Source organism: Pseudomonas sp. 8(2025), assembly GCF_052665325.1.
Genome location: NZ_JBQOIE010000015.1, coordinates 1 through 54,935, shown reverse-complemented (window position 1 = coordinate 54,935; position 54,935 = coordinate 1). Strand labels below are relative to the sequence as shown.

The window sequence follows — 54,935 nt, the reverse complement described above, 5'->3', positions numbered from 1 at the left end:
CGCCGAGCAGATCAAGAAGTGGGTTCCACTGATGATGGAAGGTCGTGACCCGGCGCAGAAGATCGCTGCGACCTGGACCCCGATCGGCACCGACGTCAACTTCGGCGAGATCACTCGCCAGTTCGTTGCCCACCTGCAGGCCCAGCCCAACTTCGCGCTGAAACTGTCCAGCGAAGTGCAGGAAATCGAGCGCAATAAAGACGGCTCGTGGCGCGTGACCTACAAGAACCTCAAGGACGGGTCGAAAACCGAGACCGACGCCAAGTTCGTGTTCATCGGCGCCGGCGGCGGTGCCCTGCACCTGCTGCAGAAGTCGGGCATTCCTGAAGCCAACGAATACGCCGGCTTCCCGGTGGGTGGCTCGTTCCTGGTGACCGACAACGCCAGCGTGGCCGAGCAGCACCTGGCCAAGGCCTACGGCAAGGCTTCGGTCGGCGCGCCACCGATGTCGGTTCCGCACCTGGACACTCGTGTGCTGGACGGCAAGCGGGTGATCCTGTTTGGCCCATTCGCGACCTTCTCCACCAAGTTCCTCAAGGAAGGTTCGTACTTCGACCTGCTGACCAGCACCACCACCCACAACTTCTGGCCGATGACCAAGGTGGGCATCGAGCAGTACCCGCTGGTGGAATACCTGGCCGGCCAGCTGATGCTGTCGGATGACGATCGCTTCGCCGCGCTGAAGGAATACTTCCCCAACGCCAAGCAGGAAGACTGGCGCCTGTGGCAGGCCGGCCAGCGCGTGCAGATCATCAAGCGTGACGAAGAGAAGGGCGGCGTGCTGAAACTGGGCACCGAGATCGTGGCCTCCGAAGACGGCAGCATCGCCGGCCTGCTGGGCGCATCCCCAGGTGCTTCGACCGCCGCGCCGATCATGCTCAGCGTGCTGCAGAAAGTCTTCAAGGACCAGGTCGCGACCCCGGCCTGGCAGGAAAAGCTCAAGCAGATCGTGCCGAGCTACGGTACGGCCCTGAACGACAGCCCTGAGCGTGTGGCCAAAGAATGGGCCTACACCGCCGAAGTGCTGCAACTGACCCCGCCACCGCCGGTCAAGGGCGCGGCGCCTCAAGCTCCGGCCAGCCTGGCCAAGCCAGAGAGCAACCCAGCGGTCGACATGGCGCTGTAAGCCCTCGGCCCCGCCCGCGTTCGTCGGGCGGGGCACCGCGGATGCCCCGGTGCATCCGTATCCTGTGCCGGTTGCGGCCATGGCCCCGCCATAGCCGCAGCCAGCCAGTCTCTTGCTCCCGATCCCATTCGCGCTTTTGCGTCGATGCACGCGCCCGATGCGCTGCCCGGTTGTGCGCCTGTGTCACCCGCGCCGGGTTATCATGGCGCGCCCGCCGTAGCCGGGCATGCCCCAACCCTCGGAGTCACCGCCTCGATGTCCAGCATCACCCTGTTCCAAGCCCCGCCGCCCGAAGCCATCCAGAGCCAGATCCAGCAGATGGTGGTGGACTACATCACCGACGTCAGCGCGGTGGCCATCGCCCCGAGCAACCCGCTGTACAACCTGTACCAGTACGGCGTCGGCTATGAGGTGCACCTGTACCTGCAGGCCATGGACGGTTCCCGGGGGATCGCGGTGGAGCTGGTGGTGGCCACCGACCCGCAGGCCCCGGACCAGGTGCTGGGTTTCACCCTGTACCTGCCGGTCAAGGACGATCCCCAGGCCTGCGCCGTGGCCTATATGGCGGTGCGGCAAGGCCATCGGCGCCAGGGCATTGCCCGGCAGATGCTGCAAGCCATGCTGGCGCGTTACCCCCATGCGGAACTTGCCTGCAACGTGGCCAAGGTGGGGTGTTTCGAGGCCCTGGGCTTCCAGCTGCTGGGCGCCCGCGGTCCGCAAGTGCTGATGAACACCCGGGACCACGGCAGCGACGGCCTGCTGGCGGTGCTGGATGTGGCGCCGATCTACCAGTCGGTGGAAGTGCGGCAGATTCACACCTACCTGCTGGCCCAGCACGGGCGCAAGGCCATGCTGGAAGCGGAGAAAAAGCGCGACCGGCAACTGGACCAGATGACCCGCCAGGCCCAGGCGCTGGTGCGCGAGCGCCTCGGGGAAGCGGCCTTGTACCGCTCACGGGCGCCGCAGCTGATCAACTGATCGGGTTGCTTGTTTTTGCCCGAGTGTCTGTGTAGCTTGGCGAAAACACGCAATAACGGGCTTAAGCATGCAAAGTCAACACCCGCCGGCCGAGCTGCCATCCTTGCGTCGGCAAAAAATCCTTCTGCTGCTGGAGCGCGACGGCAAGGTCATGGCCGCCGAACTGAGCCGGCATTTCGCGGTGTCCGAAGACACCATCCGCCGCGACCTGGCGGAGCTGGATGCCGCCGGCCTGGTGCAGCGGGTCCATGGTGGCGCGCTGCCGCGGCCCAAGGACAGCGGCAAGGACTATTTCACCCGGGTCGGCGAAACCAATGAGGCGAAACTGCGCCTGGCGCAATATGCCGTGCAATGGGTGCAGGACGGCCAGACGGTGCTGTTCGATTCCGGCTCCACCACCCTGCACATCGCCCAGTCGCTGCCGGCGGGCATCAGCCTGACCGCGGTCACCGCCTCGCCGATGATTGCCGTGGCCCTGGCCGAGTACCCCAAGGTCAGGGTGATTCTCGCCGGTGGCCAGCTCAACCCGGCAACCCTGTCCGCCAGCGGCCATGAAGCACTGCGCATGATCCAGGGGATCAAGGCCGACCTGATGTTCACCGGCGTCTGCGCGATCCACCCGGAGATCGGCATCAGCTCCCTGCATTTCGACGAGGTGCCGATCAAGCAGGCAATGTTCGACAGTGCCAGCGAGGTCATCGCCGTGACCACCGCCGACAAGCTCGGCGCCATGGAACCCTTCGTCGTGGTGCCATGCAACCGCTTGCACCGGCTGGTGACCGAGCAGGAGGCGCCGGGTGTGGACATCGAAGGTTATCGGCAGTTGGGGATCGAGGTGCTGCAGGTCTGATCCGGCAGCGACCCCCGTTCCGGCGGCGCTTGCAGTAGATGGGGTAGCGCCTCGCGGGGTTGAGCCGTTTTGAAACCCAGATGCAGCCGTTGCCGGGTCCGGTGCAATTGCATGGGTCAATTCCTGGATGGCGGCGGGGCCAGTGCCTGGCTCATCCACTGCGCCATCTGCCGCAAGCGGTCGCTGAAACCGGCGCCGGCGGGGGCCGTTGCCTCGGCGGCCTGGCGAAACACGTCGATGGTGCCTGCCATTTCCGGGTAGTGCTGCACAAACAGCCGCACGTGCTCATCCAGGCTCTGGGGCCAGCTCGGCTCCTGCTCCTGGCGCAGCAGGTTGGTGGCGCGAACGAGTTTGCGCGAGGCCTGCCGTTGCAGCCGGAGGACTTCGGCGGGCATCTGTTCGCGGTCGATGCGCTCGGCGTAGTCGTCCAGCACTGCGAGAAAGTCACCGTTCACCGCCAGGGCAATCTCCCGGCTGGGCCTGAAAGGTGCAAAGCGCGAGCGCAGGTCTTCGCCCCACAGGCAGCGGCAATGGTGCTTGAGCCAATAGCCCCAGCTGTCGAGGTTCCGCGTTTCCAGTACCTGGTTGAGGTCGCCGATATCGAAATCGATCTTCGACACCAGCGGGTGGCGCGCTTGCAGGGCCTGGCGCAGGTTTTCCAGATGCTGGCACGCGGCCGGGTCGGCGGGATCTTGCAGGATCAGGCACAGGTCCAGGTCGGAAGCTCCAGGCCGGGCGGTGCCACGGGCGACGCTGCCGTACAGGTACAGGCTATGCAGCGGCGGGCTGGCGGGAGCGGTGAGGGCGGCGCACAGCTCGTCGAGCAGGGCTCGGTACTCGGGCTGCGGGGGTGGTTCGGCAGGAAGGGCGATCAAGCCGTCGGCATCGACGCCGAATGCGCTATCGGGTGACATGGGGTGGCCTGTAATGCGGGTTCAGCGGCCACCTTAGCAAAGTCTGCCCGGGCCGTTGGAGCGGCCCGGGCAGGGTTGGGTCCAGCCTCAGTTCTTGAAGGCCGAGTGCTTGCGGCCCTGGTCGAGGAAGGCGAACACCACCACCAGCACCGCGGCGACGGCGAGAATGATCACCACGCCGTCGGTGGAGTGGGTGGCCGAGGCCGTCACCAGGGACAGAGCGCCTAGCGGCGCCAGGCCACCGGCGATGGCGGTGCCGATCTCGCGCCCGGTGCCGAAACCCGAAGAGCGGGTCGCGGTGGGGAACTGGCGGCTGAGGAAGGAGCCCTGTGGGGCGAACATCATCGGCGCCAGAATGCCGGTGCCGACGCCGATGGCGATGTAGATCATCAGGCTCTCACCGGTGTTGAGCAGGGCCAGGAAGGGGTAGGCGAACAGCACCGAGAACAGCCCGCCGAGGATCAGCACGGTCTTGCTGCTCCACTTGTCGCAGAGCCAGCCGAAGAACGGCACGGCGACGATGGCGATCAGGCTGGCGATGGTCACCGACAGCGAAGTGACGTGCACATCGACGTTCTTGTACTGGGTCAGGTAGGCCAGGGAGAAGGTCTTGAAGATGTAGCTCAGGGCGTTGTAGCCCACCGCCACGAAGAACACCACGGCCAGGCCCTTGAGGTCGTTCTTGAACAGCGCCTTGAGCGGCGAGGCCTTGGCTTTCTGGCTTTCCTTGCTCAGTTCCTTGAACTCCGGGGTTTCCGGAATGCTGTTGCGCACCCACAGGCCGACGGCCACCAGGACGATGCTGCAGACGAACGGAATGCGCCAGCCGCCGGCCAGCAGGAAGTCGTTGCCGTTGATGGTCAGCAGGTAGATGGTCAGCGACGACAGCAGCAGGCCCAGGTTCAGCCCCAGCGCCGGCCAGGCGCCCTGGCTGCCGCGCTTGCCCTCGCTGGCATGCTCATAGGAGGTGACTGCCGCGCCGGACAGTTCGGCGCCGGCGCCCAGGCCCTGGATGATGCGGATTGCCACCAGCAGGATCGGCGCCCAGATGCCGATCGACGCGTAGCTGGGGATCAGGCCGATCAGCGCGGTGCACACGCCCATCAGGCAGAAGGTCAGCACCAGTACCTGCTTGCGGCCGAACTTGTCCCCCAGGTAGCCGAACAGGATGCCGCCGAAGGGGCGGGCGATAAAGCCGATGGCAAAGGTCGAGAAGGCCATCAGGGTGGCGCTTTTCGGGTTGCTGTTATCGAAGAAGATCTTCGAGAAGACGATGGCCGCCATGGTGGCGTAGAGGTAGAAGTCATACCACTCCAGCATCGAGCCGAAGATGGTGGCCGCCGCGACCTTGCGCAGGCGTTTCTTGGTTTGCTGTGGGGTTTCCGCTGCAGTACTGCTGGTTTCAACTGCGGTCATATCCGTACATCCTCATGAATCATTGTAGTTATTGTCGAGTTGACGCGAGCCTTGCGCGACGCGCCCTAAAGGGCGGCCAAGGGGTATTGCGGCGACACGCGGCCCGCTTGGCAGTGCCGGGGCACTGCGCTGCAAGGTGATGGCGCGGGGTGTTTCAGGCGGCCTGGAAAATCCGGTCGGCAATCATCGAGCCAATGGGAATCGCCGAAGTGGCGGCGGGCGAGGGCGCGTTGCACACATGCAACATGCGCGGGGTTTCGGCGAACAGGAAATCGTGCACCAGGCTGCCGTCGCGCATCACCGCCTGGGCGCGGATCCCCGCCTCATAAGGCAGCAGGTCTTCCACTTGCAGGGAAGGGCAGTACTTGCGGCACTGCTCCAGGTAGCCGGACTTGAACAGCGAGTTCTTCATCTCGGTGGTGCCGGAGCCGAGGTTCTGCCAGATGGTTTTCCAGAAACCGGGGAAGCTGGCGTACTGCGCCACGTCGCGCCAGTTGATGGAGAACTTCCTGTAGTTTTCCCGGCCCAGGCCCAGTACCGCGTTGGGGCCGACGGTAACGCTGCCGTCGATCATGCGGGTCAGGTGCACCCCGAGGAACGGCAGCTCCGGATCGGGGATCGGGTAGATCAAGTGATTGACGATGTTGTTCTTCGACGCCGGCAGGCGGAAGTACTCGCCGCGGAAGGGGATGATCTGGTGGTCGATCTTCACCCCGGCCATCACCGCCAGGCGATCCGATTGCAGGCCGGCGCAGGCCACCAGCTTCTTCGCCTGCCAGCTGCCGCCGTGGCTGCTGACGGTGACGCTGTCGGCGCTTTCCTGGATCGCGGTGACGGTCTGGCTCAGGCAGATCTCGCCGCCCTCGCGACGGATCACCCGGGCCATGGTGTCGCAGACTTCGCGGTAGTCGACGATGCCGGTGGCGTCGAGGAACAGCCCGCCAAGGCCGACGATATTCGGTTCGCGCTGGCGCAGTTGCTCGGCGTCCAGGCGCTCCACCTTCAGGCCGTTCTGTTGCGAGCGCTGGTACAGGGCCTCCATGCGCTGCACTTCCAGGGCGTTGGACGCCACCAGCACCTTGCCGCAGACCTCGAACTTGATCCCGTGCTCGCTGCAGAACTGCTTGGTGGCCTCGGCGCCACGCTTGCACAGGTCGGCCTTGAGGCTGCCCGGAGCGTAGTAGATGCCGGCGTGGATCACCCCGCTGTTGTGCCCGGTCTGGTGCTTGGCCAGGACGTTTTCCTTTTCCAGGATGACCAGCGAAGCGCCGGGCTGGCGCTTGAGGATCTCCATCGCCGTAGCCAGGCCGACGATGCCGCCGCCGATGATGCAAAAGTCATAAATCATTGTTCTTGGGTACCTTGGATCCAATGCGTTTCGGTCTGGTTATCAGGTTGTCAGACTAACTAATCCGACAAAAAACCGCAGGCCGTGGCATGCGGCTCGAAGCGTGAAGCTGGGGTCAATCGATAGTCGGCAGCTCCAGGCCCAGGCGCTTGGCCGAAGCCCGCAAGTGGGCGTCGGCGCAACCGGCGGCGGCCTGGCGGTCGCCAGCGGCAATCGCCTGGTACAGCGCCTGGTGTTCCTGGGTGGCATCGGCGGAACCGCCCACCATGCGCAGCGCCGAGTTCTCCCAGGCGGCCTTGCGGGCGCTGGTCAGCTGGCTGCGCAGAAAATCATGGAAGGCCACGAAATAGTCGTTCTTGCTGGCCTCGGCGATGGCCCGGTGGAACTCCACGTCGGCCAGCCCCGCGGCTTCGAAATCACTGCGCTTGTCGTGCATTTCCTGCAACGCGCCCTGCATCCGTTGCAGGTCGGCGGCATCGCGGCGCTGGGCGGCGATCGACGCGGCCTGGGTTTCGATCCACAAACGCATCTCGAACATCTGCGCCAGGTCCGGCAGGCGGCCATCGCCCTGGGGGAAACGGAACACGGTGCCGGCGGGGGTCTTGGAAATGTACGAACCCAGGCCACGCCGGGCGATCAGTACGCCGTCGGCCTTGAGCTGGGCGATGGCCTCGCGAATCACCGAGCGGCTGACGTTCAACTGCTCGGCCAGTTGCTGCTCGGTCGGCAGGCGCGATTCGGGGGCCAGGCGGCCGGAGTCGATCTCGGTGCGGATCGCATTGACCACGCGCACAACGAGAGAGTCGGGTCGCTGGAGTTCAAGCATGGGTGGGTAAAACCTTGGTAGTCAGGTTGTCAGACAATAGCCGTTGGGAATTTTCGCTGTCAAGAAAAACCCACGCCAGGCAGGCGTAGGCGGGGTCCCACAAAGCCGCACTCAGGCCGTCAGGGGGCAGCTGAAAATCAGGTCGTCGAAGTCTTCGCCACCCCTGCGGAAGGCCCCTTCGTCACGTTGCTGGAAGACGAAACCGCATCGCTCCAGAACCTGGCAGGACGCAGCATTGCCGTCGGTGACCGTGGCCACCAGGCGCTTGATCCCCAGGCTGTGGCGGGCGTACTGCATCAGCGTGCGCAGGGATTCCGTGGCCAGGCCCTTGCCTTGATGACCGGGGGCCAGCAGGTAGCCGACCTCGGCTTCGGCGCTGGGCCGGTCGCTGACTCGCAGGCCGGTGAAGCCCAGCTCCTCGCCGCTGTGGCGATCGCGGATCACCAGGCACAGCCAGTGGTCGCAATCCATGTCCCAATGGGGCAGGCGCGAGGTGAAACGCTCCTCGATCTGCATCCGGGAGAGCGGATCGCAGACATAGCGCAGGTTTTCCGGGTCGCTGTGCAGGGCCAGGAACAGCTCCCAGTCATGGGCGTTCAGGGGGCGCAGGTTCAGGCGAGGGGTGTGCAGTTCCAGCATGGGGGCTCCCGATCCGTGGGCAGGAAAGATTTTGGGCACTTTACAGGAGAAAAGTCTGACCGCTGCGCTGCTTATTTCGCATAAGATCCCGGGCCTGGGTTTTCAGGGATAGGGCAGGTAAGCGTGAACTGGGACGATCTGCGGTTTTTCATTGCCGTCGCCAATGCCAGCAACATCACCGACGCCGGGCAGGCGCTGAAAGTGTCGGCCTCGACGGTCTCGCGCAAGATCCTGGTGCTGGAGCAGGCCTTGAGCAGCGTGCTGTTCCTCAAGACCACCCAGGGCTATTTCCTCACCGAAGCCGGCCAGGCCCTGCTGCCCATGGCCCTGGAGATCGAGGAGCGCTTGCGCCTGATGGAACGTCAGTTGTCCCGGCCAGGCGCGCGCATGGCCGGGGTGGTGCGCATCGAATGCCCGGAGTTGATGGGCAGCCACCTGATCATTCCCGCACTGGCGCAGTTTCGCTTGCAGCACCCGCAGATCAGCTTCGATTTCGTCAATGCGGCGCGCTCGGTCAAGCTCACCCAGAGCCACAGCGACCTGCTGCTGCGCCTGCAACGGCCGGAAGCCGGCAACTTCACCCTGCGCCGGGTCGGCGAGTTGACCCAGGCGCTGTTCTGTTCCCCAGGTTATGCCGCAGCCCATGGCTGCCCCGAGAAGCCTTCGCAGCTGCGCCAGCATTCGCTGATCGGCTGGAACCAGACCCTGGCCCACATGCCCCTGGCCCGCTGGCTGGACCAGCTCAGCGGTGATCAGCCGTTGTGGATGCGCACCGGCAACCTGGAGGCGCAGCTCAAGGCGGTGCAGGCGGGCCTGGGGATTGCCGCCTTGCCGGCCTATATCGCAGAACCCCTGGGCCTGCACCGGGTGTTGCCCCAGGCTCCGGCTCACCGCGCGGATATCTGGCTGCTGCGCAACCTGGCGACCCAGGGCCAGGAGCGAGTCGAGCGGGTGGCGGAATTTCTCTGCGATCTGCTGGCGCGCCAGGGCTTGCAGGGTGAGGGCAAGGCCGGCTGACGCGCTAGGCGCCACGCAGCAATAGCCACCCGGCCACCGCCATCAGCAGCAAGCCGAACAGCGCATTCTGCGCCAGCAGCAGGCGAGGGCGGTCGTGCATCAGCCGCTGCAGGCTTGAGCCCAGGCTGGCCCACAGCAGGTGGCCGAACAGGTTCACCGCGATCAGCGCGGCGCTGAGCGCCAGTACCACGGCAGTGCCCGCATCGGCGCCCGGGCTGAAGGTGGAGAACATGACCAGCAGCATCACCAGACCCTGCACGTTGCCCAGTTGCAGCATCACGCCATCACGAAACTGCAGGGCTTCACTCTGCTCGCCAGGCTTGCGCAATGGCCGCAGCAGCAGGCGCAGGCCCAGCCAGAAAATGTACAGGCTGCCCGCTACCCGCAGGCCCCAGAGCAACCCTGGATACGCCGCCAGGCTGTGATACAGCCCCAGCCCCACCAGTAGCGCCAGGAGCAGGTAGGTCAGGTCCAGCCCGCAGATGAAGCGCAGGGAACGCCGCACGCCGCTGCGGGCGCCGGAGCTGGCCACCATCAGGTTGCCGGGGCCGGCGCTCAGGGCCATGGGCAGCATGGTGGACAGCCACAGCGGCCAGTTGATGTCGTGGATCGGGGGCACGGGCGGCTCCTGGAAGGCAGTGCGGATTGCACTGGCGCCAGCTTAAGGCGCCGCCACGCGTGGGGTTAGGGGCAGGAATGGAAAGCGGTTTTGCATCGCTCCAGTCCTTGCCGGGCGGGCGCCTCAAGCTTCGGCCGAACCCTGCAGCGCAGCCTGTAGCCACTGCGAGAAACTGCGGGTCAGCGGGCTGCTTTCACTGTCGCGGTGAATCAGCCAGGCCCAGGTCGGGCCGCGCACGCTCTGTTCGCACAAAGGGCTCAGCAAGCCCTGGCTCCGGGCCTGCTGGCTCAGAAGCTGGCTGACCAGGGCAATGCCGTGGCCGGCGCAGGCGGCGTCCAGCAGCAGGCCCGGGTCGGAAAAGTTCAGGCCGTTGCTGCGTTGACCAATGTCGCTGCCGCCTTCCACCAGCCAGTGGCTCCAGTCCATTTCCCGCTCGCCATGCAAGGTGGTGCGCAGTGCTTCGGGTTGCGCCAGCACGCTGGGGTGGCAGGCAGGGTAGAGGCGGTCGCTGTACAGCTCCAGGTAGCTGCATTCGGCCTGGGCGCTGAGGTCGTCGCGCAAGGTCAGGTCGATGGTCTGGGTGCTCATGTCCGGTGGCTCGAAGCTGGTGAACAGCCACAGGTCCACCTCCGGGTGCAGGCGATGGAATTCCCCCAGCCGCGGCAACAGCCAGTGGCGGGCAAAGGCCGGGCTGGTATTGACCACCAGCTGATTGGGCTTGCGGTACTGCTCCAGGCGGCGGATGCCCACCGCCAGTTGCTGCAATAGCGACTGGGTGGTGCTGCGCAGGTCGTGCCCGGCGTCGGTGAGGGTCACGCTGCGGCCGTTGCGATGGAACAGCGGCTGTTCGAGGAAGGTTTCCAGGCTGCGGATCTGCTGGCTGATGGCCGATTGGGTGAGGTGCAGTTCTTGCGCCGCCTGGTGAAAACTGCCCAGGCGAGCGGCGGCTTCGAAGCCTCGCAGGGCATTCAGGGGTGGCCAGTGTTTGAGCATGATTGATAAGCCTGGCTAATCAGATGTGCGCTAAATCTATCGTTTGTTGGCGGTTTTTCAAAGCCATAGCATGGGCGCTGTGTTTCAACCTTGTTGGTTGATTGATAACAAAACCTTACTTGAGAGGTGCAGGGCCCATGCAAGGCAATGACAGGCAGGACAGTGGCTGGCGGATGCCCGCCGAGTGGGCGCCCCACGCGGCGACCTGGATGGTCTGGCCCCACAACCGGGGGGTGTGGGAATCGGTATGGGGCGTGACCCTGGCCGAGGTGCAGGCAGACTTCGCCCGGGTGGCCAATGCCATCGCCGGTTTCGAACCGGTGAAACTGGTGGTCGACCCCTCTGCCCTGGACAGTGCCCGACGCCTGTGTGGCGCCAATGTCGAGCTGGTCCCCCAGGCGGTGGACGACAGCTGGTGCCGGGATTCCGGCCCGAGTTTCATCTGCCATCCGCAGCAGGGGCTGGCCGGGGTCAGCTGGCGCTTCAACGCCTGGGGCGGCAAGTCCGAGCACAGCCTGGACCGCAGCCTGGCCCGGCGCCTGCTGGACCAGCTGGGGCTGCCTTGCTTCGGCACGCCCCTGGCCAACGAAGGCGGGGCCATCCATGTGGACGGCGAAGGCACCCTGATCACCACCGAATCGGTGCTGCTCAACCCCAACCGCAATCCGGGCCTGGGCAAGGCCGAGGTCGAGGCGATCTTCCAGCGCCTACTGGGTGTGCAGAAGATCATCTGGCTGCCGGGGGACCCGGACCACGTGACCGGGGACATGACCGACGGCCATGTCGACGGGATCTGCGCCTTTGCCCGCCCCGGGGTGCTGCTGGTGGATGCCACCCATGACCGGGGCTCGGTGTACGCCGAAGTGGTGCGCGAGAACCGTCGTGCCCTGGAGCTGGCGCGGGATGCCCGCGGGCGCGCCTTCGAGCTGATCGAGCTGTTCGAGGCCAGCGCCGCGGTGGACCACCGGGCCGAGGTGTTCTGCGCCTCCTACACCAACTTCTACCTGGCCAATGGCGCGGTGATCATGCCGGCCTACGGCATCGCCGCCGACCAGCAAGCGGCCCAGGTGCTGGCCCGGGCCTTCCCCGACCGGCAGGTGGTGCCGGTGCGGATCAACCATCTGGCCCACGGCGGCGGTGGCGTGCATTGCATCACCCAGCAGCAACCCCAATGGCCAACGAGGGCCCAGGCATGAACCCATTGACCGTCGCGACCACCCAGATGCCCTGCACCTGGGACCTGCCGGGCAACCTCGAGCGCGCCGAACAGCTGGTGCGCGAAGCGGCAGCCCGGGGCGCCCAGGTGATCCTCCTGCAAGAGCTGTTCGCCACCCCGTACTTCTGCATCGAACAGCAGCACCGGCACCTGGCCCTGGCCGAGGAGTACCCCGCGAGCCGGGTGCTCCAGCGTTTCGCCGCCCTGGCCCGGGAGCTGGGTGTGGTGCTGCCCCTGAGCTGGTTCGAAAGGGCCGGTACGGCCTATTTCAATTCCCTGAGCGTCGCCGATGCCGACGGCCGCTTGCTGGGGGTGTACCGCAAGACCCACATTCCCAACGCCGTGGGTTATCAGGAGAAGGAGTACTTCAGCCCCGGCGATACCGGTTTCAAGGTCTGGGACAGCGCTTTCGGCCGCCTGGGCATCGGCATCTGCTGGGACCAGTGGTTCCCCGAGACCGCCCGCTGCCTGGCGCTGCAAGGCGCCGAGGTCTTGCTGTTTCCCACCGCCATCGGCAGCGAACCGGGCAGCGCCGGGCTGGATTCCCGGGATCACTGGCAGATGACCATGCGCGGGCACGCGGCGGCCAACCTGCTGCCGGTAGTGGCGGCCAACCGGGTCGGCCGTGAAGTGGCTACCGGTGACCCGGCGTTGCACATGGATTTCTACGGCTCATCGTTCATCTGCGACCACAAGGGCCGGCTGCTGGCCGAGGCCGATCGTGACAGCACAGGGGTCTTGCTGCAGCGCCTGGACCTGGCCGCCATGGCCGAGGAGCGTCGCACCTGGGGCATCTTCCGCGACCGTCGCCCGGAGATGTACGGGCCGCTGCTGAGCCTGGACGGCCAACACCTTCACCCACGCTGGAACCCCCGGGAGGCATGACATGCAGACCACAGGCAAACGCTGGAAACGCCGCTGCGCGGGCATGCTGGCCCTGACCCTGGTAGTGCTCCAGGCCCAGGCCGAACCCGAGGACAAGACCCTGCGCCTGTACAACTGGGCCGACTACTTCGCCGCCGATACCCTGGCGCGCTTCACCGCCGAAACCGGGATCAGGGTGATCTACGACGTGATGGAGGGCAGCGAAGTGCTGGAAGCCAAGCTGATGACCGGCGGCAGCGGCTACGACCTGATCTTTCCCGGTGACACCGTGGCCGAGCGCCTGATGCGCGCCGGCAGCCTGCAGACCCTGGATCCGGCCCGGCTGACCGGCCAGGACGACATCGAGCCCGGCCTGCAGAAGCTGCGCGCCCAGTACCCCGGGGCCCGCCAGGCCACGGTGCCCTACACCTGGGGCACCATCGGCCTGACCTACAACGCCCGGCAGATTGCCGAGCGCCTGCCCGACGCCCCGGTCAACAGCCTGGACCTGTTGTTCAAGCCGGAGCTGGCGGCGCGCTTCGCCGATTGCGGAATTTCCCTAATCGACTCGCCGGACGAGGTGCTGGCGGTGGCGCTCCACTACCTGGGGCGCGACCCGCGCAGTGCCCGGCCCGAGGATCTGCGGGCCGCCGGCGAGCTGCTGGGCAAGCTGCGGCCCTATATCCGCAAGTTCCAGTCGCAGCCGGTGACCGACCTGGTCAATGGCAACCTGTGCCTGTCCCTGGGCTACAGCGGCGACATGACCCAGGCCCAGCGCGCCGCCGACGCCGCAGGCAAAGCGGTCGAGTTCCAGTACCGCATTCCCCGGGAAGGCACCACGGTGTGGATGGACACCATGGCGATCCCCAAGGATGCGCGGCACCCGGAATATGCCTATGCCTTCATCAACTTCGTGACCCGACCAGAGAACATGGCGGCCATCAGCAACTTCACTGGCTACCCCACGGCCAATGCCCGGGCGCGGCCAAGTGTCGACCCGCAGATGGGCAACAACCCGGATATCTACCCGGATGCCGCCACCTTCGAACGCTTGATTCCCGGCCGCGACATTCCCCAGGCCGATATGCGGGCTCGAATGCGCACCTGGACCCAGTTCAAGACGGCCACCGCTGCCCGCCACTGACCGGGCGCCATGCGGTTCGCCGGCAAACCGGCTCCTACACTCCCGGGTAGGAGCCGGCGTGTCGGCGAGGGCCCGCGCCGCACCCCCGAACCTTTTCATGCAATACCTTCGACAAGAGAACCGTCCAATGCCCACCCGACGTCAACTGATCAAACAGGCCTCGTTGCTGGCCGCTGTCGCCGCCATGCCGGCCCTCGGCCTGGGGCCGCGCAGTGCCCGGGCCGGGGAGCAGGGCCACTGGTACCTGCCCGATGAAGGCGACCGGCAGCAGCGGGCCTTCATGGCCTTTGGTGCCCAGGAGGCCATCTGGGAAGACTTTACCGGCGACGTGCAACAGGCCCAGGGGCGGATCGCCCGGGCAATTGCCGCCTATCAACCCCTGACCCTGTTCTGCCGGGCAGAGGAGCGCGGCCTGGCCGAGCAGTTGTGCGGCTCGCACAACATCACTTTTGTCAGCACCGAACTGGACGACATCTGGATGCGCGACATCGGTGCCAACTTTGTCGTCGATGGGGAAGGCGGATTGGGCGCGGTGGACTTCAACTTCAATGGCTGGGGCAACAAACAGCGCCACGCCAGGGACGCCCGGCTGGCGCGGCAGATGGCCGACGCTGCAGGCGCCCGTTATCTGCGCAGCGAACTGGTGGGCGAGGGCGGCGGCATCGAGGTGGACGGCCACGGCACCGGGATCATGACCCAAAGCAGCTGGATCAACGGCAACCGCAACCCGGGCTGGAGCCAGGCCGAGGTCGAAGAGGAACTCAAGGCTTGCCTCGGCCTGCGCAAGATCATCTGGCTACCGGGGATCAAGGGCCGGGACATCACCGATGCCCATGTCGACTTCTATGCGCGTTTCGTCAGGCCGGGGGTGGTGGTGGCCAACCTCGACAACGATCCCGACTCCTATGATCACTCGGTAACCCTCGAGCACCTGGAGATCCTGCGAGCCGCCAGTGACGCCGATGGTCGCAAGCTGCAGGTGCATACCCTGTCGCCGCCGATGAATCCCCGGCAGAACCGCTTCAGTCGGGGCAACCCGGAGTTCGCCGCCGGCTACATCAACTATTTCGTGATCAATGGGGCGGTGATCTCACCGCAGTTCGGTGACCGGCAGGCCGACGCCAAGGCCCATAGCCTGCTCGCCAGCCTGTATCCCGGGCGGCAGGTGATCCAGCTGGATATCGACGCTATCGCCGCAGGGGGCGGCGGCATTCACTGCGTGACCCATCAGCAGCCCGGGCTGTGAGGGTTTGGGCAAAGTGGTCTGTTACAGATGGCAGAATTGGCCTGATACAATCCGCCACTCACGCACTAACCTGCGCACTCTTCAATAACCGGGGCTGATCCCGGTGTGGATGATCAAGAGGAGCGCGCAATGAGCGATCAACAACCCGCGGTGACGGTACGGGCGATTCAGCCTGGGGATTACCAGCAATGGCTGCCGCTGTGGCTGGCCTATCAGGATTTCTATCAGGTGACGCTGAGCGAAGAGGTCAGCCGCCGCACGTTCGAGCGTTTCCTCGATTCGCGGGAACCGATGTATTCGGCGGTGGCGGTGCAGGGCGATGAAGTCATCGGCTTCGTCAACCTGGTGTTGCACCGTTCGACCTGGGCCGTCGGCGACTTCTGCTATCTGGAAGACCTGTACGTGGCCCCGTCGATTCGCGGCAGCGGGGCGGGGAAACTGTTGATCGAGTGGGTGCAGGCCTTTGCCCGGCAACACCAGTGCGCTCGTTTGTACTGGCATACCCAGGAGAGCAACAAGCGGGCGCAACGGTTGTATGACTGGGTGGCGCACAAGCCGGGGGTGATCGAGTATCGGATGGAGTTGTAAGGGCCTGGCTGGATGCCCGTTGCTGCAGCAACGGCTATCCAGCCAGGATCAAGGCCTATGCCCCATGCCGAAATACCAGTGCCTTGAGCCCGCACTGCGGATCCGCATCCGGAAACTCCGGCGGGTTCTCCAGCCGCTGTTCAAAGCGCAACCCCGGCGCCGCTTCGGCCATCCCCTCCAGAAGAAAATCCACGCTAAACGCCGGATCATTCATGCACGCCAGTACGCAACCATCGGCCGTGAGCAACTCCGGCAGGCGCCGCAGCACCCGCGCATAGTCCTTGCCGAGGACAAAGCTGCCTTTCTGGAACGACGGCGGGTCGATGATCACCAGGTCATAGGGCCCGCTCTGCTTGACCTTGCTCCAGGACTTGAACAGGTCATGGCCGAGGAAGCTCACCCGGCTGGTGTCGTGGCCGTTGAGCCGGTGGTTGTCGCGGCCGCGGCTCAAGGCCGCCCGGGACATGTCGAGGTTGACCACCCGCTCGGCACCGCCGGCAATCGCCGCCACCGAGAAGCCGCAGGTATAGGCAAACAGGTTCAGGACATTCTTGCCCCGGGCATTGGCCCGCACCCAGTTGCGCCCGTAGCGCATGTCGAGGAACAGCCCGTTGTTCTGCTTGCTGCCCAGGTCCACCTGGTAGCGCAGGCCTTCCTCGGTGATGGTGCAACTGTCGATGGCCTCGCCCAGCAGCCACTCGCCACGGCTGTCGGGCAGGTAGCGGTGTTGCAGCATCAGGCTGCGGGCGCCGCTGGCCACCCATTGCGGGGTCGAGCCCAGGTCCGCCAGCAACTGCTGCAGGGCTTCGAGTTGCCCGGCTTCGGGTTCCTTGAACAAGGACACCAGCACTACCCCCTGCAGCCAGTCCACGGTCAGCTGTTCCAGCCCCGGCCAGCAGCGGCCGCGGCCATGGAACAGGCGCCGGGTTTCGCCGGGCGCGGCGGCCAGGGCGGTCAACAGGTGCTGGTTGAGGGTGGCGAGGGCGAGAGGGGTCATCAGCGGGGCCGGTCATTTTTTCGGGGCGGCATTTAACCACGGGCAGCAGCCCGCCCGCCAACCAGCAATTGCTGCTGGCTGGCGGCCGCCTGCTGTCGGGCCAGGGGCTTGTCGGCACGTGTTTCAACGCGGATCTGGACAGCGGTGGTGATGGCGGGCGACTGCACGCCAAGGGCGACGAGCTCGAACCGTGCCGCACGTCGAGCAGGCTGCGCCCGTTCGCTCTTGCCCCTTGCCCCCGCTAGAGAATGGCGTTTGCCCATTTCTGGGTGCCGGCCAGGCGGCGCTTGACGCTGTCGATGCGCCATTGGCCGGCAACCCGCTTGACCACGAAGCGATGCTCGTAGCAAAGGGCCCGGGACGCCGGGTCGCGCACCAGCACTTCGGCCTGGGCGGGCTTGAGCAACTGGCAGCCCAGTAGCTCGTCGGCCTCGGCGTGGGTCGTGGGGTAACCATAGGAGGCTCGCGGATAGGCCCGCGGTCGCAGGGTACAAAAACGTTCGAGCAACTGTTGCGGTTCGGCCCAGAAGGCGGCGTCGAGCGCGTCGTGGCCCAGGGCGTTGCCGCGCTGTTCCCAAGAGTACAAAGCCAGGGTATAGGCCCGCACCTGGGTGACCGGATCTGCGCTGCTGTCAGTACCAGGCACCAGCGGCGGCCAGGGCAGGGAAGGGGCCGGTGCAGGTGCTGGCGGTGCCCCGGTACCGGCCTGCTCCAGCTGTTGCATGACCTGGGCATGGCCATTTTCTTCGGCCAGGGACCAGGCGTTGCGTTGCTGGAAATCCACGGGCGAGGGGTTGGCGCCGGCCTCGAGCAGCAAGGCCACCATTGCCTCGTGGCCAGCCTGGGCAGCGTTCATCAGGGCGGTGCGTTGCAGTTCGGGGCTGGCCTGCTCGAGCGCTGCGCCATGGGCGATCAGCAACTCGGCCAGGGCAGTGTCGCCGTGGCTGGCGGCCCAGGCCAGGGGGCTGTAGCCCAGGGCCTTGCACGGCTGCTGGACATTCGCGCCGTGCGCCAGCAGCAGCGCCACGGCCGGCCGGTGCCCGGCGATAGTGGCGGCCAGCAAGGCCGTGCGGCCGGTGCCCTTGTGCTGCCATTCAAGGTCCGCACCCGCATCCAGCAGGCGCTCGAGAGCAGCAAGGTCGCCGCGCGCGGCGGCTTTTTCCAGGAGATGGGACAAGGTCGGAAATCCGTTCGGTCAGGGGGCAGATGCCGCCGCATGGTAGCGCTCTGGGGCCAGGTTCTGCCACGCCCGGGCTACTCCACGCCCCGGTTCCGGCAGGCCGGGCGCGCTGGGCTGTACTGCGATACGCGACGCCGGCGTGGGCAGTGGGCTGTTTCGAGCGTCGCGGGTGGGGAGGGGAGGCTCATGGACGCCTTGCGGAGGCTTGCGTAGGATGGCGCGTTCGCGCTCTACGCCGTTGCAGCCAGCGCTGCAGCCTCCCTTGCCAACAGGAGTCCATGATGTTCAAGGCCATTGTGATCGACAAAGACACTGCAGGTTATCGCGCCCATCTGCGCGAGCTGGAGGAGGCGCAACTGCCTGAGGGCGATGTCACGGTCCGGGTGGCCTACAGCACCCTGAACTACAAGGACGGCCTGGCAATCACCGGCAAGAGCCCGGTGGTGCGGCAGTTTCCCATGGTCCCCGGTATCGACTTGGCAGGCACCGTCGAAGCCAGCAGCCATCCGCGCTTTCGCCCGGGTGAACAGGTGCTGCTCAATGGCTGGGGCGTGGGCGAGAGCCACTGGGGCGGGCTGGCGCAGAAGGCCCGGTTGCAGGGCGACTGGCTGATCCACCTGCCTGAAGCCTTCAGCGCGCGCCAGGCCATGGCCATCGGCACCGCCGGCTACACCGCCATGCTCTGCCTGATCGCCCTGGAGCGCAGCGGCCTGACCCCCGAACACGGCGAGGTGCTGGTCACCGGTGCCAGCGGCGGGGTCGGCAGTTTTGCCATTAGCCTGCTGTCGCGCCTGGGCTACTCGGTGATCGCCGCCACCGGGCGTCCGGAGGAGGCCGACTACCTCAAGGCGCTGGGCGCCAGCCGCATCATCGAGCGCGCCGAGCTGTCCCAGCCGGGGCGTCCGCTGGCCAAGGAACGCTGGGCGGCGGCCATCGACTCGGTGGGCAGCCATACGCTGGCCAACGTCTGTGCCGGCACCGCCGCCGATGGCCTGGTGGCCGCCTGCGGGTTGGCCCAGGGCATGGATTTCCCGGCCTCGGTGGCGCCCTTCATCCTGCGTGGGGTGAGCCTCTTGGGGATCAACAGCGTGACCCGTCCCTATCACGAGCGGGTGCATGCCTGGGAACGCCTGGCCGCCGAGGTGGACCAGCAGCACCTGCAGCGGATCACCCGCGAAGTGGGCCTGGAAGAGGCCCTGACCGTCGCCCACGAGTTGCTTGAAGGCAAGGTTCGCGGGCGGGTGGTGGTCGACGTCAACCACTGATATAAACCCCGGGCCGCACTGTTGGAACGCCGTGCGCGGCCTGGGTTGCTGCATGTTTCAGGTCCGACGCGAGCCCCGTGCCACGGGGCTTCTTCGCGGCCCTTCGTCCTCTTGATCCGAGGTTGCCTGTTTCATGTCCATTTCCCCTCAGCGCCCCCTCTGGCAGGTGTACCTGGTCTTCCTGCTGCCCATGGTGCTGTCGAATTTCCTGCAGTCGTTTTCCGGCACCCTCAACGGTATCTACATTGGCCAGTTGCTGGGCACCCAGGCGTTGGCGGCGGTGTCGGGGATGTTCCCCATCGTGTTCTTCTTCATTGCCCTGGTGATCGGCCTGGGGGCCGGTGCCTCGGTGCTGATCGGCCAGGCCTGGGGTGCCCGGGAGCTGGATGCGGTGAAGTCGGTGGCCGGCAGTACCCTGATGCTGGGGGCCTTGATCGGCCTGCTGGGGGCGGTGCTGGGCATGCTGTTCGCCCGCCCGGCCCTGCAGGGCCTGGGCACACCGGCGGATGTACTGGACGACGCAGTGGGCTATGCCCGGGTGATGATGCTGATCATGCCGCTGCTGCTGGTGTTCGTGCTCTACACCCAGTTGCTGCGGGGTGTCAGCGATACCCTGTCGCCCCTGCTGGCCTTGATGGTCTCGACCCTGGCGGGGCTGCTGCTGACCCCGGCGTTGATCCGTGGCTGGCTGGGCCTGCCGCCCATGGGTATCCAGAGTGCGGCCTTCGCCGGGCTGGCGGGAAATATCCTGGCCATGGGGTTTCTGGTCTGGCGCCTGAGTGGCCGCGACCACCCCCTGGCCCCGGACCGGGCGCTGTTCGCGGCGCTGCGGCTGAACCGGGCGATACTCGGCAAGGTGCTGCGCATCGGCCTGCCCACCGGGGTGCAGATGGTGGTCATCTCGCTTTCCGAACTGGTGATCCTGGCCCTGGTCAACCGCCACGGTTCCCAGGCCACGGCGGCCTATGGCGCGGTGACCCAGATCGTCAACTACGTGCAGTTCCCGGCGCTGTCGATCGCTATCACCGCCTCGATCCTCGGCGCCCAGGCCATCGGCGCCGGGCGCCTGGAGCGCATCACCCCGATCCTGCGTACCGGGCTTGCGATCAACCTGTGCCTCACCGGCGCCCTGGTGCTGTTCGGCTACCTGATTTCCCACTGGCTGCTGGGCCTGTTCATCATCGACCCGGCAGCCCTGGTGCAGGCCCAGCACCTGCTGCACATCATGCTCTGGAGCATCCTGGTGTTCGGTTTCCAGGCGGTGGTCGGCGGCATCATGCGCGCCAGCGGCACGGTGCTGGTGCCGGTGGCGATCTCGATCTTCTGCATCCTCGGGGTGCAGGTGCCGGCGGCCTATGTGCTGGACGCGCATTTCGGCCTGCAAGGGGTGTGGATGGCGTTCCCGGTGGCCTACCTGACCATGCTGGTGCTGCAGGTCTGCTACTTCAAGCTGGTGTGGCGCCACAAGGAGATCCAGCGCCTGATCTGAAGCCCGCGCTCAAGCGCCGCCGGCCAGTGGCTGCCGGGGCGGGCGCAGGTCGCGAACCACCAGGTACAGCAAGGGCCCGATGGAGACGAAGACCGCCGTCAGCAGCAGATAGGGCAGCACCGAACGCCAGGAGCGCCCACGGGCGCGGGCGTCTCCCAGCATCCACGCAGCCGCCAGCAGCGCCATCAGGTACAGGTCGATCACCACTTGTGCGGTGTCCGGGCGCGACAGCAGTTGCAGGCCGAATTGCAGCAGCGACTGTTCGGCCTGGAACAGGCAGTACAGGGTGTAGGCACTGAAGCCCAGTAGAGCCAGCAGGGCGGGGTAAGGGTGGCGCATGGCGCAGTCCTCGATCAGGGATGGGCAGGGTGTACGGCGCGGCGGTTGCGGGTGGCCAGGCCCAGCAGCAGATACAGCAGGCCGGCTGCGCCACAGCCAAAGATCAGGCTTTGCGACAGCAGGGAGTCGAACAGGTACAGCGGGTCGTCGCGCAGGCGTTGATGCAACCCGGCATGCACCAGGGCGAGCGCCGCCAGCCACTGGCGGGCAAGCTCGCGCACGCGACGGCGCTGATGGCCGCACAGCTGGACCAGCCCGGCACACAGGGGGACGTGCAGGGCAATGAACAGGTGCTGCCCGAGCATGGGGTCGAGGTCGCGCAGGCCATACAGCAGGCGCCATTCACGCTGCGCCACGGCATCCAGCTCATGGCCGGCGAACAGCCCGATGCAGAGTCGCCAGAGTGTGTTTTTCACGGTGAAAATCCTTGAACAAGCGGGAGCGAACAGGCTAAGTGGCAAGCCTGTTGTCACTCAATGACCCCCCAGGTCATAGACAGCGGGGCGCTTCAGGCTGTCAGCTGGGGCGGTGCGACTTTCACTTTCAAGGATTGAACAGCGATGACTTCCAACCAGCAGGCTCCCGGCGCAGGCCGGGTGATCCGCGTGGCCGGGCCCGATGATGTGCCGGCCATGCTCGAGTGCGACACCTATGCCCAGGCCCACGCCAGCCGGGGCGATGCCGTACGCGTGGCGGTGGGCCGTGGCCAGGGTTGGGTGGAGGTGGCGGCCGGCCGGGTCGTCGGCTACCTGCTGCTGAACCATGACTTCTTCGACCATGGCTTCGTGTCCCTGGTGGTGGTGGCTCCGGGGCAGCAACGCCAGGGCGTGGCCCGGCGCTTGCTCGGCGCCGCCGAGCAGGCCTGTCGCACGCCCCGGCTGTTCATCTCCACCAACCAGTCGAACCTGGCGGCCCGGGGCCTGATTGCCAAGGCCGGTTTCCAGCCCAGTGGGGTGATCGAGAACCTCGACGAGCAGGACCCCGAGCTGATCTTCTGCAAGCGTGTGGGCTGAGCCGGGATGCCTGTGCCCGACAGCGGTCGCGCCGCCATGCCCTGCACCCTTGAAGCTCCCCGCGCCGGGCCCTTGCCGGTGGGCGCACAGTTGCGCCAGTTACGGCGCCAGGCGCGCTTGAGCCAGTTGGACCTGGCGTTGCAGGCGGGGATTTCCCAGCGCCACCTGAGCTGCGTCGAGACCGGTCGCGCCCAGCCCAGCCCGGCCTTGCTGGATGCGCTGCTGACCACCCTGGACACCCCCTTGCCCCAGCGCAACCGGGTGTTCCTCGCCGCGGGCTATGCGCCGCGCTACGCCGCCTTGCCCCTGGCCGACCCCGGCCTGGCGCCGGTGCGCGCAGCGCTGATGCACCTGCTCAAGGCCAACAACCCGGCGCCAGCGATCGTCATCGACAGTGGCTGGCAAGTGCTGGCGGCCAATCAGGCTACCGCGGCGCTGTTCCAACTGCTGGGGTTGTCGCAACACGCCATGGAACAGGGCTTCAACCTGTTGACGGCCCTGCTGGAGCCCGGTGGTTTCGGTGACTGCCTGATCAATGCCGAGGAGGTGCGCCAGGTGGCCTGGCAGCGGGCCTCCCGGGAGGCCATGGGCGATCCCGGCTTGGCGGCGCTGCTGGCCGGCCTGCCCTTCCCCGGAGAGTCGCCGGCGACCCCGAGCCCGGCCGAGCCGTTGCTGCTGACCCGGGTGCGCGGGCCCGGGGGCGAGCTGCGTTTTCTGTCCACCTTCACCACCTTCGGCATGCCCCAGGACATTACCGTGGCGTCGCTGCGCATCGAACACCTGATTCCCGCTGACGAGCCGACCTGGCAGGCCCTGACCCTGGCTTGCGAACGCGTGGGCGAACTCGAACCGGGTTAGATCGCCAGGGCCCGGGCCGGCAGCCCCTGGGCGCTCGCCAGCGCCGGCAGTGCCCCGGCCAGCACCATGCGGGTCAGGGTGGCCGCGACGCTCTGGAAGTCCCTGCTGGAGGGCTGGGCTACGCCGCTCATCAGGGCGATCTGCCAGCCCAGGGTGGGGTAGGTCTGGGTCGCCGCTCCTATGAACAGCAGCAGGTGCTCCGGGGCAATGGCGCGGATCAGGCCACGTTCGGCCCAATTGCGCAGGCAAGCGATTTCACTGCGGTTCTGCGCCTCCAGGCTTTCACGCCAGGCCTCTGGCAACTGCTGCGCGCCGTGCAGCAACTCGCTGCAGAGAATCTTCGAACGCAGGGGGAAATCCTCGACGATCTGCATCCGCGCCTCGATGTAGGCCTGCAACGCCTGCGCCGGATCGGCCTCCGGGTGCAGCAGCCGCGACGCCTGGTGCAAGGGTTCCAGCAGGGGCTGCAGGACTTCGGCGTAGAGGTTTTCCTTGGTGTGGAAGTAGTAGTACAGGTTGGCCTTGGGCACCCCGGCGCGCAGCGCGATATCCAGGGTCTGGCAGGCACTGAAGCCCTTGGCGGCGAACTCGTTGCGGGCGGCATCGAGGATCAGTTGCCGATGCCGCAGGCGCGAGCGGCGTTCCTGGCGGGCTGGCGCTGGCACCCGGGGCGCTGCCGAGTCGGCCTCAAGCGCCTGCGAGGGCAGGCAAAACGGGGTGGATGAGGGGCAGTGCATTGGCAAATCTCGGGGGGTGTGAAATCGCAATATACAAAAGTATATAGCGAAACACCTGCCTCAGGCGTCGGCGCTGCTGTCTCGGCTGTTTCATAGAGGGGCGAACAGAGGAGGCAAGGCCGGAACGGTGCGCCGTTCCGGCTGGCGGCAGGCTCAGGCGCGGCGCTTGCGCAGCCAGCGTCGGGCCAGGTAGCCGTAGACCCAGAGGTTGATCAGCAGCACCAGGCTGCCCAGCCACAGCTGAATGCCCGGGGTCAGCCCGGCGGGGTAGATCAGCGGGATCAGGTAATGCTCGATGAAGCCGGCGCCGTAGCCGTCCTGGCCGGCGGCGTGGCGCAGCAGGTTTTCCCAGCGGGTCAGCGGGCACTCCAGGTGCAGCACTTCCACTGCCACGCCCCAGGCCGCGGCGGGCAGGTGCAGCAGCATCAGCCGCGGGTGGCGCAGCACCAGCAGGCCGCCCAGCAGCACGAAGACGATAAAGGATAGGTGAAACAGCACCAGGCTGTCGGCGGCAATACGGTAGAGCATGGGGGTTCCTTGTAGGGGGCAGATCCGTGGCGCAGGCGCCGGGGCGCAATATACCGAGGGCCGGTAGGCGGTGGCAGTGTTTCTTCGTGGTGCAGGAAAAAAGCCCGGCTCGCAATCGATCGGGCCCGCCTTTGCGCTACCTATACTGCTGGAACGCCAGGGCGACCTGTCGAGCCTGGCGCGGCCTTTGCGGGAGGTACATGCCTTGCGGCCAACGATGCTCTGCTGCCGCCACGGGGTCCTGGTGCTGATGCTGGTGCTCGCCGGCTGCGCCCATCGGGTCCCCGAGCCGGTGGCCGCGATGCCGGTCAGCCCGGCCACCTGGCGCCAGGTCAACCATGAACTGCTGGAAGCCTCCCGCAGCGCCACTGAACAGGCCGAGGTCTATGCCCAGGGCTCCATGGAGCACTGGCGGACCCGGGTCTACCAGCAGACCGAGGAAAACTTCATTCCCTGGTTCAGCGGCTACTGGACCCAGGAATGGCTGTCGCTCAAGGTCGGCTGGTATTCCCTGAACGATAAAGGCGACGCCGGGCAAGCTTCCCGGCGCCTGGCGGCCTACTTGCAGGAGCAGTACCAGGAACGGGTGCTGGCACCGGTGGCGCTGGAAGTCGATGCCGATGCGATCACCGGCGAGGCCATGGAGTTCTATGTGCAGTTGCTGCGCCAGCAGCTGGCGCAGATCCGCAGCCGTTACCCACTGCCGGCACCGCAACTGGAACTCCATCTGGACCAGGTGCTGGCCATCGACCTGGGGCCGGCCCCCGAGCAGCGCGCCTCCTTGAACCAGTTGATACGGGCCGAGCCCATTGCCCGCTTGCCCGCCTATGGGCCCTTGCTGCAGCAGATCCATGGCACCCCGACCGGCGAACAGGGAGCGCCGGCCCCGGGGGTGTCCCAGGTGGCGCAGGTGACCAGTGACAAGCTCCAGGCCCAGTTCGCCAGCCGCAGTGTGGCCGGTGCGGTGGCGGCGGCGGTGGGGCGGGTGGCCGGCGCGCTGATTTCGGTGGGAGTGGCCGGGGTCCGGGCGCTGGTCCAGGACCATGACCGGGAAGACCTGCAGGCCCAGACCCGACGGGACCTGGGCGCGGCCTTCGATCAGGCCTGGGCCAGGCAGTTGCATGACCCCGAGCATGGGGTCATGGCCGGGGTGTATTACCTCGGCCAGCAGCTCGAACGCCAGTTGCAGGCGCCGCTGGTCAATGAGGACGCCGGCGATGGCCGGGGCCCCTGAGCCCGTCCTGGCGGCTCAGCCCCGGGTGGCCTCGGCACCAGGATCCAGCGGCACTTCGTAGTCACTGACCCCGGCCGCATGGCGCCCGGCGATGTAGCCGAAGGTCATGGCCGGCCCCAGGTTGATACCGCCGGAGGGATAAAAGCCGCCCATCACGCTGGCCATGTCGGTGCCTGCGGCATACAGCCCGGGGATCGCCGTGCCGTGCGAATCCAGCACCTGGGCCTGGGCGTTGGTCTTGAGCCCGGCAAAGGTGCCGAAGCTGCCGGGCAGCACTTTCACCGCGTAGAAAGGCCCCTGTTCGATGGGCGCCACGCAGGGGTTGGGCCCGGGATACAGGGCGTCGCCCTGCTTGCGATTGTAGGGCGTCGAGCCGCGGCCGAACTCGGGGTCCTGGCCGTTGCGGGCATGCTGGTTGAATGCCTGCACCGTGGCCGCAAGGCCCTGGGGGTCGATGCCGCACTGGCTGGCCAGGGCCTGGATGGAGTCGGCCCGTACCAGGTAGCCGCTGCGCACCAGCGGCCCCACCGGCAGGGGGAAGGGCCGGGCATAACCCAGGCCGTAACGGCGCTGGAAGCGGTGGTCGCAGATCAGCCAGGACGCCACTTCCTCGCCCGCGGGAACCGCCTCCAGCATGGCCGCGGTGTAGTCGTAGTAGCCGTCCGCCTCGTTGACGAAACGCTTGCCGTTGGCCAGCACGCCGATCAGCCCGGGTTTGGCCCGGTCGATGATGTGGGGAAAGTGGCCGATGCTGCCGTCGGCATGTCGCACCCGAGAGACGGGGGCCCAAGCTACCGGGCTGGCAAGGTCCGTGGCCAGCACGGCACCGGCCTGTTCGCCGAGGCGGAGGCCGTCGCCGCAGCAACTGCGCGGCGGCAGGGCCAGGTGCTCGTCCGGCCCCGGGGCGCGGGGAAACAACGCCTGGCGCCGGGGCAGGTCATTGGCGAAGCCGCCGGCGGCCAGCAGCACTCCACGCCGGGCGCGGATTTCCCGCGGCCCCTCAGGCGTGTCCACCAGGGCGCCCTGCACGCCCTGGCTATCGCGCAGCAGCGAGCGGGCCGGGGTGGACTCCAGCAGGTTGACCCCCAGGTCCTCGGCGGACTTGCCCAGCCGGCCGATCAGCGCCACGCCGTTGACCAGGTGCATGGCCCGGCCGTGTAGCGCCAGGTCCCGCAGGTGGCGGGCAAAGCGCCCGGCCACATGCAGCAGCGACCTGAAGGAACGGGTCATGCTGAGAAAGGCCCCCAGGTCGGCCCCGGCCATGATCGGCATGCCCAGGAACGAGGTTTCCCGCAGGGTCTTGCGCAGCCGTTTGAGCAGTGGGCCGATGGCCCGGGCGTCATACGGCGCGGCGATCACCTGATGGCCCTCGATCCCGGCCCCGGGCACCTGGCCGTGGATATCCGGGATGCCATTGCCGTCGACGAATTGCAGGGCCGTGTGTTGTTCGAAGAAGGCCACCATCTGCGGCCCGTTATCCAGAAAGGCGTCGATGCGTGCGGCATCGTAGCGCTCCCCCAGCTCATGCTTGAGGTAGGTGCGCGGTTGCTGCGGGTTTTCATGGATGCCGGCGCGGCGTGCCAGGGGATTGCCCGGCACCCACATCCAGCCGCCGGACCAGGCGCTGGCACCGCCAAAAGTGGAATCCTTTTCCACAACTATCACCTTCAAGCCATGCCACGCGGCGGTCACCGCACAGGCCAGGCCGGCGGCGCCGGAGCCGATCACCAACAAATCACAATCCAGGGGCGGGAGGGTTGCAGCGGGAACGTCGCTCACAATGACAGGGCCTTTTTTGAACTATGATAAAAAATGGAATTGAGTTCCATTAAGTTGAAAAACTATTCCACACTGCCTGGGAAGCTGTCAAACCGCCAGGAGGACCAGGCAGGCTCATTGGCGCAGGGGAGCAGAAGGCGCTTTTAGCTACGGGGGCACCTTCTGGAGGGGCTGGCGGAAGGGCAGGAAGGCGATGTCGCTCAGGTGGGAAAGTCAGAGTGGCCAGCAGGCCTCTTTGTGCTGCTCAAGGACGCAAGGCCGCTGCACAGAGGCGCTTGCGCTGCGGGTGGATGCCGGGCAAAAAAAACGCCGCGTTCCCAGGCAGGGAACGCGGCGTTGTTCAAGGCGGCAGGGCAGGGCTCAGTTGACCACGCGGTAGCACGGTACGTAGGCGGCGCCGCCGGGCAGCTTCATGCGGTGCTGCTCGACGAAGGCTTTGAGCAGCTGGTCCAGGGGCTGCATGATCGCCGGGTCGCCGTGGATGCTGTACGGGCCTTTCTGCTCGATCAGGCGAATGCCCTGGTCCTTGACGTTGCCGGCGACGATGCCGGAGAACGCACGACGCAGGTTGGCCGCCAGTTCGTGGGGCGCCAGGGCATGGCTCAGTTGCAGGTTGGCCATGTTCTCGTGGGTCGGATCGAAGGGACGTTGCAGGCTCTCGTCGATCTTCAGCAGCCAGTTGAAGTGGAAGGCGTCGTTGCGTTCGCGGCGGAACTGCTTGACGGTCTTGAGCCCCTCGGTCATCTGCCGCGCCACTTCCGGCGGGTTGTCGATGATGATCTGGTAGTGCTGGCGCGCCGCTTCGCCCAGGGTTGCCAGGACGAAGGCGTTGAGCTGCTCCAGGTAGGGCGCCGCGCTCTTGGGGCCGGTGAGGATCACCGGGAAGGGCAGGTCGCGGTTGTCCGGGTGCATCAGGATGCCCAGCAGGTAGAGGAACTCCTCCGCGGTGCCGGCGCCGCCGGGGAAGATGATGATGCCGTGGCCGACGCGGACGAAGGCTTCCAGGCGCTTCTCGATGTCCGGCAGGATCACCAGCTCGTTGACGATGGGGTTCGGCGCCTCGGCGGCGATGATCCCCGGCTCGGTCAGGCCCAGGTAGCGGCCGCCGCTCATGCGCTGTTTGGCGTGGGCGATGGTGGCGCCCTTCATCGGGCCCTTCATCACGCCCGGGCCGCAGCCGGTGCAGATGTCCAGCTTGCGCAGGCCCAGCTCGTGGCCGACCTTCTTGGTGTATTTGTATTCCTCGGTATTGATCGAGTGGCCGCCCCAGCACACCACCATCTTGGGCTCCACGCCGGGGCGCAGGGTGCGGGCGTTGCGCAGCAGGTGGAAGACGTAGTCGGTGATGCCCTGGGAGCTGTCCAGGTCAATGCGCTGGCTGTCCAGTTCGTTCTCGGTGTAGACGATGTCGCGCAGGGCGCTGAAGAGCATTTCCCGGGTGCTGGCGATCATCTCGCCATCAACGAAGGCATCGGCCGGCGCGTTCAGCAGTTCCAGGCGTACGCCGCGATCCTGCTGGTGAATGCGCACTTCGAAATCGTGGTAGGCGTCGAGGATGGTCTTGGCGTTGTCGACGTGGGCGCCAGTATTGAGGATGGCCAGGGCGCACTGGCGGAACAGGGTATAGATGCTGCCGGAACCGGCGGCGCTGAGCTGTTGCACTTCACGTTGCGAGAGGGTCTCCAGGCTGCCTTTCGGGCTCACCGAAGCATTGATCACTTGTCTTTGCGGCATTCATCCATTTCCTGAAAGCGTCGCCACCGCACCATGCGCGGCCAGTGGCGAAAAAATAGCGGGGCAGTGAACAGAGCCACCGGTACGGGGCTTGGTTTCCAGCGGCAGGGCAAGAAAGCAAACGTCGTCGCGAGATTGTTCGCTGCTTGAATCTACCTCATGCGGGCCTGGCGTGGCGGGAAAAATGACGATCCGCCCTGGTCGTGGCGGATTTTTCACCGGCCTTCAGCACAGGCTGGCTCGGGTCGGGTCCAGCACCGGCGCTGCCCCGGCCAGGGCCAGGCGCTCCATCAGGGCCGGGTAGCCCTCGGCCTGGCCCCAGGCGTGTTCGGCCAGGGTCAGGCCGATGATCTGCAGAAATCCGAAGCGCCCGCTCAGCAGTTGCCGGGGGCCGGCAAAACCCGGCGCGGGGATGAACAGCAGTGCCTGCAACAGGCTGTCGCCGCCATTGATCGGCTCGCCGGTACGCATGCGGTCCCATTCGCCCAACGGCGGCTGCTCGCCAAAACGGCCGGCGGCCAGCAGCAATTGGTAGGCGCAGAAATTGCGTAACAGGCGCAGGGCCCAGGGTGACTGTTCGCGGGTTTCCAGCAGCAGTTCGTGGCCCATGCCGGATTCGCCATCGGCATCGGGCCGGGCATCTTCCCAGGCATTGGACAGGCCCGAAGTGACGTATAGCCAACTGCTGCGCCTGGCATTGGGCGGTGATTCGAAGACCCCGTGGGTGAGCCAGCGCGGATCGACGTCGTGCTGGCCAAAGACCTGGCTGAACAGCGCCATGTCCAGGGGATAGATGCCCGGGCCCAGTGCGCCGAACAGCGCCGGGTAGATCTGTTCTTCACGTTGCGCCCAGGCGGCTTCGAGCCATGAAGAGTCGGGGGATTGCGGCATGTGAAAGCGTCCTTGAACAGAAGCGGCGGCCCGGCTGGAGCCGCCAGGGAATCAGGCAAAGGCCTGGCGCAATAGTTCCGGCAGCAACTGCCCGGCCTTGCCCTCCAGGCTGTATTCCTCGACGCCGGTGCAAGCCTGGGGCTGGGGGTTGATATGCACCACGCAGGCGCCGTGCTGCAGCGCCAGTTGGGGAATTCGCGCCGCCGGCTGGACCAGCCCGGAGGTGCCCACCGACAGCAGCAGGTCGCATTCTTCGGCGGCGTTGAAGGCGGCCTTGAGGGTTGCCTGGGGCAGGGGTTCGCCGAACCACACCACCCCGGGGCGGATCTTGCCGTTGCAACCGGTGCAGCGCGGCGGCTCCAGGCTGGTGCCCTGTTCCGGCAAGTCCGGCAAGGGCAGTTGGCCCTTGAACGGGCGGTTGCAGGCAAAGCACTTGGGGGTGTGCAGGCTGCCGTGCAAGTGCAGCACCGAGGGGCTGCCGGCGCGTTCGTGCAGGTCGTCGACGTTCTGGGTGATCAGGGTCAGGCGCGGCACCCGCCGGGCCAGTTCGGCCAGGGCCAGATGGGCTGGATTGGGCTGGGCCTGGAGCACTTTCTGGCGTCGCCATTCATACCAGCCCCAGACCAGCGCCGGGTCTTCGCGAAAGGCTTGCACGGTGGCCAGGCGCGCCGGATCGAAGTGTTCCCACAGGCCGGTCAGGGCGTCACGAAAGGTCGGGATGCCGCTTTCCGCCGAGACCCCGGCACCGCTGAATACCACCACATGCCGGGCCTGGGCCAGGCGCTTGGGATCGAACTGCATGGTTGAAGATGTTCCTGCCGTGGGTGAAAGAACGGGGCGCCCGCTTCCGCGTGCGGATCGGACCGGTACTAAAAACGCGCCGGCCTTGCAGCGTAAATGAATTTATCGTCAAGGCGCCGCTCATAACTCTTGTCAGCGGTCCTGTGTGTAGCCGCCTCAATCCGTCAGGGAGTGTCACCCTCATGAACCCAGCCACGCCAGTCAATCCCGGCGCCCAATCCCGTTTGATCCTGGTGGTGGAGGATGAGCCGACGGTGCTGGAGTTTCTCTGCGAGATCCTGCAGGACGAAGGGTTTGCCACCCAGGCGATGGACAGCGCGGATCGGGCCTGGGAATTCCTGCAGGAACAGGCCGTGGACGTGGCCCTGCTGCTGACCGATATCACCATGCCCGGCACCCTCAATGGCGCGAGCCTGAGCAATTTGTGCGGCGAGCGCTGGCCGCAGTTGCCGATCGTGGTCATGTCGGGGTTCGAGACCCCCGAGAGTTCCGGGGTGCGTTATCCGGTGTCCTTCATCCGCAAGCCCTGGACCATCGGGCAGATCCTCGACTGCGTGGAAGGCGCGCTGAAATCGGCCCAGGGTTGAGGCGTGGCGCCTCACCCCGGCCAATCGCCGGTGTTACTCCTTGACGCTCATGAACTCCTTGGCCCAGACGATGTACTCCTCGGGCTGGGTGTAGGTGTGGGCCAGCTCGGTGGCGCTCAGGTCCGACGCCTGGGTGAAGATCTGCCGCTGCTCGCGCAGGCAGTCGTAGGTGGCCTTGATCGCGGCGAAGTAGGCGGCGTGGCCGTCCACCACGATTTTCACCCCCAGTTCTGCCAGGCGTGCGTCGTCGCGCAGTGCCGGGTTGCCGTAGGTCACCAGCATCAGCGGCACAGTCAGGTGCTCGGAGATCTGCTCCAGCTGTTCGAAGTCACGGATGCCCACCATGCAGATGGCGTCGGCGCCGGCACGCTGGTACTGCTGGGTGCGGCTGATGATTTCCTGCACCGGGAGAATCCCGGCGTTGGTCCGGGCGATGATCGCCAGTTCCGGATCAACCCGGGCTTCCAGGGCGGCGCGGATCTTGCCGACGCCTTCGGCAACGCTAATCAGGTCGGTGGATTTACGCCCGAATTGCGCGGGCAGCAGGGTGTCTTCGATGGTCAGCGCGGCGATGCCGGCGCGCTCCAGTTCAACCACGGTGCGCATCACGTTGAGGGCGTTGCCGTAGCCATGGTCGGCATCGGCGATCACCGGCAACTGGGCCACGCGGCCGATGCGGGTGGCCTGTTCGGCGAATTCGCTGAGGGTGATCAGGGCGAAGTCGGGGGCTGCCAGCACTTGCAGCGAGGCCACGGAGCCGCCGAGGATGCCCACTTCGAAACCCAGGTCGGCGGCGATACGGGCGGACATCGGGTCGAATACGGAAGCGGTGTGGTAGCAGGAGTTGGAAGCGATCAGTTCACGGAAACCGCGGCGCAAATCTTGATGGGAAAGCCTGGACATAACAGCTCCGAGATAGGATCGAGAGATCGACCTTGAGGTCGAGTCAAATTTTGCAATCAGTTCCCTTGGCGAGCCGGGGAAAGAGCGGCTCACAGCGAAACGTTAGTTGGGCAGATGAAGATGAAACAAGGTGGGTAGCAAGGCGTCTTTATCCCGTTCGGTTGCGCGAACCGACGGGTTTATTATGCGAGGCCGACATAGCAGGACGAGGCTATCACGCTCCAGGGCCGTAGATGATGAGGATTTTGCATAGCATTATGCCGGACCGGCATTGGCATTTTTTTTCTAACTGAATATTACAAGCACTTGCCAGGGGCGTTTCGGGGGCATGTCGAAGGTTGGCGGGGGCTTGTCGAGCGCTGGCAAATCCACCAAGCTGCCGCGCCTCGAATGGCAGCGTTCACGCTGCGCAACGGCTTAGTTCAAGGATGCAGGCAATGGCGCTCAGGGTGTTGGTGGTGGGTGGTTATGGCAATTTCGGCAGCATCGTCTGCCGCTATCTGATCCATACCCCTGGGGTGCATCTGCTGATTTCGGGGCGCGACCCGCACAAGCTCGCGGCCAAGGTTCAGGCCTTGCACGCTGAAGGCGGGCAGCCCTGCGAAGGCTGGTGCGGCGATGCCATGGGGCCGCAATGGGCGCCGGCGCTCAAGGCCCTTAAGGTGCACTGGGTGATCCATACCGGCGGGCCGTTCCAGGGCCAGTCCTACGCGGTGGCCCGGGGCTGCATCGAGGCCGGGGTCAACTACTGCGACCTGGCCGACTGTCGCCAGTTCGTGCGCGGCATTGGCACGCTGGATGAGGCCGCCCGGGCCGCCGGGGTGACGCTGCTCAGCGGCTGCAGCTCGGTGCCGACCCTGTCGGCGGCGATGATCGATGAACACCGTGAGCGTTTTTCCCGCATCGAGCGCATCGAGCACGGCATTTCCTCCTCGGCGAAGATGCCCGGCCTGTCCACCATCCTGGGCGTGCTGGCCTATGCCGGCAAACCCATCCTGCAACTCAAGGACGGCCGGCCGCATCCGGTGATCGGCTGGCAGGGCCTGACCCTGCGCAAGCTGCCCAGGCTGGGCACGCGGCTGGTGGCCAATGTCGATGTGCCGGACCTGGATCTGTTCGCCGAGCGCTACGGTGCCCACACCCTGAGCTTCCAGGCCGGCGCCGGGCTGATGATCGCTGGGCTGGCCAATGCGCTGCTGGCCCAGGCGGTGAAGCTCGGCCTGGTGCGCGACCCGGCGCCCTGGGCGGCGCGCCTGCATCGCTGCGGCACCTGGTTCGAAGGTTTCGGAGATGGGCTCAGTGCCCTGTACATCGACGTGCACGGCCTGGGCCAGGACGGCCAGCCACTGTCGATGAGCGTGCAGCTCACCGCAACCCATGACCACGGGCCGGAGATTCCCAGCTGCGCGGCGGTGGCGGTGGTGCACAAGCTGCTCGCCGGCCATGTGCCGGCCCCGGGGGCCCGGTCCAGTGCCGGCGAGGTCAGCGTGGAGGAGTACCTGCGGGCGATCGACGATCCGGATCACCTGCAACTGCAAGTGAGTTTCTCGCGCCCGCCGGTTTAACCCCCGGTCACCACAGCAGCGGCTTGGCGAAGTCTTTCCAGAACAGCCAGCGCTGCACTTCAAGGTGCTCGCCGGTGCCGATCTGCCAATCCGGGCGCCCGGCGTCCAGGTCAAGCTTGACGATGATCCCGGCATAGGTGGCGGCCACCAGGGTCTTGCAATCGGGGCTGATGTCCATGGCGGTGAGGGTCGAGCCGATATAGTGCTGCCAGCGTTCCTCGCCGTTTTCGCTGAAGGCCCGCAGGTAGCCGTAGGCGTCGCCGATGATGAATTCGTCGCCCCGTGACGCCGCGGCATACACCCGGGCGCCTTCCTGCAGCACCGGAGTGCGCGCATCGTCACTGTAGAAATCGGTGGACAGCCCTGGCAGGTCGGCCACCGCCACTCCCACGCTGGCACCGCCATAGAAGTGGCAGGCATTGAGCAGCAGGCGATCGCCGCGCTGGTTGAAATGGGCGAAATGCGGGTACTCGCTGGCGGGGCCGATCTGCGCTACCCGTTGCAACCTTGCATCGAACACTAGGTGCGAGCTGCTTTGCTCGCCCACGGCGATCCACTGGCCATCGGGCGACACCGCGCCATGCTCCATGCTCAGGCCGATGCCCAGGTCCTCGGGGGCGACGCCGTCGGCCAGTTCTTGCTGCAGGTCTTCCAGGCTCGGCAGCAGGCGCGTGGCGCCCTCGGCCTGCAGGACGAAGATGCCGTCGGAACTCACCAGCAGTACCCGGCGCCCGTCGGGGAAGGGAATCAGGCTGCTGGGGCAGCAGCGCCCGGTGTCTTCAAGCGCCACCCCCGCCGGCAGGTTCGCGTGGGGATCGGGCCAGGCAAAACTTGCCACCTCTGGCCCGCTCCAGCCGTCGGTGAGCTGGATGCCGTCAGCCCGGGCCCAAGCGAAATAGCGCCGCTGGGGGCACATGCCGAAGCCTTCCACCTGCTCCAGGGTCTGGATCCTTGCGTCGTCGATATGCACCACCTCGCCAGCCTCGTAAGGTGCGCCGATGCGCGCCAGCAGGCTGCCGTCCGGCAACAGGGCCAGGGTCGGAATCATCCGTCCCTGGCTTTCCAGGCGTGGCGACAATGGGAAGTGCGCCGGCGGCCACTCCTGGCGGAATGCCTGGCGCCGGGCTGCGTCGTAGGGCTCCTGGTTGCTCGCTTCCAGGGCCGCCTGCCAGTCTGGCAGCAGGTGCTCGGTATCGGGCAAGTGCGGTTCCTTCAAGCCCTTCCAGCCGTCGCGGTTGCCGGTCTCGACATAGCGATTGATGTCGCGGGCATAGGTCAGCACGGCTTGCTGCCATTGCTCTTGCGGGGAGTGGTTCGAATTCGACTGGGACATGCGCGCAGGACTCCTTGTGGCGCTGGGAAAGGCGTAGCAGACCGGGGGATGGACCGGAAAAGCGCGCAGTTTATCCCTAGGGAGCGAGTTTTTTTCAGGTTTTTCCAGGGCTGCCGTTCAAGGCGCGTAGGTACTGACCCGGTTGCGCCCGGCGCGCTTGGAGGCGTACAGCGCCTGGTCGGCCCACTCGATCAGGCAGCGATGATCCCGGGCCGGACGGTCGAGGCAGGCGATGCCCAGGCTGATGGTGAAGGCGATGGCCTGGCCGTTGTGGATCACCTCCTGCTCTTCCACCGACTGGCGCAAGCGCTCGGCCAGGGTGCGGGCCCCGGCAAGGTCGGTGTGGGGCAGGAGAATGGCGAACTCCTCGCCGCCATAGCGCCCGGCCACGTCGCTGTCGCGCACATGCTGGTGGATCAGCTCGGAGACGCGCTTGATCACTGCATCGCCGGCCTGGTGTCCGTGGCGGTCGTTGATCGACTTGAAGTGATCGATGTCCAGCATCAGCAGGGCGATGCTGCTGCCGTGGCGGCTGTATTCGAACTGCAGGCGCTGTTCCCAGTGGCCGCGGTTGTAGAGCTGGGTCAGGTGGTCGGTGCGCGACAGGTGCTGCAACTGCTGGTTGGCCTTCTGCAAGGCCAGGCTGTTGATTGCCACGTCGGTCAGGTCGTAGATCACCAGGCAGACGTGGTGGATCTCGCTGTTGGAGGAACGCAGCGGCAGCAGGGTGGTGTTCTGGTACATGAACTCGCCCTGGCCGGTGATCGGCTGGTAGTTGTTGAAATGCACCAGGTACGGCCGCTGCTTCCAGATGGTGAAGGCCGGCGTGCCGAGGGCCACCACGCGCCCCACCTTGCGGGTGAACCAGGGTCGCTCGACCTCGGGGAACAGCTCGAAGAACGACTGGTCGATGGCCTGCTTGGAGGGCACTCCGGAGCGGTTCTCCATGAAGCTGTTCCACACCTGGACCCGGCACTCCAGGTCGAGCACGACGATACCCACGTCGATGCTCTGGACCACCGCCAGCAACCAGTGCAATTCACTGAAATCCATTCTCTTGGGCATGGCTCAACTCATCAGGTAGGCGAGCTTCTGTTCCAGCAAGGCCATGGAGCCTTCGGTGAACAACAGCAACAGGTCGAAGTGGATGTTCTGTTCTTCCAGGCTGTAGCTGATCTCCACCGCCTGGGTCTTTTTCCAGCGCTGCTGGTTGAGCACGATCAGCTCGTCGATGGTGGTGTGTTCCCCCAGTACCTGGGGATGGCCCACGGAAAAGAACACGTCCAGCTGGTCGGCGATGCTGCTCAGGCAGGCGCCGATCAGCACGCTGGAGAGGTCGATCAGCACTTCCATTTCCTGGTAGGGGTCGGTGCCTTGCTCTATCAACTGGGCGATGTCGGCCACTTCGGAGTCGTAGAACATCAGCAAGGCTTCGCCGGCGATGCCGCTGCCGATGTAGCTCTGGCAGATGGCGGTCAGTTGCCGGGCGCGGTTGGCATCGGCCAGCAGCATCTGCAACTCGCCGGCTTCCAGCACATTGACGTGGGGAATCGGCAGGTGCACGAAGACATCCAGGACCTTGGCGATCAGTGCCGCGGCGTAGCCCATGGAAACGTTGACGGTTTCCCGGAAGGCGTCGCGAAAGGTCACCACCGGTGCTGGCGAAGGGGCTGCCAATGGCTTGGCGTCAGTGCTGTCCAGCAGTTGCAGTTCGTTGAGCAGGGCGCGCAGTTGCTGCGGGTCGAAGGGCTTCTTGAGGAAGGCCCGGGCGCCCAGCTCGCGGGTGCGGCGCACGGCTTCTTCTTGAATGTCGCCGGAGATGACAATGATCTGCGCCTCGATGCCTTCTTCCTGCACCGCACTCAAGACCTGGTAGCCGTCCATCACGGGCATGGTCAGGTCCAGCAGCGCCACCTTGCCCAGCCCGCGGCGCAGGGCTTCCAGGCCTTCGCGCCCGTTGCAGGCCTGGGTCACGGACACCCGCCACTCGCTGGGCAAGGTCCGCAGCACCTGCTTGCGGGCCATGCTCGAGTCATCGCAGATGAGGAGGGGGATCATCGGTATCGGACGCTCATTCGAAAAAACCCCTAAGGGATAGTGTTCGGTAATAGGGCGAGTTGCCGCTTTATAGTTGTGCCGTATCGGGCTGTCCGTGCCGCGCCGCACTATAGTTCCCTCGGCAATAAAAGAACAAGTAGTGATGGCTTCGGTTATTTGCTCCAGATCATTGTCTGCTGCAATTCAAGCAGGCCTGGGCATGTAACTTAGAGTTGTTGCAGGGCAGCAGTTAAAAGGCCGCGGCGGCCCGTGGCGTGGGCTGTGGCAAAAAATCTGAGAGGCCTCTGTAAGCCTTGATATAGACAGATTTTTCTATCGGGGTAGGAGATTCGCGCCTGTTTTCTGACGTTTGAAAAATGACACTTTAGGCATAAGTTTAAAACTTTCGGAATCTTCTTGTTGATTGTTGCCGGAGGTTCTGCGAGTGGTTCGTTTCAATGGTTGTTAAGAGCGCTGGAGTTGTGTGGGTTGAATGTGTCGTGCAGCGGTTCTTATAAACAACCCAGGGCCGCTGTTGTATTGATTCGAATATTAAAGAGCGGGCGCAAGGCTGTTGGCGCGAGTGCTGCAGGGGCGTAATTGTCGGGCTGCATATGCAACAAAACCTTACCGCGAACCTGGTTGTGCCGACCGCTGGAAGGGCGCGAGCCCCGGTCGTGCGCGGCCTGTGGCAAGCCGAAGACCAGCGCTGCGCCGTGGGCAAAAAAATGTCAGATTTTGAGTCCCGGCCTGGACCTTTTCCCGCAATGCGCAATCATTACTGCGTGGAAAACATAAGGAGAGACGCATGTTCATTCGGTCATTGACCTTCGCTACTCTGCTCGCTGTTGCCGGCCCTGTCCTGGCGGCCGACAACGACGGCCCATTGACCCAGGACCTGGGCAAGTCACGGCCACTGATCGTGATTGCCCCCAGCACCGTGGACCCGACCCTGGTGAGCCTGAAGAAGTCCCTGGAAGAGCCGGCCACCCGTCAAGCCTTCAACGAACGCAACATGGTCCTGTACACGGTGATCAACACCATCGGCCAGCGCGATGGCAAGGACATCGACCCGCAATCCACCATGGCCCTGATCCGCAGCCTCAAGCTGGGCGCCGGGGCGCAGACCAAGGTGATCCTGGTGGGCAAGGACGGCGAGAAGAAGCTGGAGCACTCCGGGGCCATCGAGCTCAAGGAAGTCTTCAGTGCCGTCGACCAGTTGCCGGCGGCGGAGAAACAGGCCGCAGCGCCGGCTCCGGCCCCCGAGCCGGAGGCCAAGCCGGCCAATGCCAAGGCCGGCAAGGCGGCCAAGCCCGCCGCAGCGCCCAAGGCGCTGGACGACTGAAGCCCATGGGCGGAGGCCGGGGCAGGCGCTGACCGCCCCGGTGCCTGCCGACTGCATTGCCCCGCCTCGCCCAGGCTAGAGCGCCTCCAGGGTCTGACGCAGCCCATCGACGATCATCTCCACTTCCTGCCCATTGATCACCAAGGGTGGCAGCAGGCGGATGGTGGTGCCCCGGGTGACATTGATCAGCAGCCCGTGGTCACGGGCGGCGACCTGCACCAGCTCTCGGGCCGGCTGTCGCAGTTCGATACCCACCATCAGCCCCAGTCCGCGAATCTCCCGCACCGCCGGATGCGCCGCCAGTTCCTCGCGCAGCCGCCGCAGCAGTTGGGCACCGCGCTGTTCGGCGTTGGCCAGCAACTGCTGGTCCTCGATGACGTCCAGTACGGTACAGGCCGCGCGGCAGGCCAGGGGGTTGCCGCCGAAAGTGCTGCCGTGGCTGCCCGGGGTAAACAGCTGGGCAGCCTTGCCCCGGGCCAGGCAGGCGCCGATGGGAATGCCGTTGCCCAGGCCCTTGGCCAGGGTCATCACATCCGGCACCACGTCTTCGTGCTGGCAGGCAAACCAGCGCCCGGTGCGGCCGATGCCGCTCTGGATCTCGTCGAGCATCAACAGCCAGTTGCGCCGGGTGCACAGCTCGCGCACGGCCTTGAGGTAGCCGGGTGGGGCCAGCTGGATGCCACTTTCCCCCTGGATCGGCTCCATCAATACGGCACAGATGCGTGGAGCATGCTCGGCGACGGCCGATTCCAGGGCGACCAGATCGCCGAAGCGCACCTTGAGAAAACCGCTTGGCAACTGGCCGTAGCCCAGGCGCACTGCCGGGCCGTCGCTGGCGGCCAGGGTGGCCAGGGTCCGGCCATGAAAGGCGTTTTCCATGACCACCACCAGGGGCTGCTCGATGCCTTTGTGCCAGGCGTGCAGGCGTGCCAGCTTGAGGGCGGTCTCGTTGGCCTCGGCCCCGGAATTGTTGAAGAACGCCCGGTCCATGCCGCTCAACTGGGTCAGCTTGGCGGCCAGTTGCTGCTGCCAGTGGATGTCGTAGAGGTTGGAGCTGTGCAGCAGCAGGCCGGCCTGTTCGCTGATGGCGCCGACCAGCCGTGGGTGGCTGTGGCCGATACCGGTCACCGCGACCCCGGCGATGGCGTCCAGGTACTCTCGCCCGGCCTGGTCCCAGAGACGGCTGCCCAGGCCTTTGCAGAAGCTCAGCGCGAGGGGTTGGTAGGTGCTCATCAGGCAGGCGGCGGTCATGGCGGGTAGCTCCATCTTGGGGGTGTGCTATCAGTATCGTTAGCCACCCAGGCTAGATAAACTCGCTATTTCTTTAATAATCTTGAAGTCAGGGTTGATAATGGATCTGTTCCAGGCAATGTCGGTGTACGTCAAGGTGGTGGAGGCGGGGAACATGACCGCCGCGGCCCGGGAGTGCGGCATGTCCACCACCATGGTGGGCAATCACCTGCGGGCCCTGGAGCAGCGCCTCGGGGTGCGTCTGCTCAACCGCACGACACGGCGCCAGCGGCTTACCGATTTTGGCCGTGATTACTACCAGCGCTGCCTGGCGGTGCTGGGGCTGGTGGCGGATTCCGAGCGCCTGGCGGAGCAGGCCCAGGGCGAACCCATCGGCACCTTGCGCATCACCGCACCCCTGACCTTCGGCACCGAACGCCTGGCGCCATCGCTGGACGAGTTCCGCCAGCGCTGCCCCCAGGTCAAGGTCGAGCTGACCCTGGCCAACCAGCGCTTCGACCTGACCGATGGCACCTTCGATGTGGCGGTGCGCCTGGGCAACCTGGACAACGCTTCGCTGATTGCCCGGCGCCTGCAGGACTACACCCTGACGATCTGCGCTGCGCCGGAGTATCTGGAGCGCTGCGGCACGCCCCAGGTCCCCGAGGACCTGCAGCGGCACAACTGTCTGGCATTTGCCTACCCGGCCGGTGATGAGTGGAGCGCCACCGCCACCCTGTGGCCGTTGCGCGGGCCTGAAGGCGATGTGCAGATTCCGGTGTCGGGGTCATTGCTGGCCAACACCTCGTCCGGCTTGCATCGTGCGGCGCGGGGTGGCCTGGGGCTGGTGATGATGCCCGATGCGCTGGTGGAGGAAGACCTGCAGCAGGGCCGGCTGGTGCCGGTGCTGCAGGACTATCAGTTGCCCTTTCGGACGATGCACCTGCTCTATGCCCAGGACCGCTATCGCCTGCCCAAGCTGCGCAGCTTTGTCGACTTTGCCCTGGAGAAATGGGGGCGTCAGGCCGACTCGCTGGCCAGCAGCATCATCGCTGCCGACAGCGTGTGACCATCGGTGATCTGGCCGGCGGCGATCATTGCCAGCAACTCCTGGCGGCTGGCCCACAGCACATGGTCCACTTCGCCATCGGTGGCGGCGGCCTGCTGCTCGGCGATCTGCACCTGGCACACCGCCACGGCGCTGGCGATCAGCGAAGTGTTGCTGTGCAGCAGCCCCAGCTGGCGTACCTCTGAGGCTTGCCAGCCGGTTTCCTCCAGCAGTTCCCGGGCCGCCGCGTCGCAGGCGCTTTCACCGGCATCGATGGCGCCCCGGGGAAACTCGATGGACTGGCCGCCGATGGCCCGGCGCCGCAGGTTGACCAGCATCAGTCGGCCATCGGCCAGGGTCGGCACGGCCACGACGCCGTTCACCGCCTGGGCTTCCTTGATGATGAAGTAGCCGTTTTCACGGACCACCTTGAAGTACGGGGTTTCCAGCAGGCACTGGGTGTCGGGGGTGGAACTCATGGGGGCTATCACTCCAGGAAACAACGATCGAACAAATACAGCTCGGCGGGCTTGAGCTGCTCCACGGTGGCCTGGGGCCGGCCGCCGTCGCCGCTCTTCTTGCGCCCGGTGTCGCGCAGGTAGCCGGCCTCGCTCATCTTCAGCAGGCGCTGGCGGATGCTGGTCTTGAGCACCGGACGCTGCAGCACCAGGGAGAAGATGCTCACCGCCTCGGGGGCGCTGAACTCGTTGCCGAGAAACATCAGCGGCAGGCTGCTGTACAGGGATTTGGAAAACAGCCGTTCGTGCACCTGGGCTACCAGGGCGTTGTGGTCGAAGGGCAGCTTGAAGGCACCGCTGGCCACCTCGCCGAGGGCGAAGAAGCCCTGTTGCGCGGCGGGCTCCACCGGCTCGCTGAGGATCCCCAGGTAGAAGGTCGAGGACGACCAGCAGCGCGGGTCGCGAAAGGCGTCGCCCACCGTGCCCACCTGTTCCAGCCAGGCCAGGGGCATGTCCACCTTGCTCGAACGGCGCAGGCGCTCCACCGCGTCATTCAGGCTGCGGTCTTCGACGTCGCCGTTGACCACGATGCCTGGCAGCGCCCAGTGCCCGGCGAAGGGCTCGGCATCCCGTTGATGGAGGAGGATCTGCAGCTCGCCGCGTTCGCGGTGATAGCGCAGCAGGCACAGGTCGATGGTGTGCAGGTAGGCGCTGGGGAGGGTGGTGCGGTCGTGCATATCAACTTCCGTGGACGGCGTAGAGGCCGTAGTTTAGCGGATTCATTCCCGGGGCCAGCCATTGCCTGGGCGGCGTTTCGCCACGGGCCAGGCATTGACGCAACACGCTGCTGCGCACCCCGGGCTGCTCTTCGATGCAGAGGATGGAAAAGCGCCGCAGCAGTTCCTCGCCGCGATGGAACCTGGGCAACTGGCGCGCCACGTCTTCGCCCACTACCAGGGCGATGCGTTTGCCGTCCAGGGCCAGGTCGTCGGCCAGGCGTTGCAACAGGGTGAAGCTGTAGACCGGGCCCGGGTCGGCCAGGGCCAGTTGCCGTTCCAGGCGGCTGACCGCCAGCTCGGCGTCGCACTCTGGCTGCAGGTGCGCGGTGATTGCCTGCAACCAGCTGGCGCGCTGCTCGAAGTCGGCCATGCGCTTGCCGCCCGGGTGGCGGAAGCTGGGCACTACCAGTACCCGGCGGGCATGGCGGGCGGCTTCGAGCATCACCTGGGCGTGCCCGGCGTGGGGCGGGTTGAAGGCGCCGCCATAGAGGGCCAGTTCAAACATCTGCTTTTCCTTTTTAGGTACATGACATGTACCTTAGCATCGCTTTTGTCGGCGGAGAATCTTCTTTTTCAGCTTATTTGTTCGGTTTGATTGAAGTCCGATTGAGAAAAATAAAATCCAAGGATGGCTTGCCATGAAAGTACATGACATGTACTTTGTGCTCCATGCAGAGGAGAGACCCAGCATGAACAGCCAAACGATGAAGACCGCTTCCTTCGATGTCGATGCACAAAAGAGCTTTACCCCGCTGTGCCCGGACGAGTTGCCCGTGACCGAAGGCGATCGCATCGGCGGCGAGCTGAATTTCATGGCGACCCTCGCCAGCCTGCGTATCGGCAGCAAGGACGCCCACAGCCCCCAGGCTCCCTGGGTGGTGACCGGGCACGACCAGATGCTCCAGCCCACGGGCCTTGAACATGCCGATCTGACCTGGGTCAGCCACTGCGTTCCGGGCACTGAAGGCTTCACCCTTTTGGACGAACTGCCTGCGCCCTATGACTACGACTACTTCGTGTGGAAGGGCGTGGAGCCGGACCTGCACCCCTATGGCGCCTGCTACCACGACCTGCACGGCAAGCTGTCCACCGGGGTCATCGAGTACCTCAAGGGCCAGGGCGTACAGCAAGTCATAGTCGGCGGCCTGGCGTTGGATTTCTGCGTCAAGACCACTGCCCTGCAACTGGCCGCTGCCGGTTTCAAGGTGCTCATTCACCTGCCGGCGTGCCGGGCCATCAGCGCCGAGGGCGCTACCCAGGCCATCGCCGACATGCAACAAGCGGGCATCACGGTTGCCGCGACCCGCGAAGAAACCGCCAGATTCGCCAAGGTTTGAGGAGTCACCATGGAAAGTGCATTTGACCGCAACAACGGCGTGATCCAGAGCCTGCTGGATACCGACTACTACACCTTCACCATGATGCAGGCGGTGTTGCACCAGCACCCCAATGTGGACGTGGAATACCAGTTCATCGTTCGTTCCAGAGAGTCACTGGTGCACCTGATCCCCGAGATCCGCCAGGAGCTGGAAAAGCTTGCCGGCCTGCAGATGCGCGAAGGCGAACAGCGCTTTTTGTTCAACAAGCGCTTTCGTGAATACCTGACCCCTGACTTCGAACAGTTCCTCGGCCTGTTCCGCTTCAACCTGCGCTACATCCACGTGGCGGCGGTCGACGGCCAACTGAGCATCCGCGTCCGCGGCCCGATGCTGCACTGCATCATGTTCGAGCAGCCGGTGCTGGCCATGGTCAGCGAGCTGCGCAACCGCGATAAGTACCCCGAGGTGGAGCTTGAGGATGTCACCCGCCGGCTCTACCAGAAGTTCGAATGGCTGGAGAAAAACGCCAGCCGCGACGAGCTTGCCGAGTTCCGCGTTTCGGATTTCTCTACCCGCCGGCGCCTGTCGTTCAAGGCTCAGCGCGAAGTGGTGAAGATCATGCGCAGCGATTTCCCCGGGGTCTTCGTCGGCACCAGCAATGCGCACCTGGCCTATGAGTTCGACCTGCCACTGATCGGCACCATGGCCCACCAATGGCTGATGGTGCACCAGCAACTGGGGCGGCTGCGCGAGAGCCAGAACGCGGCCCTGGAGAACTGGGTGCACGAGTACCGCGGGCGCCTGGGCATTGCCCTGACCGACTGCATCAGCACCGATTTCTTCCTCAAGGACTTCGACCTGTACTTCGCCAAGCTCTACGACGGCCTGCGCCAGGATTCCGGGGACCCGATCCTCTGGGCCGACAAGGTCCTGGCCCGCTACCGGGAACTGGGCATCGACCCGCGGACCAAGGACCTGATGTTTTCCGATGGCCTGAACTTCGAGAAATGCCTGCCGATCCTGCGCCACGTGCGTGGCCAGGCCCGCTTCGGTTTCGGCATGGGCACCAGCCTGGCCTGTGATGTGGAGGGCGTGGAGCCGCTGAGCATCGTGATGAAGCTGGTGCGGGTGCATGGCGAACCGGTGGTGAAGTTCTCCGACGACCCGATCAAGAACGTCTGCGAAGACCCGTCGTTCCTCCGGTACGCGGCCCAGGTGTTCAACGTCGATCTTGCCCACTCGCCCCTGGAGGCCTGACATATGAGCAATTCAACCCAAGCACGCATCGCCCGGGAACTGGGCATCGACCGGCAACTGGTTCGCGGTGGCGAGGCCGCCGAGATCGCCCGGCGTGTGGCCTTTATCCAGCAGGTACTGCGCGAGTCTGGCTGCAGCACCCTGGTACTGGGCATCAGTGGCGGGGTGGATTCCCTGACCGCCGGCCGCCTGTGCCAGTTGGCGGTGGAGCAGATGCGCGCCGCGGGGCAGGAGGCCCGTTTCATCGCCATGCGCCTGCCTTATCGGCAACAGGCGGATGAAAGTGATGCCCAGGCTTGCCTGGACTTCATTGGCCCGGACGCGGTGAGCACTTGCAACATTGCCGACAGCGTCGAAGGCCTGATGAACCAGGTGCGGATCGACGGCCTGCAGCCTTCGCCGGCTCTCACGGATTTCGTCAAGGGCAACGTCAAGGCCCGGGCGCGGATGCTGGCCCAGTACGCGGTGGCCAACTTCAGCAACGGCCTGGTGGTGGGCACCGACCACGGCGCCGAGGCCCTGATGGGTTTCTTCACCAAGTACGGCGACGGCGCCTGCGACCTGGCCCCGCTGTCGGGGCTGACCAAGACCCAGGTGCGGCTGCTGGCCGAGGCCCTCGGCGCGCCAGGGCATCTGGTGTACAAGGCGCCCACCGCGGACCTGGAGGAACTGGCGCCGGGCAAGCTGGATGAAACAGCTTATGGTTGCAGCTACGCAGAAATTGACGCTTACCTGATGGGCGAGCCCGTTACCGACGCGGTGCGCCAGTTGATCGAGCGTGCCTACCTGCGCACTGCCCACAAACGCGCCTTGCCCCACACCCCGGCGATAGCTGGCCTGTAGCAACGGACTTGTGTTGTCCGCCGAATCGCCTTCGCCGGCAAGCCGGCTCCTACAGGCAGCGCTGCACCCAATACCGTAGGAGCCAGCTTGCTGGCGAAGGGGCCCGGAGCAGCACCGCCACCCTTTGAGCGTTCAATCCGGCCATCTGCGCAACGCCTCACGGCAATCCTCGGTCAGCTCCGGCATATGCTCCCGTACCTGCGACCAACCCAATATCTCCAGCGTCTCGCGGGCGCCTTCTCGCAGCGGTCGCCATTGCGGGTGTTCGAAGCCGTTGTCTTCCAGGGTCAGGCCGTAAGCCTCCCGGCACAGTGCTTCACAGCCGCTTAACAGTGCTTGCAAGCGCGGCAGCAAGTGCGGCGCCAGATGCAGCGGAAACTGCTTCACAAAACCAGCGAGATAGTCCAGATAGCCAGACCACAGATTGCACTCGGCACAGCAACCGACCTCCACCCGTTGTCGCTTGGCGTCCAGGGCGAGAAATTCCAGGGCCAGGCCCAGTTCTCCCAACAGGATGATCCTTCGGTATTCGTCCTGGCCGTACCAGGTCCAGACGTTCGAGGCGAGGGGGGAGCTGCAGCGCGACGGTGCTTCACTCATGCTGTCCGCCTTTATCCTGCGTTGTCGGTGCGGGCTGCCAGCCCTCGGGCCAGCGGTCGCTGAACGAATGGCTGTGCGGCATCAGCGCCGGGTCGCGGTTGTCATCGAAGCAGCCCAGGAGCAAGGCAATGGTCGGCTGATCATCGATGGCCCCCAGGGAGCTGCCGCAAGCCCGGCAAAAGGCCCTGCTCGAAGAGTCCGACGACCTGAAGGTCGCCGGAGCGCCGGCGGGGCCGGTCCAGGTCACTCGCTCTCGGGGGAATTCGACCCACGCCAGCGTCAGCGCGCCGCTGTGGCGCTGGCACAATTGGCACGAGCAGGTGTGGGGATTGGCGGCAGGCCCCTGGGCCTCGAAGCGAATCTGCCCGCACAGGCAGCCGCCCTGGTACAGGCTGGCAGTCATCAGCGTGGGTTCTCCTGAGGAATCAAACGGTCCTTTTCCAAATCGCGCAGCAGTTCATCGAGCATCTCTCTGCGGCTTTCGATCTGCACCGGCGGTACATACCAGGCCGCCACACTATAGCCTTCACGACGGTAGTTGTAGGTCTTGAGCAGTTGGCCGTCCTTGAGCAGGCTGCCGCGCAAGTTGCTCTGGTAGGAGTAGGGCATGGGGAAGGTCAGCAGGGTGATGGCATTCAACGCGCCAAGCAGTCCCGCACTTTTGCCTCCAGGCTCGCTGATCAGGAGGCTGTAGCCGCTGCGACTGTAGCCACCATCGAGAAAGGAGAAGGCTCCGGTTTGACGCAGGGCGGTGATGGTTTCCCGTTGCTCCTGTTCGTCGAAGCGACTTTTCACCGGGCCCAGGTCCAGGGTCAGCGGTACATAGGGATGTTGACTGCGGTAGTCCAGCGGCGCCATTCGGGTGCCACAACCGGTGATGATCAGTGCGCTGCACAGCAGGGCGGTCAAACCTATGGGGTTCATTGGGCCTGACTCGCGGTTGGCAATAGTTGATCCTGACGCAGATCGCCAGCAAAGGCGCGGGCGATGCGCTGGATATTCTGCTCTTGCATTTCACCGCCTTGATCCAGCAGCCAGGTGTATTTATGCGTCAGGTTGCGATAGCTGTAGCGCTTGAGGAGCTTGCCCTCGTGCAGCAGGCTGATGTCGGTGTGGGTGTCGATGCCATTGGAGAGCGGCATCAGGAACAGAGTGGCGGCACTGAGGAAGATCAACGGCATTGGCGGCATGTCCCGCTCGGACTTGAATTGAATGCGGGCGCTGTAGTCGCCAGCTTGTCCGGCGCCGGTCTGGACATCTTCGAACACCCCGGTGGCACGCAAGGCGTTACGTAACTCAGCGGCGCGCAATGGGTCATCGACCATCACATGCAGGGGCATCAAATAGGCTTGGCCATCCGGCAGCGGACGGTCCGGCAAGGTGTCGGTTGCCGTGCAGCCCGCGAGCAGCAGAAGGGCGCAAAGGGTCAAGCAGGATTTCATGGATGATTCTCCGCAGTGGCGTTGGCTGGGCTGGTTTGCTTGTCGACGGGAAGGATGAAGGGCTTGGCCTTGTCCAGATCCAGCGGCATCCATTGCAGGTCCGGCAGCCCCGGCACCTGGCGCTGGGCAATCACGGCGTCACGGGGCATTTGATTGCTCCAGGCAAAGAAGCACTGGGTCACTTGGCGGCAGACTGAGCGAAACTCGCCGATGTAATACGCCTTGCCCGCCTCCAGGCGCAGCGGCAGTACGAACTCTTCGCGCGCTTCCTGGGATTGCAGGCGTGAGCCGAGCCCCGGGGTGTAGACCATGGACCAGAACTGGAAGTTGTAGAACTCGTAATCACCCGGTTTGAGCGGCATGACAAATACACTGCCGGCGGCGCGGGGTTCATGGATGTCCTCAGGCGTTGGTCGTGGGTCGCCCTCCCAGAGTGCCGCGGCGCCATTGATTGAGCCGCGCTTGCGAATCAGCAGGCGCAGGTTGGTGGCGGCACCGCCGCCGCCCAGGTACTGCGGGCCAATAGCGCCCACCAGATAGGTCGTGGGTTCGTTGGCTGCGGGTTGCAGAGGGGCGCTGACGATGGCGGCGGGTTGGCTGATGCAGCCAGAAACTATGCTGGTGGCCAGCAGCAAGGACGAAGCCTTGATTACGCGGAACATGGGGAACCCTGAAAGTGACTTTGGACAAGGCGCAGGCAGGGAGGCATGAGTGTCTGTACATGGCCTTCCCTGGCGCCGCTCGTGAGCGGCGCGATGGTACGAGAACCTTAGGGCTTTGTGTAGCGCGTTACCCGGAATGACCTGCCCGGCGGCGCTATTGACCGAACCCCGGCGCTGCCTCTTCGACCTTTCTTTTGTACTGCACCTTGGCCTGGTCGGGGTTGCAGGACAGCAGGGCATCGACCTGGACAAAACCCTTGGACAGCACCTGCCTTTCTCGCCACAGGTTGCCGCACGCGCCGAATACCCCGGCGCTGAGCAGCCAGCCCAGGGCGAACCCGTGGTGGCCGGCGCCTGTATCAGGGATCAGCAGGATCAGGCCCAGGGCAGCCAGGGTGAGGCCGGTCACCCAGTACAGGCTGACGCAGTACGACCAGAGTACGGTGAGAAAGCAGGCGGCAAAATTGAAGCCGATGGCCACGGCTTCCAGTTCGCCCTGGGGGTTGCGATAGAGGCGGTAGAGGCGTTTGTGTTGTTCCTCTAGGTCCTGGTTGATCCGCTTCTCACGCTCGGCGATCTGGATTTTCTCCGTAGCGCTGAGGTCGCTGTCATCGAAGATTTCCTTGAAGGTTTCTTCCAGAAGGTAATAGCCGGTGTAGGCGCTGGAATGGCCGGTGAGGTACAGGGCGTCGACGCGATAGCGGCGGTTGAGCTTCAACTGGGTGTCGCCACTGAAGAAGCTGCAGGCCGAGGTCTGGATGTGCAACCAATGCTTGCCAAAGCTGTATTCGATATAGGGCTTGCCGCCGTTCCGAACCCAGCGGCGGTCGAAGTAGCCTTCCAGTTGCTCCACTTTCACGCCCGTGATGTCAGTCCTGGCTTGCGCCTGGGCGTTGAGCCATTTGGCGATGCACCAGCCACCGACCATCAGGCAGAGGAAGGTGCACAGGATGACCTTGGCGAACAGCGGGCCATCCAGCAGGCAGATGAGGATGAGGCAGGGGAGCAGCAGGATGCCCGAGAGGACGCAGGTGGTTTCAACATCAGCTTTCCAGGCGCGGGTCAGGTCTTGATTGATGCGGTCGATTCTTTCCTGGTCGAGGACTCGGATAACGGCGGTCTCGCTGGGCCCAAGCCTCAGGCTTGGGCGGGTCTTTACAAGACGAAGCACAGGGACCGCCCGCGGGTTCGGGGCGGTCCATGCCTTCGAGGGGCGGGCAGCCTACTGAACAGGGGGCGGTTCAGCAAGCCGGTTCAGCGGCCCGCGGATGCTTGCCCGGCCCTCAGCGCAGTTTCTCCAGCATCTGGTAGTACCACATGCCCGCCGCCAGCATCGGGTTGCCCAACTGGTCGCCGAAGGGAACGCGGATGTGCTGGCAGGCGGCGAAGGTGTCGTAGTGGCCGAGGTGGCCAGTCAGGGCCTGGGCCATGATCTCGCCCATGATGTGGGTGGTGGCCACGCCGTGCCCGGAGTAGCCCTGGCAGTACCAGACGTTGTCCGAGAGCTTGCCCAGTTGCGGGATGCGGTTGATCACGATGCCCATGGCGCAGCTCCACTGGAAATCGATGCCTACGCCCTTGAGCGCGGGGAAGGTGCGTTCGATGCACGGGCGCAGTTCGCCGGCGATGTCCCGCGAGTCCTTGCCGCTGTAGTTGGCGCCGCCGCCGAACAGCAGGCGGCCGTCGGCGGTCATGCGGTAGTAATCGAGCACGAAGCGGCAGTCGTAGACCGCCAGGTCCTCGGGGTTGAGGCGCCTGGCCAGGTCGCCCAGGGGCTCGGTGGTGACGATGCCGCCCATGGCGGGGAAGATCTTGCCCTTGAGTTTCTTCGGTTCCAGCTTGTGGTACACATCGCCCGCCAGCAGCACTTGCCGGGCGTCGATGCGGCCCTGGGCAGTGACCACCGCCGGGCGCTCACCGTGGATGATCTCCAGCACTTCGCTGTGTTCGAAAATCAGCGCCCCCAGGCTTTCGGCAGCCCGGGCTTCGCCGATGCACAGGTTCAACGGATGCAGGTGCAGGTTACGGGTGTTCTTGATGGCGCCGTGGTAGAGCTCGCTTTCCAGCAACCCGCGGACCTGGGCCCGGTCCAGCAGGCTGACTTCGTCGCCCATGCCGCGGCGCACCGCTTCTTCGTAGTCGGCGCGCAGGCCCGGCAGGTGGCTGGGTTTGTAGGCCGCGTGCAGGTGGCCGTGCTTGAGGTCGCAGGCAATGGCGTATTTTTCCACTCGCTGCTGGATGATCTGGTGCCCGCGCCAGCGCAGGTGCCAGATGAAATCGTCCACTTCCTCGCCCAGGTGGCGGCGCATCTGCTTGCGCATGGCTTCATCGCCGGAGAGGCTGCCGGTGACCTGGCCGCCATTGCGCCCGGTGGCGCCCCAGCCGATCTTGTGGCTTTCGACGATGGCGACTTTCAGGCCGCGCTCGGCCAGTTCCACCGCGCTGGCGACGCCGGTGAAGCCGCCGCCGATGATCACCACATCCACTTGATGAGTGCCTTGCAGGGTCGGGTAGTGGGTTTCCTGGTTCAGGGTGGCGCTGTAGTAGCTGGGGCAGCGCTCGGCTGCCGGGGTCCGCGGATCGAAGGCGGCTGTCATGGATAGAACCTCGTAAAAAAGTGAGCCGGGCCGCTGCGGGCAGGCAGCGGCCAGGGCTTTGAAATCGGTCGATGGGCCGGCGGGTTCGGCACGCAATGGATGCGCCCGAGCCCTGCGCGGCAGATCGGCAACGGACCTCAGGCCTGGGTCAGGTACCAGCGCCAGTCCTGCTCGCCGACTTCGGCCATGAACTGGCGGTACTCGGCACGCTTGACCGCCAGGTACACACCGAGGAACTCGGAGCCCAGGGCATCCCGTGCCCAGGCCGATTGCTCCAGGGCCTCCAGCGAGGTCAGCCAGTCGGTGGGCAGCAGTTCGGTGGCCTGGGCGTAGCCATTGCCCTGTACCGGCTCGCCGGGGTCGAGGTTTTCCCGCAGGCCGCGATGGATGCCGGCGAGAATCGCCGCCGCTGCCAGGTAGGGGTTGGCGTCGGCACCGCAGATGCGGTGCTCGATGTGCCGGCTATTGGCCGGGCCGCCGGGCACCCGCAGGCTCACGGTGCGGTTGTCGACGCCCCAGGTGGGGGCCAGGGGCGCGTAGCTGTTGCTCTGGAAACGCCGGTAGGAGTTGGCGTTGGGGCAGAACAACAGCAGCGACTCCAGCAGGGACGCGAGCATGCCACCCACCGCCTGGCGCAACAGCGGGGTGCCGGCCGGGTCTTGGCTGGCGAATAGGTTGCGGCCCGCGGCGTCGGCGATGCTCACGTGCATGTGCATGCCGGTGCCGGCCAGGTGATCGAAAGGCTTGGCCATGAAGGTGGCCTGCATCCCGTGCTTGTGGGCCACGGCCTTGACCAGGCGCTTGTAGCGCACGGCCTGGTCCATGGCTTCCAGGGCGTCGCCGTGTTCCAGGGTGATCTCCACTTGCCCGGGGGCGTATTCGGAGATCGCCGTGCGCGCCGGAATGCCTTGCAGCTTGCAGGCGGCGTAGAGGTCGGCGAGGAACGGTTCGATCTGCTCCAGCTCGCGCAGGCCGTAGACCTGGGTGCTGCGCGGGCGACCGCCATCGGCGTCCAGCGCCGGTTGCGGCCGGCCATTGCCGTCGCGCTTGGCGTCCAGCAGGTAGAACTCCAGCTCGCAGGCCATCACCGGGTGGTAACCCTCGGCCTTGAGCCCGTCGATCACCTTGATCAGCAGGTGGCGCGGGTCGGCGATGCTGGCGGGCAGGCCCTCCTGGGGGTGCATGCTGACCTGCACCGCGGCGGTAGGGATCTGCCGCCAGGGCAGGCGTACCAGGCTGCCGGCCAGGGGGTAGGCACGGCAGTCGATATCGCCCACATCCCAGACCAGGCCAGAGTTCTCCACGTCATCGCCGTTGAGGGTCAGGCCAAGGATGGTGCTGGGCAGGGGCCGGCCGCTTTCGTACACCGCCAGCAGTTCTTCGCGGTGCAACAGCTTGCCCCGGGGCACGCCGTTGGCGTCGAGAATGAACAGCTCGATCATGTCGATATCGGGGTTGGCGGCGAGGAAACTCCGTGCTTCGTCTAGGGCTGCAAAATTCATGTTTGTGCTCGCTTGGCGCCCGTGGGGCGCGCAGGTTTTCAGGTCCTGCAACGACGCCGCGCACGGGCCGGTTGCAAGGGCAGAAATCAGGTCTGGGAGGGACCACGCAGGAGCGCGATCAGGCCAGCGGCGAGTGATCCGGAGGGCGTGAGGAATGGCGCAGGCGGGAACGGCACAGGGCCATGGGCAGGTTGACCAGAAGCTTCATGGGCAGGGCCTGTCCAGGAAGAGAAAACCGATGACGCCAGCGCGCACCTCATGCACCTCACGAGGGCGTTGGGCAGGGTGCAGCGGGGAGTGGCAGGGCAGTGCGATACGAGCGTCGACAAGCGTACCACCGCCAAGGCGCGGGGCCGTGGAGCGGGTGCAGGCCAATCCGTGGAACGGGCTCTGGGGATGCATCTGCCGGGTGATCTCGCTGTCGAGTTCGGGGTGATTATTCTTGGTTTACACCGGGCGCTGGAGGGTGCGAACTGCTGTGGCGAGCCTCCAGGGCGGATCAATACTGCAAGAAAGCGCAGGCCAATGTAAGGGGGGTAAAGGGCGCAAGCCCCTTGGCGAGAGGCATGCCTTCATGATGAAAGCCGCGTGCTAGAGCGGCGCGTCCCGGCTGCCAGGCGTGTCTGATTTTTTTACAGAGCCTTAGTAGAGGCCCGGCAGCAGGCGCCAGCTGCGGGCGCAATAGGCCTCGTATTCCTTGCCGAAATGCTTGAGCAACAAGGCCTCCTCGGCATGAATCCGCGCGATCAGCGGGACCAGGGTCAGTGCTGCCAGCAACAACCCCAGCCCCGAGCGAAACGCCAGGGCCCAACCCAGGGCATTCACCAGCAGGCCCAGGTAGCTGGGGTTGCGCAGGTGGCGGTAGAGGCCATCCACCACCAGGCGGTGGTTGGGTTGGATCGCCACCAGCCCGCTGAAGCGCCGGCCGAGGATGAACACCGGCCACAGCCGCAGCCCGCCGCCGAGGATGAACAGCAAGGCCCCGAGCCAGCGCAAGCCTTCGCCGCCGAAGGTGCAGAAATCGATGCGGTCGCTGTAGGCCGGGACGAAGCCGCTCAACAGGCCGATCACCCCGAACACCGGCAGCACCCAGCGGTTGCCCTGGTCTTCCTGCTCGCCGCTGCTCAGGTTGACTTCGCTGTACAGCGCGGCGACCACCATCAGCAGGGTGGCGATGGCGATCAGGGTCAACTGTGGATGGCCGAAGAAGGCGGAGAAACCGCCCATGCCCCAGATCGCCAGGCCCAGGTAGGCGAGGGCACCGAGGATGCTGGAAACGGCCAGTTGGGGAGATATATTCATGGGGGCCCACCCTGATATCAAAAGTATCTACAGAGTGTAGGAGTCACTTGCGGGCCGGTTGATATAACTACCCTGAGTCGGACTTTCCATCAGGCATGAAAAAGGGATGAGTCCATTACTGAACTCATCCCTTTTAGCCGACTAGCTCAACGGGTTGACGAGGTCAGATGCTCAACCGAACAAGGCAAATGCATCACTGTTGGCCGGAAGATTGATGAACTGTCCATTAGATGTCTGGATTTGCTCGATGGTGTCGTAGCCGGCGAACCAGCCCTTCAGACACACACCTTCCTGTGGAGTCTGGCCAGTAGCAAAGCTCGACTGGTGCAGGTAGAGGTCATCGCCGATGCGGTCCATCAGCAAGTTGGTGCTGTTAATATTTGACAGCACCAACTTGTCGCCGCGGCTGACACCGTCGTCCTGAATGGTGACCAATGCCCGCGTGTCGATCATGTAGGTATCGTCACCCTCGCCGCCATTGGCCCAACCACTGGCCCGCAAGATCAGCTTGTCATCACCAGCCCCGCCAAGTAGCGAAAAGCCCAGCCCGGTGCCCGTCAGCAGGTCATTACCTTCACCACCATCGGCCATGCCATGTACAACGGTGATGACATCGCCCCCGGCCTCACCGTAGGCCCGACTGCCCTGATCGTTGTTTGCAGTGACAATAGTGTCGTTCCCATTACCGCCATACAGCGTATCGGCCTGCGGCCCGCTGGTCAGGCCATCGAGGCTGAAAGGCCCTATCTGCGAAATCAGTCCGCCGTACAGATAATCGTTGCCGTCACCACCGTAAAGGACGTCATCGCCCAGCCCGCCTTCCAGATAATTAACGCTTGCATCACCTGTCAGGCTGTCGTTGAAGTGACTGCCCACTACACGTTCGATGTTGCGCAGCACATCACCCTCGGCATCGCCACCCTGGTTCACGTTGGTCTGCAGATTGATCGTGACGCCTGTCGTACTGGTGACATACCAGACACTGTCCTGGCCCTCACGACCATCAATCAGATCCGCACCCTTACCGCCAATCAAAATGTCACTTAAGCGCGAGCCCGAAAGCGTGTCGTTGAAGTTGCTGCCCTGGAAGATTTCGATGTTGGTGTAGGTGTCACCCTGCGCGTCTCCGGTGTTGACTCCGCTAGACAGATCGATAGTCACGGCACTGTCCGACAGCTCGTAGCTGACCAGGTCTTGTCCGGCAGCACCATCCAGCCCCATGGCGGAAGTTCCACCATAGAAGATGTCATTCAGGTTGGAGCCCCTGATTGCTTCGATGTCGGTGTAGGTGTCACCTGCCGCGATGCCGGAATGCACGCCAGTCCTGAGGTTGAGGGTCATGCTCACTTTGCTATCGAGGTACCCCACCGTGTCGTAACCTGCGCCGCCGAAGAATTGGTCGGCTCCCGCGCCACCGTACAGCGTGTCGTTACCTGAGCCACCGGTGATGATGTTGTCGATGTCGTTGCCGTAACCGATGAAGTTCTGGCTGCCGGT

Annotated in this window: 56 protein-coding genes (1 of these 56 running past the window's edge); 21 read left to right on the top strand and 35 right to left on the bottom strand. The window is 65.3% G+C overall.

The features are described 5' to 3' along the window. The 3 genes from mqo to ACUXVH_RS25005 form a co-directional block, all read left to right on the top strand. Positions 1-1,126, top strand: the 3' portion of a protein-coding gene (gene mqo / locus ACUXVH_RS25015; protein ID WP_065363735.1) for a malate dehydrogenase (quinone). The gene continues 512 nt to the left of window position 1, outside the view; only the last 1,126 of its 1,638 coding nucleotides appear in the window; the start codon falls outside the window, past its left edge; its stop codon occupies positions 1,124-1,126. A 255-nt stretch (positions 1,127-1,381) separates the two neighbouring features. Then, positions 1,382-2,104: a GNAT family N-acetyltransferase gene (locus ACUXVH_RS25010; RefSeq protein WP_053150782.1), complete on the top strand. Its 723-nt coding sequence runs from the start codon at positions 1,382-1,384 to the stop codon at positions 2,102-2,104. 67 nt (positions 2,105-2,171) lie between these two features. Further along, on the top strand, positions 2,172-2,954 hold the full coding sequence (locus ACUXVH_RS25005) for a DeoR/GlpR family DNA-binding transcription regulator (protein WP_065363736.1): 783 nt from the start codon (positions 2,172-2,174) through the stop codon (positions 2,952-2,954). Between the two features lie 116 nt (positions 2,955-3,070). Here ACUXVH_RS25005 and ACUXVH_RS25000 read toward each other — a convergent pair whose 3' ends face one another. From ACUXVH_RS25000 to ACUXVH_RS24980, 5 genes are all read right to left on the bottom strand, one after another. Next, a complete protein-coding gene (locus ACUXVH_RS25000; protein ID WP_065363737.1) occupies positions 3,071-3,868 on the bottom strand; it encodes a nucleotidyltransferase domain-containing protein in 798 nt (265 codons plus the stop codon). Between the two features lie 87 nt (positions 3,869-3,955). After that, positions 3,956-5,284, bottom strand: a complete 1,329-nt coding sequence (locus ACUXVH_RS24995) for an MFS transporter (protein WP_015635186.1) — start codon at positions 5,282-5,284, stop codon at positions 3,956-3,958. A gap of 154 nt (positions 5,285-5,438) precedes the next feature. Continuing rightward, complete coding sequence (gene lhgO, locus ACUXVH_RS24990; RefSeq protein WP_065363738.1) at positions 5,439-6,632, bottom strand: L-2-hydroxyglutarate oxidase; 1,194 nt, start codon at positions 6,630-6,632, stop codon at positions 5,439-5,441. 115 nt (positions 6,633-6,747) lie between these two features. Further along, on the bottom strand, positions 6,748-7,458 hold the full coding sequence (locus tag ACUXVH_RS24985; RefSeq protein ID WP_011060731.1) for a FadR/GntR family transcriptional regulator: 711 nt from the start codon (positions 7,456-7,458) through the stop codon (positions 6,748-6,750). A gap of 111 nt (positions 7,459-7,569) precedes the next feature. Beyond that, positions 7,570-8,097, bottom strand: coding sequence for a GNAT family N-acetyltransferase (locus ACUXVH_RS24980; RefSeq protein ID WP_011060732.1), 528 nt, complete (start codon positions 8,095-8,097; stop codon positions 7,570-7,572). Positions 8,098-8,220: 123 nt separating this feature from the next. Between ACUXVH_RS24980 and ACUXVH_RS24975 the strand changes: the two genes are divergently transcribed. Then, positions 8,221-9,114 (top strand): LysR family transcriptional regulator, encoded by an 894-nt coding sequence (locus ACUXVH_RS24975; protein ID WP_053150791.1) that lies wholly within the window; start codon positions 8,221-8,223, stop codon positions 9,112-9,114. A gap of 4 nt (positions 9,115-9,118) precedes the next feature. Here ACUXVH_RS24975 and ACUXVH_RS24970 read toward each other — a convergent pair whose 3' ends face one another. Together ACUXVH_RS24970 and ACUXVH_RS24965 are read right to left on the bottom strand one after the other, a co-directional pair. Beyond that, the gene (locus ACUXVH_RS24970; RefSeq protein ID WP_065363739.1) at positions 9,119-9,733 is read right to left on the bottom strand and encodes a LysE family translocator; all 615 of its coding nucleotides are present in this window, start codon (positions 9,731-9,733) and stop codon (positions 9,119-9,121) included. Positions 9,734-9,856: 123 nt separating this feature from the next. Next, on the bottom strand, positions 9,857-10,726 hold the full coding sequence (locus ACUXVH_RS24965; protein ID WP_065363740.1) for a LysR family transcriptional regulator: 870 nt from the start codon (positions 10,724-10,726) through the stop codon (positions 9,857-9,859). Between the two features lie 137 nt (positions 10,727-10,863). Between ACUXVH_RS24965 and ACUXVH_RS24960 the strand changes: the two genes are divergently transcribed. From ACUXVH_RS24960 to ACUXVH_RS24940, 5 genes are all read left to right on the top strand, one after another. After that, positions 10,864-11,922 carry an agmatine deiminase family protein gene (locus tag ACUXVH_RS24960; RefSeq protein ID WP_065363741.1) on the top strand — a complete coding sequence of 353 codons (1,059 nt, stop codon included), beginning with the start codon at positions 10,864-10,866 and terminating at the stop codon, positions 11,920-11,922. Beyond that, a complete protein-coding gene (aguB, locus tag ACUXVH_RS24955) occupies positions 11,919-12,827 on the top strand; it encodes an N-carbamoylputrescine amidase (RefSeq protein ID WP_065364710.1) in 909 nt (302 codons plus the stop codon). The genes ACUXVH_RS24960 and aguB overlap by 4 nt, the downstream gene beginning before the upstream one ends. A 43-nt stretch (positions 12,828-12,870) precedes the next feature. Next, positions 12,871-13,950: an extracellular solute-binding protein gene (locus ACUXVH_RS24950; protein ID WP_065364711.1), complete on the top strand. Its 1,080-nt coding sequence runs from the start codon at positions 12,871-12,873 to the stop codon at positions 13,948-13,950. 127 nt (positions 13,951-14,077) lie between these two features. Next, a complete protein-coding gene (locus ACUXVH_RS24945) occupies positions 14,078-15,196 on the top strand; it encodes an agmatine deiminase family protein (RefSeq protein ID WP_445496176.1) in 1,119 nt (372 codons plus the stop codon). Between the two features lie 129 nt (positions 15,197-15,325). Further along, positions 15,326-15,784, top strand: a complete 459-nt coding sequence (locus ACUXVH_RS24940) for a GNAT family N-acetyltransferase (RefSeq protein WP_011060736.1) — start codon at positions 15,326-15,328, stop codon at positions 15,782-15,784. Between the two features lie 55 nt (positions 15,785-15,839). Here the strand turns inward: ACUXVH_RS24940 and ACUXVH_RS24935 are convergent, their stop codons facing one another. Further along, positions 15,840-16,781, bottom strand: a complete 942-nt coding sequence (locus tag ACUXVH_RS24935) for a class I SAM-dependent methyltransferase (protein WP_342403609.1) — start codon at positions 16,779-16,781, stop codon at positions 15,840-15,842. 241 nt (positions 16,782-17,022) lie between these two features. Next, a complete protein-coding gene (locus ACUXVH_RS24930) occupies positions 17,023-17,958 on the bottom strand; it encodes an ankyrin repeat domain-containing protein (protein WP_445496173.1) in 936 nt (311 codons plus the stop codon). A 284-nt stretch (positions 17,959-18,242) separates the two neighbouring features. Between ACUXVH_RS24930 and acuI the strand changes: the two genes are divergently transcribed. Next, positions 18,243-19,226 (top strand): acrylyl-CoA reductase (NADPH), encoded by a 984-nt coding sequence (acuI, locus tag ACUXVH_RS24925; RefSeq protein WP_011060738.1) that lies wholly within the window; start codon positions 18,243-18,245, stop codon positions 19,224-19,226. A gap of 133 nt (positions 19,227-19,359) precedes the next feature. Then, positions 19,360-20,715 (top strand): MATE family efflux transporter, encoded by a 1,356-nt coding sequence (locus ACUXVH_RS24920; RefSeq protein WP_019094429.1) that lies wholly within the window; start codon positions 19,360-19,362, stop codon positions 20,713-20,715. Between the two features lie 9 nt (positions 20,716-20,724). Here ACUXVH_RS24920 and ACUXVH_RS24915 read toward each other — a convergent pair whose 3' ends face one another. Together ACUXVH_RS24915 and ACUXVH_RS24910 are read right to left on the bottom strand one after the other, a co-directional pair. After that, a complete protein-coding gene (locus ACUXVH_RS24915; RefSeq protein ID WP_011060740.1) occupies positions 20,725-21,054 on the bottom strand; it encodes a DUF2834 domain-containing protein in 330 nt (109 codons plus the stop codon). 14 nt (positions 21,055-21,068) lie between these two features. Continuing rightward, positions 21,069-21,470, bottom strand: a complete 402-nt coding sequence (locus ACUXVH_RS24910; RefSeq protein ID WP_445496170.1) for a DUF6713 family protein — start codon at positions 21,468-21,470, stop codon at positions 21,069-21,071. A gap of 144 nt (positions 21,471-21,614) precedes the next feature. Here ACUXVH_RS24910 and ACUXVH_RS24905 point away from each other — a divergent pair, with 144 nt between their 5' ends. Beyond that, the gene (locus ACUXVH_RS24905; protein WP_434987790.1) at positions 21,615-22,067 is read left to right on the top strand and encodes a GNAT family N-acetyltransferase; all 453 of its coding nucleotides are present in this window, start codon (positions 21,615-21,617) and stop codon (positions 22,065-22,067) included. Positions 22,068-22,103: 36 nt separating this feature from the next. After that, positions 22,104-22,925: a helix-turn-helix domain-containing protein gene (locus tag ACUXVH_RS24900; protein ID WP_445496236.1), complete on the top strand. Its 822-nt coding sequence runs from the start codon at positions 22,104-22,106 to the stop codon at positions 22,923-22,925. Here ACUXVH_RS24900 and ACUXVH_RS24895 read toward each other — a convergent pair. After that, on the bottom strand, positions 22,922-23,662 hold the full coding sequence (locus tag ACUXVH_RS24895; protein ID WP_170866306.1) for a TetR/AcrR family transcriptional regulator: 741 nt from the start codon (positions 23,660-23,662) through the stop codon (positions 22,922-22,924). The genes ACUXVH_RS24900 and ACUXVH_RS24895 overlap by 4 nt on opposite strands. A 153-nt stretch (positions 23,663-23,815) precedes the next feature. Further along, positions 23,816-24,190 (bottom strand): DUF2784 domain-containing protein, encoded by a 375-nt coding sequence (locus tag ACUXVH_RS24890; protein ID WP_011060745.1) that lies wholly within the window; start codon positions 24,188-24,190, stop codon positions 23,816-23,818. Positions 24,191-24,395: 205 nt separating this feature from the next. Between ACUXVH_RS24890 and ACUXVH_RS24885 the strand changes: the two genes are divergently transcribed. Next, positions 24,396-25,424, top strand: a complete 1,029-nt coding sequence (locus ACUXVH_RS24885; protein WP_227454085.1) for a hypothetical protein — start codon at positions 24,396-24,398, stop codon at positions 25,422-25,424. 15 nt (positions 25,425-25,439) lie between these two features. Here the strand turns inward: ACUXVH_RS24885 and ACUXVH_RS24880 are convergent, their stop codons facing one another. From ACUXVH_RS24880 to ACUXVH_RS24865, 4 genes are all read right to left on the bottom strand, one after another. Further along, positions 25,440-27,203 carry an FAD-dependent oxidoreductase gene (locus ACUXVH_RS24880; RefSeq protein WP_445496166.1) on the bottom strand — a complete coding sequence of 588 codons (1,764 nt, stop codon included), beginning with the start codon at positions 27,201-27,203 and terminating at the stop codon, positions 25,440-25,442. A gap of 360 nt (positions 27,204-27,563) precedes the next feature. Beyond that, positions 27,564-28,937 carry a nucleotide 5'-monophosphate nucleosidase PpnN gene (ppnN, locus tag ACUXVH_RS24875; protein WP_011060748.1) on the bottom strand — a complete coding sequence of 458 codons (1,374 nt, stop codon included), beginning with the start codon at positions 28,935-28,937 and terminating at the stop codon, positions 27,564-27,566. 225 nt (positions 28,938-29,162) lie between these two features. After that, a complete protein-coding gene (locus tag ACUXVH_RS24870; protein WP_065363752.1) occupies positions 29,163-29,828 on the bottom strand; it encodes a suppressor of fused domain protein in 666 nt (221 codons plus the stop codon). A 51-nt stretch (positions 29,829-29,879) separates the two neighbouring features. Then, entirely contained in the window at positions 29,880-30,629 is a 750-nt protein-coding gene (locus tag ACUXVH_RS24865) for an SIR2 family NAD-dependent protein deacylase (RefSeq protein ID WP_065363753.1), read from the bottom strand. A 182-nt stretch (positions 30,630-30,811) separates the two neighbouring features. Here ACUXVH_RS24865 and ACUXVH_RS24860 point away from each other — a divergent pair, with 182 nt between their 5' ends. Further along, on the top strand, positions 30,812-31,216 hold the full coding sequence (locus ACUXVH_RS24860; RefSeq protein WP_041117522.1) for a response regulator: 405 nt from the start codon (positions 30,812-30,814) through the stop codon (positions 31,214-31,216). 33 nt (positions 31,217-31,249) lie between these two features. Here ACUXVH_RS24860 and ACUXVH_RS24855 read toward each other — a convergent pair whose 3' ends face one another. Beyond that, positions 31,250-32,119, bottom strand: coding sequence for an isocitrate lyase/PEP mutase family protein (locus ACUXVH_RS24855; protein ID WP_065363754.1), 870 nt, complete (start codon positions 32,117-32,119; stop codon positions 31,250-31,252). A gap of 437 nt (positions 32,120-32,556) precedes the next feature. On the opposite strand from ACUXVH_RS24855, the gene ACUXVH_RS24850 reads away from it, so the two are divergent. Continuing rightward, complete coding sequence (locus ACUXVH_RS24850; RefSeq protein WP_065363755.1) at positions 32,557-33,684, top strand: saccharopine dehydrogenase family protein; 1,128 nt, start codon at positions 32,557-32,559, stop codon at positions 33,682-33,684. 7 nt (positions 33,685-33,691) lie between these two features. Here the strand turns inward: ACUXVH_RS24850 and ACUXVH_RS24845 are convergent, their stop codons facing one another. The 3 genes from ACUXVH_RS24845 to ACUXVH_RS24835 all read right to left on the bottom strand — a co-directional run bounded on the left by ACUXVH_RS24845 (position 33,692) and on the right by ACUXVH_RS24835 (position 37,075). Further along, positions 33,692-35,017: a hypothetical protein gene (locus tag ACUXVH_RS24845; RefSeq protein WP_065363756.1), complete on the bottom strand. Its 1,326-nt coding sequence runs from the start codon at positions 35,015-35,017 to the stop codon at positions 33,692-33,694. 117 nt (positions 35,018-35,134) lie between these two features. After that, on the bottom strand, positions 35,135-36,082 hold the full coding sequence (locus ACUXVH_RS24840) for a sensor domain-containing diguanylate cyclase (protein ID WP_011060755.1): 948 nt from the start codon (positions 36,080-36,082) through the stop codon (positions 35,135-35,137). Between the two features lie 3 nt (positions 36,083-36,085). After that, on the bottom strand, positions 36,086-37,075 hold the full coding sequence (locus ACUXVH_RS24835) for a response regulator (RefSeq protein WP_011060756.1): 990 nt from the start codon (positions 37,073-37,075) through the stop codon (positions 36,086-36,088). Between the two features lie 787 nt (positions 37,076-37,862). Between ACUXVH_RS24835 and ACUXVH_RS24830 the strand changes: the two genes are divergently transcribed. Further along, the gene (locus tag ACUXVH_RS24830) at positions 37,863-38,399 is read left to right on the top strand and encodes a DUF4174 domain-containing protein (protein WP_011060757.1); all 537 of its coding nucleotides are present in this window, start codon (positions 37,863-37,865) and stop codon (positions 38,397-38,399) included. Positions 38,400-38,474: 75 nt separating this feature from the next. Here the strand turns inward: ACUXVH_RS24830 and ACUXVH_RS24825 are convergent, their stop codons facing one another. Further along, positions 38,475-39,650 carry an aspartate aminotransferase family protein gene (locus tag ACUXVH_RS24825; RefSeq protein ID WP_065363757.1) on the bottom strand — a complete coding sequence of 392 codons (1,176 nt, stop codon included), beginning with the start codon at positions 39,648-39,650 and terminating at the stop codon, positions 38,475-38,477. A 100-nt stretch (positions 39,651-39,750) separates the two neighbouring features. Here ACUXVH_RS24825 and ACUXVH_RS24820 point away from each other — a divergent pair, with 100 nt between their 5' ends. Beyond that, on the top strand, positions 39,751-40,698 hold the full coding sequence (locus tag ACUXVH_RS24820; protein ID WP_065363758.1) for a LysR family transcriptional regulator: 948 nt from the start codon (positions 39,751-39,753) through the stop codon (positions 40,696-40,698). Here the strand turns inward: ACUXVH_RS24820 and ACUXVH_RS24815 are convergent. Genes ACUXVH_RS24815 through ACUXVH_RS24805 form a run of 3 tightly spaced genes read right to left on the bottom strand, consistent with a single transcriptional unit; the run spans position 40,650 to position 42,419 of the window. Further along, positions 40,650-41,156, bottom strand: coding sequence for an NUDIX hydrolase (locus tag ACUXVH_RS24815; RefSeq protein WP_011060760.1), 507 nt, complete (start codon positions 41,154-41,156; stop codon positions 40,650-40,652). The genes ACUXVH_RS24820 and ACUXVH_RS24815 overlap by 49 nt on opposite strands. Positions 41,157-41,164: 8 nt before the next feature. Continuing rightward, a complete protein-coding gene (locus ACUXVH_RS24810) occupies positions 41,165-41,872 on the bottom strand; it encodes an NUDIX hydrolase (RefSeq protein WP_011060761.1) in 708 nt (235 codons plus the stop codon). 1 nt (position 41,873) lies between these two features. After that, entirely contained in the window at positions 41,874-42,419 is a 546-nt protein-coding gene (locus ACUXVH_RS24805) for an adenylyltransferase/cytidyltransferase family protein (RefSeq protein WP_065363759.1), read from the bottom strand. A gap of 184 nt (positions 42,420-42,603) precedes the next feature. Here ACUXVH_RS24805 and ACUXVH_RS24800 point away from each other — a divergent pair, with 184 nt between their 5' ends. From ACUXVH_RS24800 to nadE, 3 genes are read left to right on the top strand one after another with little or no spacing between them, the layout of a single operon-like run. Beyond that, entirely contained in the window at positions 42,604-43,251 is a 648-nt protein-coding gene (locus ACUXVH_RS24800; RefSeq protein WP_065363760.1) for a nicotinamidase, read from the top strand. Between the two features lie 9 nt (positions 43,252-43,260). Continuing rightward, the gene (pncB, locus tag ACUXVH_RS24795; protein ID WP_011060764.1) at positions 43,261-44,490 is read left to right on the top strand and encodes a nicotinate phosphoribosyltransferase; all 1,230 of its coding nucleotides are present in this window, start codon (positions 43,261-43,263) and stop codon (positions 44,488-44,490) included. Between the two features lie 3 nt (positions 44,491-44,493). Further along, entirely contained in the window at positions 44,494-45,333 is an 840-nt protein-coding gene (nadE, locus tag ACUXVH_RS24790) for an ammonia-dependent NAD(+) synthetase (protein ID WP_065363761.1), read from the top strand. Between the two features lie 132 nt (positions 45,334-45,465). Here nadE and ACUXVH_RS24785 read toward each other — a convergent pair whose 3' ends face one another. From ACUXVH_RS24785 to ACUXVH_RS24740, 10 genes are all read right to left on the bottom strand, one after another. After that, positions 45,466-45,933 (bottom strand): hypothetical protein, encoded by a 468-nt coding sequence (locus ACUXVH_RS24785; RefSeq protein WP_065363762.1) that lies wholly within the window; start codon positions 45,931-45,933, stop codon positions 45,466-45,468. Beyond that, the gene (locus ACUXVH_RS24780; RefSeq protein ID WP_065363763.1) at positions 45,926-46,336 is read right to left on the bottom strand and encodes a GFA family protein; all 411 of its coding nucleotides are present in this window, start codon (positions 46,334-46,336) and stop codon (positions 45,926-45,928) included. Before ACUXVH_RS24780 ends, ACUXVH_RS24785 begins: the two co-directional genes overlap by 8 nt. Continuing rightward, positions 46,336-46,857 (bottom strand): hypothetical protein, encoded by a 522-nt coding sequence (locus ACUXVH_RS24775; RefSeq protein WP_065363764.1) that lies wholly within the window; start codon positions 46,855-46,857, stop codon positions 46,336-46,338. The genes ACUXVH_RS24780 and ACUXVH_RS24775 overlap by 1 nt, the downstream gene beginning before the upstream one ends. After that, positions 46,854-47,375 (bottom strand): hypothetical protein, encoded by a 522-nt coding sequence (locus ACUXVH_RS24770; RefSeq protein WP_065363765.1) that lies wholly within the window; start codon positions 47,373-47,375, stop codon positions 46,854-46,856. The genes ACUXVH_RS24775 and ACUXVH_RS24770 overlap by 4 nt, the downstream gene beginning before the upstream one ends. After that, complete coding sequence (locus ACUXVH_RS24765; protein WP_065363766.1) at positions 47,372-48,037, bottom strand: hypothetical protein; 666 nt, start codon at positions 48,035-48,037, stop codon at positions 47,372-47,374. Before ACUXVH_RS24765 ends, ACUXVH_RS24770 begins: the two co-directional genes overlap by 4 nt. Before the next feature lie 154 nt (positions 48,038-48,191). Next, complete coding sequence (locus tag ACUXVH_RS24760) at positions 48,192-49,208, bottom strand: hypothetical protein (RefSeq protein ID WP_065363767.1); 1,017 nt, start codon at positions 49,206-49,208, stop codon at positions 48,192-48,194. A 112-nt stretch (positions 49,209-49,320) separates the two neighbouring features. Beyond that, positions 49,321-50,634: an NAD(P)/FAD-dependent oxidoreductase gene (locus ACUXVH_RS24755; protein ID WP_065363768.1), complete on the bottom strand. Its 1,314-nt coding sequence runs from the start codon at positions 50,632-50,634 to the stop codon at positions 49,321-49,323. A gap of 137 nt (positions 50,635-50,771) precedes the next feature. Continuing rightward, positions 50,772-52,136, bottom strand: coding sequence for a glutamine synthetase family protein (locus ACUXVH_RS24750; RefSeq protein ID WP_065363769.1), 1,365 nt, complete (start codon positions 52,134-52,136; stop codon positions 50,772-50,774). A 642-nt stretch (positions 52,137-52,778) separates the two neighbouring features. Next, positions 52,779-53,438 carry a methyltransferase family protein gene (locus ACUXVH_RS24745; RefSeq protein ID WP_065363771.1) on the bottom strand — a complete coding sequence of 220 codons (660 nt, stop codon included), beginning with the start codon at positions 53,436-53,438 and terminating at the stop codon, positions 52,779-52,781. Between the two features lie 171 nt (positions 53,439-53,609). After that, the coding region (locus tag ACUXVH_RS24740) for a calcium-binding protein (protein WP_445496155.1) at positions 53,610-54,935 on the bottom strand (1,326 nt) is incomplete at its 5' end.

Coding starts and splice junctions, on each gene's coding strand:
- ACUXVH_RS25010 (WP_053150782.1), top strand. CDS start 1,382: ATGTCCAGCATCACCCTGTTCCAAGCCCCGCCGCCCGAAGCCATCCAG.
- ACUXVH_RS25005 (WP_065363736.1), top strand. CDS start 2,172: ATGCAAAGTCAACACCCGCCGGCCGAGCTGCCATCCTTGCGTCGGCAA.
- ACUXVH_RS25000 (WP_065363737.1), bottom strand. CDS start 3,868: ATGTCACCCGATAGCGCATTCGGCGTCGATGCCGACGGCTTGATCGCC.
- ACUXVH_RS24995 (WP_015635186.1), bottom strand. CDS start 5,284: ATGACCGCAGTTGAAACCAGCAGTACTGCAGCGGAAACCCCACAGCAA.
- lhgO (WP_065363738.1), bottom strand. CDS start 6,632: ATGATTTATGACTTTTGCATCATCGGCGGCGGCATCGTCGGCCTGGCT.
- ACUXVH_RS24985 (WP_011060731.1), bottom strand. CDS start 7,458: ATGCTTGAACTCCAGCGACCCGACTCTCTCGTTGTGCGCGTGGTCAAT.
- ACUXVH_RS24980 (WP_011060732.1), bottom strand. CDS start 8,097: ATGCTGGAACTGCACACCCCTCGCCTGAACCTGCGCCCCCTGAACGCC.
- ACUXVH_RS24965 (WP_065363740.1), bottom strand. CDS start 10,726: ATGCTCAAACACTGGCCACCCCTGAATGCCCTGCGAGGCTTCGAAGCC.
- ACUXVH_RS24960 (WP_065363741.1), top strand. CDS start 10,864: ATGCAAGGCAATGACAGGCAGGACAGTGGCTGGCGGATGCCCGCCGAG.
- aguB (WP_065364710.1), top strand. CDS start 11,919: ATGAACCCATTGACCGTCGCGACCACCCAGATGCCCTGCACCTGGGAC.
- ACUXVH_RS24950 (WP_065364711.1), top strand. CDS start 12,871: ATGCTGGCCCTGACCCTGGTAGTGCTCCAGGCCCAGGCCGAACCCGAG.
- ACUXVH_RS24945 (WP_445496176.1), top strand. CDS start 14,078: ATGCCCACCCGACGTCAACTGATCAAACAGGCCTCGTTGCTGGCCGCT.
- ACUXVH_RS24940 (WP_011060736.1), top strand. CDS start 15,326: ATGAGCGATCAACAACCCGCGGTGACGGTACGGGCGATTCAGCCTGGG.
- ACUXVH_RS24935 (WP_342403609.1), bottom strand. CDS start 16,781: ATGACCCCTCTCGCCCTCGCCACCCTCAACCAGCACCTGTTGACCGCC.
- acuI (WP_011060738.1), top strand. CDS start 18,243: ATGTTCAAGGCCATTGTGATCGACAAAGACACTGCAGGTTATCGCGCC.
- ACUXVH_RS24920 (WP_019094429.1), top strand. CDS start 19,360: ATGTCCATTTCCCCTCAGCGCCCCCTCTGGCAGGTGTACCTGGTCTTC.
- ACUXVH_RS24915 (WP_011060740.1), bottom strand. CDS start 21,054: ATGCGCCACCCTTACCCCGCCCTGCTGGCTCTACTGGGCTTCAGTGCC.
- ACUXVH_RS24905 (WP_434987790.1), top strand. CDS start 21,615: ATGACTTCCAACCAGCAGGCTCCCGGCGCAGGCCGGGTGATCCGCGTG.
- ACUXVH_RS24900 (WP_445496236.1), top strand. CDS start 22,104: ATGCCCTGCACCCTTGAAGCTCCCCGCGCCGGGCCCTTGCCGGTGGGC.
- ACUXVH_RS24895 (WP_170866306.1), bottom strand. CDS start 23,662: ATGCACTGCCCCTCATCCACCCCGTTTTGCCTGCCCTCGCAGGCGCTT.
- ACUXVH_RS24890 (WP_011060745.1), bottom strand. CDS start 24,190: ATGCTCTACCGTATTGCCGCCGACAGCCTGGTGCTGTTTCACCTATCC.
- ppnN (WP_011060748.1), bottom strand. CDS start 28,937: ATGCCGCAAAGACAAGTGATCAATGCTTCGGTGAGCCCGAAAGGCAGC.
- ACUXVH_RS24870 (WP_065363752.1), bottom strand. CDS start 29,828: ATGCCGCAATCCCCCGACTCTTCATGGCTCGAAGCCGCCTGGGCGCAA.
- ACUXVH_RS24865 (WP_065363753.1), bottom strand. CDS start 30,629: ATGCAGTTCGATCCCAAGCGCCTGGCCCAGGCCCGGCATGTGGTGGTA.
- ACUXVH_RS24860 (WP_041117522.1), top strand. CDS start 30,812: ATGAACCCAGCCACGCCAGTCAATCCCGGCGCCCAATCCCGTTTGATC.
- ACUXVH_RS24855 (WP_065363754.1), bottom strand. CDS start 32,119: ATGTCCAGGCTTTCCCATCAAGATTTGCGCCGCGGTTTCCGTGAACTG.
- ACUXVH_RS24850 (WP_065363755.1), top strand. CDS start 32,557: ATGGCGCTCAGGGTGTTGGTGGTGGGTGGTTATGGCAATTTCGGCAGC.
- ACUXVH_RS24845 (WP_065363756.1), bottom strand. CDS start 35,017: ATGTCCCAGTCGAATTCGAACCACTCCCCGCAAGAGCAATGGCAGCAA.
- ACUXVH_RS24840 (WP_011060755.1), bottom strand. CDS start 36,082: ATGCCCAAGAGAATGGATTTCAGTGAATTGCACTGGTTGCTGGCGGTG.
- ACUXVH_RS24835 (WP_011060756.1), bottom strand. CDS start 37,075: ATGATCCCCCTCCTCATCTGCGATGACTCGAGCATGGCCCGCAAGCAG.
- ACUXVH_RS24830 (WP_011060757.1), top strand. CDS start 37,863: ATGTTCATTCGGTCATTGACCTTCGCTACTCTGCTCGCTGTTGCCGGC.
- ACUXVH_RS24825 (WP_065363757.1), bottom strand. CDS start 39,650: ATGACCGCCGCCTGCCTGATGAGCACCTACCAACCCCTCGCGCTGAGC.
- ACUXVH_RS24820 (WP_065363758.1), top strand. CDS start 39,751: ATGGATCTGTTCCAGGCAATGTCGGTGTACGTCAAGGTGGTGGAGGCG.
- ACUXVH_RS24815 (WP_011060760.1), bottom strand. CDS start 41,156: ATGAGTTCCACCCCCGACACCCAGTGCCTGCTGGAAACCCCGTACTTC.
- ACUXVH_RS24810 (WP_011060761.1), bottom strand. CDS start 41,872: ATGCACGACCGCACCACCCTCCCCAGCGCCTACCTGCACACCATCGAC.
- ACUXVH_RS24805 (WP_065363759.1), bottom strand. CDS start 42,419: ATGTTTGAACTGGCCCTCTATGGCGGCGCCTTCAACCCGCCCCACGCC.
- ACUXVH_RS24800 (WP_065363760.1), top strand. CDS start 42,604: ATGAACAGCCAAACGATGAAGACCGCTTCCTTCGATGTCGATGCACAA.
- pncB (WP_011060764.1), top strand. CDS start 43,261: ATGGAAAGTGCATTTGACCGCAACAACGGCGTGATCCAGAGCCTGCTG.
- nadE (WP_065363761.1), top strand. CDS start 44,494: ATGAGCAATTCAACCCAAGCACGCATCGCCCGGGAACTGGGCATCGAC.
- ACUXVH_RS24785 (WP_065363762.1), bottom strand. CDS start 45,933: ATGAGTGAAGCACCGTCGCGCTGCAGCTCCCCCCTCGCCTCGAACGTC.
- ACUXVH_RS24780 (WP_065363763.1), bottom strand. CDS start 46,336: ATGACTGCCAGCCTGTACCAGGGCGGCTGCCTGTGCGGGCAGATTCGC.
- ACUXVH_RS24775 (WP_065363764.1), bottom strand. CDS start 46,857: ATGAACCCCATAGGTTTGACCGCCCTGCTGTGCAGCGCACTGATCATC.
- ACUXVH_RS24770 (WP_065363765.1), bottom strand. CDS start 47,375: ATGAAATCCTGCTTGACCCTTTGCGCCCTTCTGCTGCTCGCGGGCTGC.
- ACUXVH_RS24765 (WP_065363766.1), bottom strand. CDS start 48,037: ATGTTCCGCGTAATCAAGGCTTCGTCCTTGCTGCTGGCCACCAGCATA.
- ACUXVH_RS24755 (WP_065363768.1), bottom strand. CDS start 50,634: ATGACAGCCGCCTTCGATCCGCGGACCCCGGCAGCCGAGCGCTGCCCC.
- ACUXVH_RS24750 (WP_065363769.1), bottom strand. CDS start 52,136: ATGAATTTTGCAGCCCTAGACGAAGCACGGAGTTTCCTCGCCGCCAAC.
- ACUXVH_RS24745 (WP_065363771.1), bottom strand. CDS start 53,438: ATGAATATATCTCCCCAACTGGCCGTTTCCAGCATCCTCGGTGCCCTC.